Source organism: Streptomyces sp. NPDC002076 (assembly GCF_053593835.1).
The window spans coordinates 144,568-200,998 of the sequence record NZ_JBSFDI010000007.1; the positions used below are offsets into that span (position 1 = coordinate 144,568).

Here is a 56,431-nt window from a genome sequence, read left to right on the forward strand (position 1 = left end):
GTGGGGTTACTGGCCGGTGAGGTGGGGTGAAGCTCTGCGGCGGGTGAAGAGAGGGTGACATCAGGGGCGCGTACATGTCAGGTCCCTGAAGTGATGTTGGCCGGAAAGCGGCTGTCCGGGAAACGTTTCAGGTGTGTTAACCGGCGCCGTCCGAGGGTGCTGGACCCTCGAACGACGCCCAGTTCCCGGGCATTTGGCGACCGGTTTACGGGAATGTCAGCTTCCAGCCGTTGATCGTTCCGGTGTCGTAGGCGGCCTGATCCTGCACCCGCAGCTTCCAGGTTCCGTTGGCCGGTTCGGCGGAGGCGTTGACCGTGTAGGTCTGCTTCACGTTGTCCGCCGAGTCCGAGGAACTGAAGTCCTTCAGGCGGTAGGCGGTGCCCGACGGGCCGACGAGGTCGATCACCAGGTCACCCCGCCAGGTGTGCGTGATGTCGACGGACACCTGGAGGTTGCTCGGCGCGTTCCCGCTCCTGCCGGAGACCGTGATGTCCGAGGTGACGGCGGGCCCGTTGTCCGGGATGGCGACGGAGGTGTTGCTCTCGTACGTCGTACCGCCGCCACCGCCTCCGCCGCCCCCGTCGGAGCGGGAACCGACGGCCACGGCCGCCCAGGCGTCCTGCACCGCCTTGTACTCGGTGCCGGAGGTGCCGTACAGCTCACCGGCCGCCGCGAGGGTGCCGGTGCGGGCGGCCGCGTAGTCGGTGGTGGAGGTGAACTTGGTGGTGAGCGCCCGGTACCAGATCTGCAGCGCCTTGTCCCGGCCGATGCCGGTGACCGGAAGCCCGTCCGCCGTCGGCGAGTCGTAGCTGACGCCGTTGATCACCTTGGCGCCGCTGCCCTCGGACAGGAGGTAGAAGAAATGGTTCGCGACGCCGGACGAGTAGTGGACGTCCAGGTCGCCGACGCCGGAGTACCAGCTGTCCGCCGAGCTTCCGTCCTTGCTGGGCTTGTCCATGTAGCGCAGCGGGGTGCCGTCGCCGTTGATGTTGATCTTCTCGCCGATGAGGTAGTCACCGGGGTCGGAGCTGTTGTTGGCGTAGAACTCCACGCCCGTGCCCATGATGTCGCTGGTGGCCTCGTTCAGGCCGCCGGACTCACCGCTGTAGTCCAGGCCCGCCGTGTTCGCGGTGACGCCGTGGCTCATCTCGTGCCCTGCGACGTCGAGCGAGGTCAGCGGGTCGGCGTTGTTCGAGCCGTCGCCGTAGGTCATGCAGAAGCAGCCGTCGTCCCAGAAGGCGTTGACGTACGAGTTGCCGTAGTGGACGCGGGAGTAGGCGCCGACGCCGTCGTTGCGGATGCCGCTGCGGCCGAAGGTGTTCTTGTAGAAGTCCCAGGTCTCCTGGGCGCCGTAGTGGGCGTCCGCGCCCGCGGTGGCCGCGTTGGAGGTGGTGCCGTTGCCCCAGGTGTCGTTGCTCTGCGAGAACAGGGTGCCGGTGCCCGAGGTGCCGTGGTTCAGGTTGTACGTCTTGTGTCCGCCCCGCGCCCCGTCGGTCAGCGTGTACGTCGAGCCCGACTGGGTCGTCGTCAGCTGCACCTGCCCGCTGTACCGGGTGTTGCCGACGCCGGTCTCGATGCCCTGGTGCTCGTAGAGCTTCTTGCCGGTGGCGGCGTCGGTGATGACGTGCAGCTGGTTCGGGGTGCCGTCGTCCTGGAGGCCGCCGACGACCGTCTCGTAGGCGAGGACGGGCTTGCCGGTCGCCGCCCAGATCACCTTGCGGACGCTGTCCGGGGCGGACTTCGTCCCTCCCCGGGCCTTGGCCCGCTGTACGGCCTGCCTCTCCGCCGCGGCCTGTGACACGGCCGGGGTGAGGCCGGCGACCTTCAGGGTGGCGCCGGTGGCCCTGATGACCTCCATGGTCTTGCCGGTCTTGTTGCTGTCCACGACCAGGTCGCCGCCGAGCACCGGAAGGCCCGCGTAGGTGCGCTCGTAGCGGGTGTGCAGGGTGCCGTCCGCGTCCTTGATGACGTCCTTGACGACCAGCTTCTCCTTGGCGCCGAGGCCGAGAGTCCGGGCGGTGGCGGCCGTGGTGGCGTCGGCGTGGCGTATCAGCTCGGCGCGCTGCGAGGGTGTGAGCTTCACCGCGACATGGGCCGGATTCACCTTGCCGGGCCGCGGCTTGGCCGGTGCGGCACTGGCCGCGCCGGTCTGGACAGCGGCGGCGATCAGTGCGGCGACGCCCGCGAGGGCGACGGTGGCGGTACGACGCGGGGTGTGGGGGGTGCGTCTGCGAGAGGAACTGCTTCTCAACACTGACTCCTTCTGCGTGGCCGCGGGTCGCGCGGCCAGGGGAGACCGGACGGTGGGTTGGGGTCGTCCGGGCAGAACAGGGCGGTACGCGGAACCAGGTGCAGGCCGGCTCACGCGAGCAGGTGTGACTGTGGGGTTGCTGTGAGTCGGCCTGGGAAGAGTGACAGGGGATCAGTATTCCTGTCAGGACCGCGTCACAAACTTGGCCGGAAATGGTTCGTTGACCGGTGGTTCATGTTCGCTATGCGGAACCGTCACCTGGGTGGGGTCATGAAGTCCCGTTCGCCGAGGCAGAGCCGGAGTCACCGGCGGTGTCCCCGTGCCAGGTGTGCCACAGCGCCGCGTACGCGCCGTCGGCCGTCACCAGGTCCTCGTGCGTGCCCAGTTCCGTCAGGCGGCCGTCCTCCATGACCGCCACCCGGTCCGCGTCATGGGCCGTGTGGAGGCGATGGGCGATGGCGATGACCGTGCGGCCCTCCAGGACGGCGGCGAGGGCGCGTTCGGCGTGCCGGGCCGTCGTGGGGTCCAGCAGGGCCGTCGCCTCGTCGAGGATCAGGGTGTGCGGGTCGGCCAGCACCACCCGGGCCAGGGCAAGTTGCTGGGCCTGGGAGCCGTCGGTGACGCAGCCGCCCGCGCCCAGCCGGGTGTCGAGGCCCTCCGGCAGGTCCCGGACCCAGTCGTCGGCGCCGACCGCCGCGAGCGCCGCCCACAGATCGGCGTCCGCGGCCTCCGGTTCGGCGATCAGCAGGTTGTCGCGGACCGTGCCGAGGAAGACGTGGTGCTCCTGCGTGACCAGTACCACCTGACGGCGCAGCAGCTCCGGCTCCAGGTCGGCGACCGGCACCCCGCCCACCGTCACGGTGCCGGTGCCGGGCCGGTCGATGCCCGCGAGGAGTCTGCTGAGCGTCGTCTTCCCGGCGCCGGAGGGGCCCACCACCGCGAGCCGTTCCCCGGGCCGTACCGTCAGATCCACCCCGCGCAGCACTTCGCCGCCGCGCTCATAGGCGTACCGGACCCCGCGCACATCGATCCGGTCGTCGGCCGGCACGGGGGAGCGCGCGGTCTGCACCACACCCGCGGTCTTGCCGGACGGCGTCTGTGCCAGCCCCTCCACCCGCGCGAACGAGGCGCCGCTGCTCTGCAGTTGCTCCACGCGCATCAGGATCTGGTCCAGCGGCTCGGTGAACTGCCGCAGGTACAGCGCCGCGGCCACCACCGCGCCGACCCCGACCGCGCCCCGCTGGTGCAGCCAGCCGCCGAACAGCAGCACGCCCGCCACGGGCACGGTGTACGTCACCTCGACCGCCGGGAAGAACACGGTCCGCAGGAACAGTGTGTAGAAGCGGGTACGGCGGGACTCCTCCAGCGCGTCCCGGCTCGCCGCCACCCGCCGCTCGCTCAGCCCGAACGCCTCGACCGTCCGCGCCCCGCTCGCCGTCGAGGCGACGATCTCCGCGACCTGTGACGTGGCCGCGCCCTCGGCGAGATAGCCGTCCCGGGCGCGCCGCAGATACCAGCGCAGTGCCAGCCAGATCGGGGTCAGCCCGAGCAGTCCGAACGCCCCGAGCAGCGGGTCGAGCGCGAACACCGCGACCAGCACGAACAGCGCCTGCACGGTGTTGACCAGCAGCTCCGGGCCGATGTCCCGCAGCGTGGTGCCGACGGTCGCCACGTCCGCCGTGCCGCGCGCCGTCAGATCACCGGTGCCGGCCCGCTCCACCACGGACGCGGGCAGTGCCAGCACCCGCTCGACGTACTCCTCGCGCACCCGGGCCAGCGTCCGCTCCCCGAACCGGTACCCCACGAACCGCGCCCAGCGGGCCAGCAGCAACTGGGCCAGCGCGCACACCAGGATCCAGGGCGCGAGCCGGTCCACCGCGCCGACGCCCTGCCCGGCCCGCACGTCGTCCACGATCCTTCCGACCAGCCAGGGCCCGACCAGCCCCGCCCCCGCCGCGAGCGCGTTCAGCAGCAGCGCGGCGACGAACGCCCGTCCGTCGGCACGCACCAGCCGCAGCGCGGCCCGCCGCACCCGAGCCCGGTCGGCGACCGGCAACAGACCTTCAGCCGCCGTCACCGTACGACCCCCTCCGTGTCCCGGGCCACAAGCGACCGGTAACCCGGTTCCGTCGTGAGCAGGCGGCGGTGGGGGCCGCTCGCCGTGACCTTTCCGTCGACCAGGAACACGACCGTGTCCGCGTGGTCCAGGATCAGCGGCGAGGTGGACGTCACCAGCGTCGTACGGCCCTCCCGCGCCTCCCTCAGCCGCCGCGCGACCGTCGCCTCGGTGTGCGCGTCCAGGGCCGAGGTCGGTTCGACCGCGAGCAGCACCTCGGGGTCGGCGAGCAACGCCCTTACCAGACGCACCCGTTGGCGCTGACCGCCCGACAGGCTGCGGCCCTGGCCGGACACCGGCGAGTCCGGGCCCTCCGGCAGCCCGCGTACGACGTCCTCGGCGGCCGCCGCGTACAGCGCCCGGCCGAGCTCCGCCTCGTCGGCGGTGTGCCCGGCGGCCACGACCTCCCGCAACGGCCCGGCGAACAGGTCGGCCTCGTTGTCCGCGACCAGGATCCGCCCGCGCACGTCCGCCAACGGGACCGCGTCCAGCCGTACCCCGCCCCAGGTGGCGTCGGTCGGCCCGAAGCGGCCGAGCCGGTCCACCACGGCGGCGGCCTCGGCGGGCCGGGCCGTGGCCAGCGCGGTCAGCCGGCCGGGCACCACCCGCACTCCCGACGCCGGATCGTGCAGCTCCGCCGGCCCCTCGGGGGAAGGCAGCGTGCCCTCGTCCGGCTCCGGCTCCAGCCGCAGCAGCCCTACGACCCGGCGCGCGGCCACCACGCCCCGGTTCATGTCGTAGGCCATCAGCACGAAGAAGGCGACGGGGCCGATCAGCACGGCGACATAGCCGTACACGGACACCAACTCGCCGATGGTGATGGACCCTTGGGCCGCGAGCCGCGCCGCGAGCCAGGTCACCACGGCCAGGAACAGGGTGGGCAGGCCCACGCCGAGCGCCTGCACCCAGCTGGCCACCGCGCCCACCCGGTAGCCCTGGGCACGCAGCCGCTGCGAGTCCTGCCGGAAGGCGTCCGCGAACAGCCCCTTGCCGCCGAGCCCGTTGAGGACGCGCAGCCCGCCCGCGAGGTCGCCGATGCGCGCGGTCAGCACGCCCTGCCGTTCCCGGTACGAGGTCTCCGCGCCCTGCAGCCGCAGCGTCAGCGGCCCGGTGACCAGCGCGATCACCGGCAGCCCCAGCAGGACGACGGCGGCCAGCGGCGCCGAGACCGCCAGCAGCAGGCCCGCCACCACCACGTACACCACGGCCGAGCCGACCCCCGGGCCGACCACGGTCAGCGACTGCGCGATGGTGTGCACATCGCCGACCCCGATCGTCACCACCTCACCGGCCCCGGCCCGGCGCGGCAGCGCGGCCCCGAGCCGCACCACCTGCCCCACGACCACCTTCACCGTGCGGAAGTAGGCGTCCATCCGCACCCGGGTCATGGTGCGGTGCCGCATGATGCTCAGCCAGGCGTTCACCGACCCGAGCACGAACATCACCCCGGTCCACGCCGCCAGCACCCCCAGCCGCCCCGGCACCAGCCCCTCGTCCACGGCCCGCGCCATCAGATACGGCTGCGCGGCCAGCAGCACCATCCACACACTGCCCAGCAGCGCCCCGGCCACCGACCGCCCCGGCTGGCGCAGCACCAGCCACCACAGAAACCGCCAGCCGCCGCGCGTGTCCGGGCTGCCCGGGTCCTCGTACGCGTCGATCATCCATCCCCCGATCGGCTCGCCCCGCCGTGGATAACGTCGAACTTGGGAAACGTCGAACCTATCGGGGGCGGGGACGCCTGCTCCAGCCAATTAAGGCAGGGGTGGACCTATCCGAGGATCCCCCGGTCGTACGCCACGGCCACCGCCGCCGCCCGGTCGTTGACGCCGAGCTTGGCGTACAGATGTGTGAGGTGGGTCTTCACCGTCGCCTCGCTGATGAACAGCTCGCGGGCGATCTCGCGGTTCGAGGTGCCCTTGGCGACCAGCGCCAGCACCTCGCGTTCGCGGGCGGACAGCGGTTCGCCGCCGGGCCGGCTGGGGGCGCGGACCGCGTGGACCAGTCGGGAGGCGACGGCCGGGGAGAGCACCGTACGGCCCTCTGCGGCGGCGCGGACGGCGGTGAACAGCTCGTCGCGCGGGGCGTCCTTGAGGAGGTAGCCGGTCGCGCCGGCCTCGATCGCGGGCAGGGTGTCGGAGTCGGTGTCGTACGTGGTCAGGACCAGCACCTTGGCGCGGGCGCCGCGCCGGGCCAGGTCACGGATGGCGTCCACGCCGGAACCGCCGGGCATGCGCAGGTCCATCAGGATCACGTCCGGGTCCAGGGCCGCGGCCCGGGCCACCGCCTCCACGCCGTTCGCGGCCTCCCCGAGCACCCGGAAGCCCGGCGCGGACTCGAACATGCCGCGCAGGCCGTCGCGGACGACCGGGTGGTCGTCGACGATCAGCAGGGAGATCACAGGCTCAGCGGTCATCGCCCACCAACGGTACGCGAGCCGACACAGCCGTGCCGTTCCCCGGCTCCGACTCGACCGTGAGGGAGCCCGCGATGCGCTCGGCGCGCGCCCGCATGCCGTCCAGGCCGAAGCCGCCGCTGCGCGTGCGCTCCGGTACGGCGGCCGGGTCGAAGCCGGTGCCGTCGTCGCGGATGTCCAGCGTGACCTCGTCACCCATGAAGGACAGGGTGACGCCGACACGGGTCGGCCGGGCGTGCCGGGCCGCGTTGGACAGGGCCTCCTGGGCTATGCGCAGCAGGGTCGCCGAGATCTCGTCGTGGAGCTGCTCGGTGGTGCCGGTGACGGTGAACTCGGCGCGCACACCGTTGCGTTCGCCCCATTCGGCGACCGTCTTCTTCAGCGCCTCCGGCAGCCCGTGGGCGGCGAGTGCGACCGGGGCGAGGTTGTGCACCGAGCGGCGGGCCTCGCCGAGGCTGTGCCGGGCGAGCGCGGAGGCGCGCTCCAGGTGGGTGCGGGCCGTGTCCAGGTCGGGGGCGTTCGCCACGACCTGGAGCTGGGCGATGATCCCGGTCAGGCCCTGGGCGATGGTGTCGTGGATCTCTGCGGCGAGCCGGCGGCGCTCGTCGGCGACGCCCGCCTCCCGCGCCTGCACCAGCAACTGGGCGTGCAGCGCGGCGTTCTCGTCCAGGGCCTGCTGCAACGCCGTGTTGGTGCGCTCCAGTTCGGCGATGGTGTCGGCCTGGACGACGGCGCGGGTCTGCTCCTGCTCGGCGTACCGGGTGAACACGCTGACCAGGACGATGTTGACGGCCAGGACCAGGAAGAAGCCGAGCCACGGGATCGGCCCGTGCGGCGGCCAGCCGCCGATCTGGCTGCCGGCCACGGTGACGGCGGTCAGGAAGAGACCGGGCAGCACCAGCCGGCGCGGCAGGTCCCGGGGCGCGGTGTAGTAGCCGGTCGCGGCGTAAAAGGCGAAGAACGGGTTGGCCCAGGCCAGCACGAAGGCGATGGCCCAGCGCAGCAGGAAGAGGCAGATACCGGTACGGCTCGGGCCCGGTCGCTTCTGCTTCACCCTTGTCCAGCACAGCTGCAGCACGACGGCCGCGGGCACGAGTACGGCGGAGGTGACCATCCCGGGCCGGTCCATGCCGACCGCGCGGGCGGACATCGCCGCCGCGACGACACCGGTGGCCAGCAGCGCCCAGGGCCCCCATGTGTCGAAGGCGGCCCGGGGCTGCTGCTGAGCGGCGTTCGTCATCCCACCAGTGTCCGGCACGGCCCGTTCACTCCCAGCGGAACCAACGTGCCGCCGCCGCCGTGAGCAGCACCGTCCAGGTCACGAGCACGCCCAGATGGCCCCAGCCCGGCCAGTCGCCGGCCGCCGCCTCGCCCAGCGCGCGGGCCGCCGCGCCGAACGGCGTGAGCTGCACCACGCGCGCCAGCGTGTGCGGCATCTCCTGCACCGGCAGCCACACGCCCGCGCAGAACATCATCGGGAAGAACACCGCCGAGCCGATCGCACTCGCGATCTTCGTGGTGCGGGACAACGCCGAGACGACGGAGCCGAGGGCGAGCGCCGAGCCGGTCGCGAGCAGCAGGGCCAGCAGATACCCGGCCGGCTGCTCGGGCAGCCGCACGTCGAAGGCGAGCCGGCCGACGAGGAGCGCGAGCAGCGCCGAGGCCAGCGCCACCGTGCCCTGCACCACCATCTGCGCGGACAGCAGGGCGGACGGCCGTACGGGGGTGAGCCGCATCCGGCGCAGGATGCCCCGCTCCCGGTGGCCGGTCAGGACCTGGGGCAGCGACTGCACCCCGGACATGATCAGGGCGATCAGGACGGCGATGGGGACGTAGGCGTCGACCGGCCGCAACCCGCCCAGGGACTTGTCGGCCTCCCGGAACGACGGGATCGAGCCGAGGATGGCCAGGAGCAGCGTCGGGAACAGGAAGATCCAGAAAACGGCGCCGGGTTCCCGGCGGAACAGCCGGAACTCGGTGCGCAGGACGGCGGTGTTCATGCCGTGGCCTCCTCGGTTCGGTCGTCGGTCAGGTCCAGGAACGCGTCGTCGAGGGTGGCGTCCAGGACACGGAGCTGATGGGCGGTGATGCGGCGTTGGGCGAGCAGGGTGATGACCGCGTTCACGGTCGTGTCGGTGCCCGAGAGCGTGATCCGGCCGTCCTTGCGCTCGATGGAGGCGATGGCCGGGAGGGCGGCGAGGTCGTGGTCGTCCAGCGGGGCCGAGGGGGTGAAGCTGATGACGGTGGCGCCCGCCGACCGGCGGATCAGCCCGGCCGGGGTGTCCAGGGCGGCCATCCGCCCCTTGTCGATCACCGCGATCCGGTCGCACAGCCGCTGCGCCTCCTCCATGAAGTGGGTGACGAGCAGCACGGTGACCCCGCTCGCGCGGACGTCCTCGATCAGCTGCCAGGTGTCACGGCGGGCGCGCGGGTCCAGGCCGGTGGTCAGCTCGTCCAGCACGACGACCCGCGGGTTCCCGACCAGAGCCAGCGCGATGAACAGCCGCTGCCGCTGCCCGCCGGACAGCTTGCCGAACCGGGTGCCGAGCTTCGGGGTGAGACCGAGGCGCTCGGCGAGCGGCCGCCAGTCGGCCGCGTTCGGGTAGAACGAGGCGTACAGCTCCAGCGCCTCACGCACGGTCAGCTTCGGCTGCAGCTCGCTCTGCTGGAGCTGGGCGCCGAGGATCCTGGCGACCTCGTCGTGGTCGGCGACCGGATCCAGGCCGGCGACCCGGACCCGGCCGGCGTCGGGCACGCGCAGCCCCTCGACGCACTCCACGGTGGTGGTCTTGCCGGCGCCGTTCGGGCCGAGGATCCCGAAGACCTCGCCCTCCTCGACGGCGAAGGAGACTCCGTCGACGACGGCCCGGCCGCCGTACGACTTGCGCAGATCGGTGACTTCGATGACGGATGGCATGCCTTGAGAATCCTGGGCGGGTGGGGCCCGGCACATCGGCCGCCTCGCTCGAAGCGGCATCGTCCGATCGGTTGATGCCGGCCTGCGACCTCCCTGTGCGCAGGCTCGAACAGGCAGGTCGTAGGACCAACGGCGGACCCGGGTCCGGCCGAAACTCGGTGGGCGATGTCAGTGCCGGTCCGTACGCTCGCGAGTGATGCCCACGACACGTGCAACCACCGAGGACCGTTCCGCCGTTCGTACCCTGCTGCGGCTGTGGCCGTACGTCCGCCCCGTGCGGGCACGGCTGTTCACGGCCGCGTTCGTCGCGATCGTCGCCTCCTGCACCGGTCTGGTGATCCCGCTCGTCCTGAAGTGGATCGTGGACGGGCCGGTCGCCGACCGGGACCCGGCAGGCGTCTGGCTCGGCGCGCTGTATCTGCTCCTCCTCGGGATCGCCGAGGCGGTCCTGTTCGGCATACGGCGCTGGCTGGTGGCCCGTCCGCTGTCGCACGTCGAGGCGGAGATGCGGGCAAGCCTCTACGGCCGGCTGCAGCGGCTGCCCGTCGCCTTCCACGACCGCTGGGCCTCCGGCCAGCTGCTGTCGCGGGGCACGACCGATCTGATGCTGCTGCGCATGTTCCTTGCCTTCCCGCTGACGTTCCTGCTGGTCAACGGGGTCACGATCCTGGTCGGCGTGGTGATCATGCTGATGCAGGACTGGGTGCTGGGCCTGGTCATCCTCGGCCCCGCGATCCCCGTGATGTGGACCTGCGCGGTCTTCGAGCGGCGGTACGCCCTGGTGGCGCGACGCGCCCAGGACCAGGTCGGCGACCTGACGACGGTGGTCGAGGAGAGCGTGCTCGGCATCCGCATCATCAAGGGCTTCGGCCGGCACCGCAGCCAGGCGCGCGCCTTTCGCGAGCTGGCGGTCACCCTGCGCGGCACGGAGCTGCGCAAGGCGCGGCTGCTCGCCACGATCTGGGGTGTCATCGTGACGCTTCCCGAGCTGGCGATCGGGGCGGCGCTGGTGCTGGGGGCCATCCGGGTGGCCGACGGAGGGCTGTCGGCCGGGACGCTGGTGGCCTTTCTGAGTACGGCACTCGCGCTGCGGTGGCCCGTGGACTCCATCGGGTTCCTGCTGGCGATGAGCCAGGAGGCGGCGACGGCGACGGAACGGTACTTCGAGGTGATGGACGAGGTGCCGGAGGACGACACGGTCGCGGGCGGTCGTGCCGCTGGGGCACCCCGCGAGCGCGGGCGCGCGCGACCGGCCGACGCCGGACTCCGCTTCGAGAACGTCCGGTTCCGCTACCCCGACGCACCCCCCGACTCCCCGCCCCTCCTCACCCGCATCGACCTCCACATCCGCCCCGGCGAGTCCATGGCCCTCGTCGGAGCGACCGGCAGCGGAAAGACCACCCTCACGGCCCTGGTCCCCCGCCTGCACGAGGTCACCTCGGGCCGTATCACCCTCGACGGCGTCGACATCAAGGCGATGCCCCGCGAGGAACTGCGCGCCAAGGTCGCCGTCGCCTTCGAGGAACCCACCCTGTTCTCCACGAGCGTCGGCGAGAACGTCCTGATGGGAGCCCCGGACGGCGCCGGAGGGCCGGACCTCGACCGCGCGCTCGCCGTCGCACAGGCCGACTTCGCGCACGCCCTCCCCCAGGGCACCGACACCCGCGTCGGCGAGCAGGGCCTCAGTCTCTCCGGCGGCCAGCGGCAGCGCCTCGCGCTGGCCCGCGCGGTGGTCGGCAGACCGGAGTTCCTGGTGCTGGACGACCCGCTGTCCGCCCTGGACGTGCACACGGAGGCCGCCGTCGAGGCCGCGCTGCGGCAGGTCCTCGCCGACACCACCGCGCTGATCGTGGCCCACCGCCCGTCGACCGTGCTGCTCGCCGACCGGGTCGCCCTGCTCTCGGGCGGCCGGATCGCCGCCGTCGGCACCCATCAGGAACTGCTGCGCGGCAACGCCGAGTACGCGCATCTGATGTCCGGAGACTTCGAGGACACGGAGGACTCCCGTTGACCACCACGACCGCCTCCACTCCCACCGCCGAGGACGACGAACTCCCCGGCCCGCAGGGGCAAGGCACCGGCACCGACGCGGGCGATGTCTTCGACCGGGACGTACTGCCCGCCCCGCCCGGCGCCACGGCCGCCCTGCTGCGCTCCCTGCTCGCCCCCCTGAGGGCCCGGGCCGTGGTGACCACGCTCCTGCTGCTGTTCCAGCAGGCGGCGGTGCAGGTGGGCCCGCTGCTGGTGGCGTACGCCATCGACAGCGCCGTACCGGCGTTCCGGGACCACCGGCACGGACCGCTGATCGCCGTCGGCGTCGGCTATCTGCTGTGCGCCCTCGCCTCCGGCGTGCTGCAGTTCGCGTTCATCGAGGCCTCCGCGCGGGTCAGCCAGGACGTGCTGCTGGATCTGCGGGGCCGGATCTTCCGGCACGCGCAGGCGCTGAGCATCGACTTCCACGAGCGGTACACGTCCGGCCGGCTGATCTCCCGTTCCACCACCGATGTGGAGTCGCTGCGCGAACTCCTCAACGACGGGCTCCAGGAGCTGGTGACCGTCGTGCTGTCCTTCGTCTACATCTCGGCGATGCTGCTGTGGCTGGACCTCTCCCTGGGCGCGGTCGCGGTGGCCTCCTTCGTGCCGCTGTACCTGCTCGTCCGGATGTACCAGCGGCGGGCGGGGCGGGTGTACCGGGCGCGGTCGACCGCGATCGCGGCGGTGATCGTGAAGTTCGTGGAGACCATGAACGGCATCCGCCCGGTGCGCGCCTTCCGCCGGGAGGCGGCCAACGACGCCGAGTTCGCCGTGCTCAACCGGCGGCACGAGCGGACGAACGGGGACGCGCTGCTGGAGATGGCCCGTTATGTGGTCGGCTCCCGCCTGGTGGCCAACACGGCGGTCGCGGGGATCGTGCTGTGGGGCGCCTACCGGGTGGCGTCCGGCTCGCTGGAGCTGGGTGTGCTGGCGGCGGCGGTGCTGTATCTGCGCCGGCTGTACGACCCGATCGACCGCCTGGGGATGTTCCTGAACTCCTACCAGTCGGCCGCCGCCTCCCTGGAGAAGGTCGCCGGGCTGCTGGCGCAGACCCCGTCCGTGCCGGAGCCGGCGGCGCCCCGTGAACTGCCGCCGCTGGAGGGGGACTTGCCGGGGCGCGAGGTGGTCTTCGAGGGGGTGCGGTTCGGCTACCGTACCGGCGACGAGGTGCTGCCCCGCTTCGATCTGACCCTGCCGGCCGGGCAGACGGTCGCCGTGGTCGGTTCCACGGGCGCCGGAAAGTCCACGCTGGCCAAGCTCCTCGCCCGCTTCTACGACCCCTCCGACGGCCGTGTGCTGCTGGACGGGGTGGATCTGCGCGAGCTGCCGGTGCCGGAACTGCGGCGCGGGGTGGTCATGGTGACCCAGGAGGCGTTCCTGTTCTCCGGCACGGTCGCCGACAACATCGCCATCGGCCGGCCCGAAGCCACCCGGGAGGAGATCGAGCGGGCGGCGAAGGCGATCGGCGCGCACGAGTTCATCAGCGCCCTGCCCGACGGCTACGACACCGACGTCCGCAAGCGCGGCGGGCGCATCTCGGCGGGTCAGCGCCAACTGGTCGCCTTCGCCCGGGCGTTGCTCGCCGATCCGGCGGTGCTGATCCTGGACGAGGCGACCAGCTCCCTGGACATCCCGGGGGAGCGGGCCGTGCAGCGGGCGATGTCGACGGTGCTGCGGGGCCGTACGGCGGTGGTGATCGCGCACCGGCTGTCGACCGTGGAGATCGCGGACCGGGTGCTGGTGATGGAGCACGGGCGGATCGTCGAGGACGGCCGCCCGGACGAGCTGATCGGCGGCACGGGCCGGTTCGCGGATCTGCACAGGGCGTGGCGGGACAGTCTGGCGTAGGTGCGTGGTTCAGTGCCCGTTCACCCGGGCTATGGTGGGTAGTTGACGGGCCATCACGCGGGCTGTGAGGGGTGGCCGGCGAGCGGTCTCGCCCAAGTCGGTGCCCGCCCGGACCTCTTCGCCGGGCCGGCCGTCAAGTCCACGTCAAGACCTTGTCTCGCGCTGTTCTCGCACGGATAAACGTTCAACCAAAGGGGCTCTCGGTCGGGCAAAGGGGTCTACTCGCATAGATGATCCCGGTGCTGTCATGCTCACGACCGCCCGGACTTCTGCCGGGCACCGCACCGGGAGACCCCCACATGTCCCGAATATCGCGCCCCCTGGTGACCACCCTCTCCTCCCTCGCCCTCGCCGCAGCGGGCCTCACCGTCACCACCGGCACCGCCCACGCCGCCAGTTGCAGCCAGGACTACCTCCCCCTGCCCGACCCGGTCTGTACGCCCGGGGACCTCAACCCCGACGTCACCCAGGACACCATCGACTCGACCATCTGCGTCTCCGGCTGGACCGCGACCGTACGGCCCCCCAGCTCCTACACCACCGCGCTGAAGAAGCGGCAGATCGCCGAGTACGGCTACTCCGACACCAACCTCTCCGACTACGAGGAGGACCACTTCGTCCCGCTCGAACTCGGCGGCGCCCCGAGGAGCGAGACGAACCTCTGGCCCGAGCCGCACTACGGCGACGAGACCTCCGCGAACAAGGACACCGTCGAGAACAAGCTGAAGAAGGCCGTGTGCGCCGGTGACGTCAGCCTCTCCGACGCGCAGAACGCCATCATGACCGACTGGACGACCGCCCTGTCCAGCCTCGGCCTGAGCTGAGCCCTCACTCCCCGCGGGGCCGGTGTCCTCTTCCCGGAGGTACCGGCCCTCCCGTCACATGGGGGCGACCCGCAGGAGCAGTACGGAGCGCCCCGGCACCGTGATCTCCGTGCCCGCCGGGTGGACCGTGCCCGGCGGCTCGGCCTGGTCCTCCCGGGAGGTGTCCACGATCACCTCGTACCGGTCCGCCCAGGGCCGGCCCGGCAGTGCGAAGACCGTCGGACCCTCGCCCGCGTGCAGGACCGCGAGGAAGCTGTCGTCCGCGACCGGTGCGCCCCGCTCGTCGCGGCCCGGGATGTCCCGGCCGGAGAGGTACATGCCGAGCGTGGCCGCGGGGGCGTACCAGTCGCCCTCGGTCATCTCCGTGCCCCGCGCGGTGAACCAGGCCAGGTCGCGCAGCCCGTCCGCCGAGTGGGCGCGACCGGAGAAGAAGGCGCGGCGGCGCAGCACCGGATGCCGGTGGCGCAGGGCGATCAGCCGGCAGGCCAGGTCGAACAGGGGTCGCCAGGCCGGGTCCTCCAGCAGGGACCAGTCCAGCCAGCTGATCTCGTTGTCCTGGCAGTAGGCGTTGTTGTTGCCGCGCTGGGTACGGCCGAGTTCGTCGCCGGCCACCAGCATGGGCACGCCCGTGGACAACAGGAGCGTCGTCAGCAGGTTCCTGAGCTGACGGCGGCGCAGGGCCCGTACCCGCTCGTCCTTCGTCTCGCCCTCGACCCCGCAGTTCCAGGAACGGTTGTCGTCGCTGCCGTCGCGGTTGTCCTCGCCGTTGGCCTCGTTGTGCTTGCGCTCGTACGACACCAGGTCGCGCAGGGTGAACCCGTCGTGCGCGGTGACGAAGTTGACCGAGGCGTACGGCCGCCGGCCGCCCCAGGCGTACAGATCGCTGGAGCCGGACAGGCGGTAGCCCATCTCGCGGACGTCCGGCAGGGCATGCCGCCAGAAGTCGCGGACGGCGCCGCGGTAGCGGTCGTTCCACTCCGTCCACAGCGGGGGGAAGGCGCCGACCTGGTAGCCGCCCGAGCCGATGTCCCACGGTTCGGCGATCAGCTTGACGCGCCTGAGGACCGGGTCCTGGGCGATCACCGCCAGGAACGGGGACAGCATGTCGACGTCGTGCATCGAGCGGGCCAGTGCCGCCGCGAGGTCGAAGCGGAAGCCGTCCACGCCCATCTCGGTCACCCAGTAGCGCAGCGAGTCGGTGATCAGACGCAGCACCTGGGGCTGGACGACATGCAGGGTGTTGCCGCAGCCGGTGTAGTCGGCGTACCGGCGGGCGTCGTCCTGGAGCCGGTAGTAGCCGCGGTTGTCGATGCCCTTCAGCGAGAGGGTCGGTCCCAACTCGCCCGCCTCGGCCGTGTGGTTGTAGACCACGTCGAGGATGACCTCGATGCCGGCCGCGTGCAGCGCGCGCACCATCCGCTTGAACTCGCCGACCTGCTGGCCCGTCGTACCGGAGGCCGCGTAGGCGGCGTGCGGGGCGAAGTAGCCGATGGAGTTGTAGCCCCAGTAGTTGCGCAGGCCCCGGCGCAGCAGATGGTCCTCGTGCGCGAACTGGTGGACGGGGAGCAGCTCGACGGCCGTGACGCCCAGTCTCACCAGGTGCTCGATCGCCGCCGGGTGCGCGAGGCCCGCGTAGGTGCCGCGCAGCTCCTGGGGGATGCCGGGGTGCAGCTTGGTGAAGCCGCGGACGTGCAGCTCGTAGATGACGGAGTCGGCCCACGGGGTCTTCGGCCGGCGGTCGTCCTCCCAGTCGTCGTCGTCGTCGACGACGACGCCCTTCGGCACGTACGGCGCCGAGTCCCGGTCGTCGCGCACGGTGTCCGCCACGCGCTGCTCGGGCCAGTCCCGGACGTGCCCGTACACCTCCGGCGGCAGGCCGAACTCGCCGTCGACGGCTCGCGCGTAGGGGTCCAGCAGCAGCTTGGCCGGGTTCCAGCGGGCGCCGGTCCACGGGTCCCAGCGGCCGTCCACCCGGTAGCCGTACCGCTGCCCCGGCATCACGCCCGGCACGAACCCGTGCCAGATCTCGTGCGTCAGTTCGGTCAGCCGGATCCGGGTCTCGCGGCCCCGCTCGTCGAACAGGCACACCCGCACCGCCTCGGCCCCGGCCGCCCACAGCGAGAAGTTGGTGCCCGCGACACCGTCCGGGCCCACCCGGAACCGGGCCCCCAGCGGCGTCGGAGCGCCCGGCCACACCACCGGGGCCGGCACTGCGGCGCGCCGGGCGCCGTTCACCCCGGCCGGCTGCTGCCCGGTCCCGGCGGCCGGCTCCCCGGCCGGTGCCCGCTGCTCGGCTGCGCTCGTCACCTGTCGGCCCCTCTTTCAGTGGCTCGCCCCGGGGCGGCGCGGCCGGCCGCACCGAGGAGCCGAGGCTGCCCCGCAGCATCCTCGGCCACCCGGTACGGCTGCGCCGCGACGGTCGGGGGCGCCCTCCGGATCGCGCTTGCACGTCCCTTTCAGCCGATCCGATCCAAGAGGGCGCCCCCTCCGGCGCGGGCGCGGCGGCTCCCCAGCGTGTCGTCCTTCCCTCTGTTCTGCCCAGTGCGTGCGTCGCACTCACGTTTCCCCGGAGCGGGCCCGGTCGTTGAGACCCGCGTGAGGCACGTACAAGGACGCGCGCGGCGCACGGGCGTCGCGCTGGCCGCCGTACTGACATCGGTGGCACTGCTGGCAGGTTGTTCCTTCGGGAGCTCCGGAGCGCTCGGGCTGGACGGAGCGCCCGGCAAGCCCCCGGCACCCGAGGACGTCATCCACGTCACCCCCGACGACGACAGCAAGGGCGTCCGTCCCGACCAGCCGCTGCGGGTCGAGGCGCCCGACGGGCGGCTGCAGAAGGTGACCGTCGTCAGGTCGCTGGACGCGCAGGACTCCCCGGTGCCCGGGCACATCGGCGCCGACGGCCGGACCTGGCAGCCGGACGGGGACCGGCTGGCGCTCGCCGCCAAGTACACCGTCGACGTCGTGGCGCAGGACGCGGACGGCCGCCGCTCGGCCCGGCACACCACCTTCGCCACGTTCGTCCCCGACCAGCGGTTCATCGGCTACGTCACCCCCGAGAACCGTGCCGTCGTCGGCACCGGCATGATCGTCTCGATCGACTTCAGCCGGGAGGTCACCGACCGGGCCGCGGTCGAACGCGCCGTCCGGGTCAGCGCGCGGCCCCCCGTCGAGATCCGCCCGCACTGGTTCGGCAACAGCCGTCTCGACTTCCGTCCCGAGCAGTACTGGAAGCCCGGCACCGAGGTCACCGTCGACCTGAACCTGCGGGACGTCCAAGGAGCGCCCGGCGTCTACGGGTTGCAGGACAAGACCTTCGCCTTCACCGTCGGCCGCAGCCAGGTCTCGCTGGTCGACGCGGCCAGGCACACCATGCAGGTGCGCCGGGACGGCCGGCTGCTGGCCACCGTGCCGATCACCGCGGGTGCCCCGCAGAACCCCACGTACAACGGCAAGATGGTGGTGATGGACATGCTGGACGTCACCCGTATGAACAGCCGCACGGTCGGCTTCGGCGGTGAGTACGACATCCCCGACGTCCCGCACGCCATGAGGCTCACCGACTCCGGCACCTTCGTGCACGGCAACTACTGGTCGCCGGGCGCCCCCGGGCGGATCAACGTCAGCCACGGCTGCGTGGGCCTCAGGGACGTCAAGGGCGGCAGTCCGGCCACCCCCGCCGGCTGGTTCTTCGACCGCAGTCTCGTCGGTGACGTCATCGAAGTGGTGGGCAGCACGGAGAAGACCGTCGCACCCGACAACGGCCTCGGCGGGTGGAACATGAGCTGGAATGAGTGGAAAGCGGGCAGCGCGGTGAAGTAACCAGGTGAGGGGCCGGGTTTCGGGCGGCGGTGCGGGCGGAAGTTGCGACGGAACGGTGACATTCGCCTGACACCCCGCTCAAAACCAGGCGGTTAATATGCGCGCACCAATGTGGTGGGGAGCGGGCCTGGGCCAGGCCCGGCGAGGGGAGACCAACTTGAATACTCGGCCTATATCGGGGGCGTCGGTGGCGGGGCCGGGGAGTGAGCCGCAGGGGCGCGCCGGAGGCGGGAGGCCGACCGCGCGGAGGCCCGAAGGGGTGAGCACGGTCGGCCTCCCGACACCGGCTGGAGCGCCCCGGAGGCGAACGACCGACAAGAAGGGGCGAGGCCGTGGGGGGCTGGCACTCATATCCGGTGCCCTGGTGCTCGCGCTCGCGGCGTGCGGCGGGGGCGGCGGCAAGGGTTCGGACGGCAAGGCCGACGACTCCAGCACCCAGCAGGGCAAGCAGCAGTCCACCGCCGCCGTCACCATATCGCCGAAGTCCGGTGCCACCGGCGTCGACACCAGCGGCGCGCTCAAGGTGACTGTCGCCAAGGGCAAGCTGACCGAGGTCACCGTCAAGGACGCCAAGGGCGCCACGGTCGCCGGCAGCGTCACCGGCGGGGGCGCGTCCTGGACGCCGTCGACCCATCTGGCCGCCTCCACCAAGTACACCGTGCACGCGGTCGCCAAGGACTCCGAGGGCCGCGAGGCCGCCGAGGACGCCACGTTCACCACCCTGACCCCGAAGAACACCTTCCTCGGCTACTTCACCCCCGAGGACGGCTCCACCGTCGGCGTCGGCATGCCGTTCTCCGTCAACTTCACCCGGGGCATCACGCACCCGCAGGCCGTCGAGAAGGCCATCAGGATCAGGACCGAGCCGGCCGTCGACGTCGAGGGCCACTGGTTCGGCAACGACCGCCTGGACTTCCGCCCCCAGCAGTACTGGAAGGAAGGCACCAAGGTCACCGTCGACTTCGACCTCGACGGGGTCGAGGGCCGCGCCGGCGTCTACGGCAAGCAGCACAAGACGATCAAGTTCACCATCGGCCGCAACCAGGTCTCCGTCGTGGACGCCAAGAAGCACACGATGAAGGTCACCCAGGACGGCAAGGTCATCAGGACCATCCCGGTCACCACCGGCAAGCCCGGCTACGACACCTGGAACGGCCAGATGGTCATCAGCGAGAAGCTGACGGTCACCCGCATGAATGGCGAGACGGTCGGCTACGGCGGCGAGTACGACATCAAGGACGTCCCGCACGCCATGCGCCTGACCACCTCCGGCACCTTCCTGCACGGCAACTACTGGGGCGGCGACGCCTTCGGCAACTACAACGCCAGCCACGGCTGCGTCGGCCTGCGCGACGTGCGCGGCGGCTACGACGGCTCCACCCCGGCGGCCTGGATGTTCGACCACTCGATCATCGGCGACGTGGTCATCGTGAAGAACGCCCACGACGGGACGGTGGACCCGGCGAACGGGCTCAACGGCTGGAACATGTCGTGGGCGGACTGGACGAAGTAGACCTTCACCGACGTACGGACCCGGTGCTGTGAGGTACGGCACCGGGTCCGTTGCCGTTAGTGCCCGTGCTGTGCCTGCCTGGGGGACAACCCCCAGACCCCCGGCCGAATGTGATCGACCGCACCGGACCGGTTGCCGTTAGTGCCCGTGCTGTGCCTGCCTGGGGGACAACCCCCAGACCCCCGGCCGAATGTGATCGACCGCACCGGACCGGTTGCCGTTAGTGCCCGTTAACCTGCCTCCATGACCGTGAATCTCGAAGTCGCCGAAGGCGTCGGAACCCTGCGTCTCGACCGTCCGCCGATGAACGCGCTGGACGTCGCCACCCAGGACCGGCTCAAGGAGCTCGCCGAGGAGGCCACGCGCCGCGACGACGTGCGCGCCGTGGTGATCTACGGCGGCGAGCGGGTGTTCGCGGCGGGCGCGGACATCAAGGAAATGCAGAACATGGACCACACCGCGATGGTCCTGCGCGCCCGCGCCCTGCAGGACTCCTTCACCGCCGTGGCCCGCATCCCCAAGCCCGTCGTCGCCGCCATCACCGGCTACGCCCTCGGCGGCGGCTGCGAACTCGCCCTGTGCGCCGACTACCGCATCGCCGCCGAGAACGCCAAGCTCGGCCAGCCCGAGATCCTGCTCGGCCTGATCCCGGGCGCCGGCGGCACCCAGCGGCTGCCCCGGCTGGTCGGACCGTCCAAGGCCAAGGACCTCATCTTCACGGGCCGTCAGGTCAAGGCCGACGAGGCCCTCGCGATCGGCCTGGTGGACCGGGTCGTCCCGGCCGCCGAGGTGTACGAGCAGGCGCACGCCTGGGCCGCGAAGCTCGCCCAGGGCCCGGCGATCGCCCTGCGCGCGGCGAAGGAGTCCGTCGACACCGGCCTGGAGACCGACATCGACACCGGCCTCGCCGTCGAACGGAACTGGTTCGCGGGCCTGTTCGCCACCGAGGACCGCGAGATCGGCATGCGCAGCTTCGTGGAGGAGGGCCCCGGCAAGGCCAAGTTCCGCTGAGCGTCAGCGGTGTGAACGTCCCCGTAACTCCTTTGGGGGCTCTTGCAATTGACGTGGCGTCTCATCCGGGTCCCTCGATGGGGCGGTTTATGGGAGCCTTAAGGCAACCTTAAGCCTGCCTCGTCGAGGGAGCCGGACGATTGCCCCAAAGTGAGCCGTCTTCGCAGGTCAACCGGGCTGTACCGGCGAGTGACATGTCGTTGGCATATGACAGCCGCTCGGCGGAGAACGGGGGCGTGCAAGGGGCGTATTCCGCCGGAACGACCCCCAAGACGGCTCCGGGCCGCCATCATGGGGGCATGGCGGGGCTGGAGGGCATCGAACAGCCGCGGGGACACAGCCGTGCGGCCGCGGCACGCTGGTCGCCCGCGGTCGAGGACGAACAGGCGCTCAAGGCGCTCGAACTGTTCGGCAACCCGACGGAGGCGGAGGTGCCGCTGCCGTCCCGCCCGGAGTCCGCGGCGACCGCCCGCCGGCTCGCCCAGGTCGTGGTGCTGCGCACCTGGCGGCTCACCCCCAAGCTGACCGAGGACGCCGTCTTACTCGTGTCCGAACTCGTCGGCAACGCCGTACGGCACACCGGCGCCCGGGTCTTCGGCCTGCGGATGCGCCGCCGCCCCGGCTGGATCCGGGTGGAGGTCCGCGACCCCTCGCGCGGCCTGCCCTGTCTGATGCCGGTCCAGGAGATGGACGTCAGCGGCCGGGGCCTCTTCCTCGTGGACAAGCTCTCCGACCGGTGGGGCGTGGACCTGCTGCCGAGGGGCAAGACGACCTGGTTCGAGATGCGGGTGGCCGACAGGTAGCGAGGGGATGCCATTCGCCCTACCGCGACCCGAAATAGTCCCCCTTTCGGGGCAATCGATGGTTTTCTTACCTGACGCCCCTTAAATGGTGCGGGTGACCACCACCAACCGACGCGGGGTGCTGCGCGCGGGCGCCGGGCTCGTCGCCGGCGGCGCGCTCGCCGCCGGTTGCGGCGCAGGCCAGGCCGCCCCGCCCCACGCCCCGGACTCCGCTTCCCCGTCCGGCACCTCCTCCGGCCACCGGGCGGCCCGTGCGCACCCGGCCCCCGCCCCCCGCGCCTACCCTCGCCAGCCCGCCCAGATCACCCACGGCCCGCGCACCCGCCCCCAGGTCGCCCTCACCTTCCACGGCCAGGGCGACCCCGGCCTCGCCCACTCCCTGCTCGACACGGCCGAGCAGCACGGCGCCCGGCTCACCGTGCTCGCCGTCGGTACCTGGCTGGACGAACACCCCGACATCGCCCGCCGGATCCTCGACGGCGGCCACGACCTCGGCAACCACACCCAACGGCACATCTCCATCAACGACATGGCCGAGACGGACGCCCGCAAGGAGATCACCGACTGCGCGGACCGGCTGAAGCGGCTCACCGGTTCCATCGGCACCTGGTTCCGCCCCTCCCGCTCGCCGACCGCCTCCCCACTGGTCGCCCGGCTCGCCCGCGCCGCCGGGTATCCGCATGTGCTGTCGTACGACGTCGACTCGCTCGACTACACCCGGCCTGGCGCCGCCGCCGTCACCCGCAAGGTTCTCGCCGAAGTGCGCAACGGGTCGGTGGTGAGTCTGCACTTCGGGTACCCGGACACGGTCGCCGCCCTGCCCGACCTCCTCCACGAACTCGACCGCCGCGCGCTGCGCGCGGTCACCACCACGGAGCTGCTGAGCTGATGCGAACCACCAAAGCCGCCCGGCTGCTGGCCACCGGTGCCGCCCTCACCGCCCTGACGCTGCTGTCCGCGTGCAGTTCGGAGTCACAGCACCACACGGACGACGCCTTGCTCAGCAAGGCCCCGGCCCAGCCCGGCAACGGCAGGCGGCAGATGAACATGCTGCCCGGGATGCCCCCGGTGCAGGACCCGAAGGACCTCTACTCCGCCGACCGCCCGAACCAACTCTCCCCGGTCGTCAGGGACTTCCCGTCCCGGGTGTACGTCCCCAACACCAACTCCGACACCGTCACCGTCATCGACCCGAAGACCTACAAGGTCATCGACACGATCCCGGTCGGCCAGCAGCCCCAGCACGTCGTGCCGTCCTGGGACCTGAAGACCCTCTGGGTCAACAACGACCTCGGCAACAGCCTCACCCCCATCGACCCGAAGACCGGCAAGGCCGGCAAGCCGGTCGCCGTGCACGACCCGTACAACCTGTACTTCACGCCCGACGGCAAGTACGCCGTCGTCATGGCCTCCAGAGACCGCCAGCTGGTCTTCCGCGACGCGCACACCATGAAGGTCGTCAAGGCCGTGCCGGTCAGCTGCTACGGCGTCAACCACGCCGACTTCTCCCCGGACGGCCGCTACTTCATCGTCTCCTGCGAGTTCAGCGGCGAGATCCTCAAGGTCGACACCGCGAAGATGAAGGTCGTCCGCCAGGAGCGGCTGCCGTACGAGGGCGCGATGCCGCAGGACGTCAAGATCTCCCCGGACGGCAAGCTGTTCTACATCGCCGACATGGTGGCGAACGGCCTGTGGATCCTCGACGGCGACAAGTTCACCAAGCCCCGCTTCCTCTACACCGGCAAGGGCGCCCACGGCCTCTACGTCAGCCGCGACTCCCGCGAGATGTACATCTCCAACCGCGGCGAGGGCACCATCTCCCTCTTCGACTTCACCAAGAAGCGGCTCACCAAGAAGTGGCATCTGCCCGGCGGCGGCAGCCCCGACATGGGCGGTGTCTCCGCCGACGGCAAGGTGCTGTGGCTGTCCGGGCGCTACAACGCCGAGGTGTACGCCATCGACACCCGGACCGGCAAGGAACTGGCCCGCATCAAGGTCGGCAGCGGCCCGCACGGCCTCGCCGTCTACCCGCAGCCGGGCCGCTACTCGCTCGGGCACACCGGCATCTTCCGCTGACCGTACGGCAGTTGGACACGCCGACGATCGGGTGATGATCCACGCGCGACACCCGTTCAACCGACATCGTGCTGCGCGTGATCATCACCCGTCTGCGGCGCCGCACCGCCGCCGCCGTCCTGTCCCTCGGTGCCGTCCTGGCCACCACGGCCGCCACCGCCCCCGCGCCCCCCGTCCCGGCACGGGCCGCGAAGGCCGCCCCCGCCTGTCCCCGGTTCGAGGACAAGCTCAAGGCCGCCGCCGACCGGAACGTGGACCTCGACCGGATCACCCCGGCACCGGCCTGGCGCACCACCTGCGGCACGCTCTACCGCAGCGACAGCCGCGGCCCGGCGACCGTCTTCGAGCAGGGCTTCCACCCCAAGGACGTGGTGAACGGCCAGTACGACATCGAGCAGTACGTCCTGGTCAACCAGCCGTCCCCGTACGTGTCGACGACGTACGACCACGACCTGTACAAAACCTGGTACAAGTCGGGTTACAACTACTACATCGACGCCCCGGGCGGCATCGACGTCAACAAGACCATCGGCGACACCCACAAGTGGGCCGAGCAGGTCGAGGTCGCCTTCCCCGGCGGCGTCGCCCGGCAGTACATCATCGGCGTCTGCCCGGTCGACAAGAGGACCAAGGTGGAGATCATGAGCGACTGCGACAGCAATCCGTACTACGAGCCCTGGCACTGACGGCCGGGGAGCGGGTCCGCGGATCCGCTCCTTGAGTCTCCACCCACTGGAAGGCCCAGACTCGCCGACATGACCGAAGACGGCACCGGACTTCTCACCATCGGCGAGCTGGCCCGGGCCACCGGGCTGACCGTGCGCACCATCCGCTACTGGTCCGACGAGGGCGTCCTCACCCCGGTGACCCGGTCCACCGGCGGCTACCGGCTCTACGACAGCGCCGCCGTGGCCCGCCTGGAGCTGATCCGCACCCTGCGCGAGCTGGGGCTCGGTCTGGACGACGTACGCAAGGTGCTGGCCGGGGAGCGCACGGTCGCCGAGGTCGCGGCCACCCACGTCGCCGCCCTGGACGCGCAGATCAGGTCGCTGAAGGTGACCCGCGCGGTGCTGTCGACGGTCGCCCGACGAGGCTCGACGGCACAGGAGACGACTCTCATGAACAAACTGGCGCGGCTGTCGGCCGCGGAGCGGCAGCGGATCGTGGACGACTTCGTGGAGGAGATCTTCCACGGGCTCGACACCGCCGACCCCTGGATCCGGGAGCGGACCCGGACCCTCGGCGTGGCGCTGCCGGACGACCCCACCCCGGCGCAGGTCGACGCCTGGGTGGAGCTGGCGGAACTGCTGCAGAACCCGGACTTCCGGGCCGCGATGCGCCGGATGATCGAGTTCAACGCTGCGGACCGCACCCCGGACACTCCGGCCGGTGCCTCGGCGATGTTCTTCAAGCGGCTGGTCGAGCTGGTCGGCGCCGCGCGGGAACGCGGAGTGACCCCGCGGTCACCCGAGGCGGACGCCGTCCTGACCGAACTGCTCGGCGCGGACGCCGACCGCGCGGCCGTGCTCCGCCGTATCGACCTGGGCAACGAGGTCGTCCGCTACCGGGAGTTGGCCGCCGTGATCAAGGGCGAGCAGGAGCCCCCGAGGTTCCAGGAGGAGTTCGGCTGGGTGGTCGCGGCACTGAAGGCCTGGCCGGGCCGTTAATCTGACCAGCGTCAGTACGCCAGCACGGCATGAGAAACACGACCAAAAGGGGCGGATCGGTGGCGGACATCGAGGAAGCACGCAAGCAGTTCCAGCGGATCGACGCGGACGGTGACGGATTCATCACCGCCGCCGAGTTCAAGTCCGCCCTGGCCCAGGAGGGTGACTGGAACGTCACGGAGACGGTCGCCGAGGCCATCATCAAGCAGCGGGACCTCAACGGCGACAAGGTCCTGTCGTTCGACGAGTTCTGGGCGTACCTGAACAAGTAGCGTTCCCCTCCTCGAAGGGGAGCGGTGCAGGACCTACACCGCTCCCCTTCGATACTGGCCCGGCGCCATGCCGTACTCCCGCTTGAAGGCCTTGGCGAAGGCGAACTCCGAGGTGTAGCCGGTGCGGTCGGCGATCTGACGCAGGGAGAGGTCGTCCGAGCGCAGCAGCCGGCCCGCCGTCGTCATCCGCCACCAGGTCAGATACGTCAGCGGCGGCTCACCCACCAGCGCCGTGAACCGGCGTGCGAACGCCGCGCGGGACAACCCGCCGGCGGCGCCGAGTTCCGCCACCGTCCACGCCCGGGCCGGCTCGGCATGGATTGCGCGGAGCGCCGCCGCGACCGCCGGATCGGCCAGCGCCGCCGACCAGCCCCGCGCCCGCCCCGCCGCGCGCTCGCCCTCCCACCAGGCCCGCAGGATGTACAGCAACAGCGTGTCCAGCAGCGAGGTGACGATCGCGTCCGTGCCCGGCCGCTGCTCCTCCAGCTCCATCCCGAGCAGCTCCACCGCGGCCCGCAGCGAGCGATGGCCGCCCACGGTGGCGGGCAGGTGCACGACCTCCGGCAGCTCGGCCAGCAGCCGGTGCGACCGGTCCCGGTCCAGCCGGTACGTCCCGCACAGGGTGACGGTGTCCGGGCAGCCCTCCCGCTCCTCTTTCGCCGGGGCCCCGCTCCAGGTGCCGTCGGGCAGCAGCCGTACCTCCTGCGTGGGCACACCCGGCGCGCTGACCAGGGCGTGCCCGAGGCCGTGCGCGAGGAAGACGACGTCCCCCGGGGCCAGTGCCACCGGCTCCCCGTCCTGCGGGATCAGCCAGGCCGAGCCGCGCAGCACCACATGGAACCCGGCCTCGTCGGAGTGCGCCCACCGCAGCCCCCAGGGCGCGTACTTGTACGTACGCGCGGAGTGCGGCCGGCCGACGCGCATGGCCGCGACGACATCGCTGAGCACGTCCATGTCCCCACCCTAGCCGCAGAGCCTCCGACGCGAAGACGGTCGGACATGAAATAGAGACCGGAGGACATGGAGCGTCTCGGAACCCGGACCTAACGTCGACGGCATGACAACTACCGCACGCACAGTGCTCTTTCACGAGGTCGGCGGCCCCGAGGTGTTCACGGTCGAGGAGGTCGGGCTGCCGGATCCCGGACCGGGCGAGGTGCTGGTGAGGGTCGAGGCCATCGGGCTGAACCGGGCCGAGGCAATGCTCCGCGCCGGCACCTACTGGTACCAGCCGACCCTGCCGGGCTCGCGCAACGGTTATGAGGCCGCCGGCGAGGTGGTGGCGGTCGGCGAGGGCGTGACGGCGTTCGCACCCGGCGACGCCGTCCTCAGCGCGGCCAACTTCAACCTCAGCTCCCACGGGGTCTACGGCGATCTGGTGCTGCTGCCCGAGACCTCGGTCCTGCCGCGCCCGGGCGGTGTCGACGCGGTCACCGCCGCCGCCGTCTGGCTCACCTACACCACGGCGTACGGCGCCCTGATCGAGCGGGCGCGGATGGCGGCAGGACACCACGTGCTGATCACCGCGGCGGCCAGCGGTGTCGGAACGGCCGCGATCCAGATCGCCCGGCGCACAGGAGCCGTTCCGATCGCGGCCACCCGAAGCGAGGCGAAGAGGCAGGCACTCCTCGAGGCGGGCGCGGAGCTGGTCGTCGTGGGCGACGAGGAGGACGTGATCAAGGAGACCGGGCGGCTGACCGAGGGCCGGGGCGCCGACATCGTGCTGGACGCGATCGGGGGCCCCGTCTTCCGCGAGCTGGGCCGGGCGGCCGCCGCCGACGCGCACATGGTCAGCTACGGCTGGCTGTCCGAGCGACCCATCGAGCTGCCCCGGAACTGGCCCGTCACGGTCCACGGCTACAGCAACCTCACCGTGACGGGCACCGCTGGCGGCCGCCGCCGCGCCGGCCACTACCTGGCCTCCGGCCTCACCGATGGCACGCTGCGCCCGGTGATCGCCGAGGTGTACGACGGCCTGGACCGCATCGGGGAGGGGCACCACCTGATGGAGTCGAACCGCCACACGGGCAAGATCGTGGTGCGGCCGTGACCACGTTCACCTGATCGGCGCGGCGACGGAATAGCCGCCGTAACCCGGAGGTTGTCGCACGACAGACGCATGCACACGCATGCAACGATCCCGGAGGGCTGTCATGAAGATCGGCATCATCGGCGCGGGCAACATCGGCGGCAACCTCACCCGGCGGCTCACCGCCCTCGGCCACGAGGTGTCCGTGGCCAACTCCCGCGGCCCCGAGACGCTCAAGGAACTGGCCGAGGAGACCGGAGCGACCGCGGTCCGGGCCGAGGACGCGGCCAAGGACGCCGAGGTGGTGGTCGTCACCGTCCCCCTCAAGGCGGTCCCGAACCTCCCCTCCGGCCTGCTGGACGGCGCCGCCGAGGGCGTGGCCGTGATCGACACCGGCAACTACTACCCGCGCGAGCGCGACGGCCGGATCGCCGGCATCGAGGACGAGGGCCGCACCGAGAGCCGCTGGACCGAGCACCACCTCGGCCACCCGGTGATCAAGGCCTTCAACGGCACCTACGCCCAGGACATCCTGGACCGCCCCCGCCCCGCCGGCGACCCCGAGCGCATCGCCCTGCCGGTGGCCGGCGACGACGCGGCGGCCAAGGCGAAGGTCCGCGCCCTGATCGACGAGCTCGGCTTCGACACGGTCGACGCGGGCGGCATCGACGACTCCTGGCGCCAGCAGCCCGGCACACCGGTCTACGGCCTGCGGGCGGGTGCGGAAGCCGTACAGAAGGCTCTCGCGGAGGCGACCGCCGAGCGGCCGGCCGGCTTCCGCGGCTGACGTCAACCGCCTTCCGCTCCCCGCGTACGGCCCGGTCTGTTCGAATTGCAATGCCTACGGCCTGGCCTGGTACGAGGGCCTCCGGGCCGAGTTTCGGACCTTCGATGTGCTGAGCCATTACCTCGCAGATCCGCCGGCCAAGTGTCTCCGGGCGCAGTGGTGACTGCTATGCGCCGTCGGCCCAGTCCTTGAGCGCTGCCTTGCTCGCGAAGGCGGCCACGTCCTTGTCGTGGGGCTCGCTCGTGTACTGGTGGAACAGCCACTTCGCCTTGATGCGGGGGTGGCCGGCGGTGACGTAGTCGGCGATCCAGAGGCCGTCGCCCGCGTAGGAGGTCGTGTCGACGCGCAACCAGAAGTCCCTGTTCGCATAGAGCACGACCCGGTGGTGTGGCCTCAGCTGCTTCACCTTCTTGATGAAGGCGTCCTTCTCCGCGTTGCTCGCGTGGGTGCCGTCGCCGGTGGTCTCCCAGTCGACGGCGAGGATGTCGCCCGCCCTGGACGGGGCGGCGGTCACGAAGTGCTCGGCCTGGGCGGTGAGGCTGCCCGGCCACAGGAAGTGGTAGAAGCCCACGACCAGGTCGGCGTCGCGGGCGGTCTTCGCCTGGGCCGTGGCGTGGGGGTTGACGTACGTACGGCCCTCCGTCGCCTTGATGAAGGCGAAGGAGAGGCCGCTCGTGTCGTACGAGGACGACTGATACGCGCTGACGTCGATGCCGCGGAGCATGTGGGGACTCCTAGATGTGCCGGTGGGGGGAAAGGAGTTGCTGGTTGAGTGATGCCCCACGATGGCACGCCCGATCCGTCCCGGACGATGGAACGTCAGCTCCGGGTGACCACCGAACTGAGGACCGAAGCGGACTTCGCCGACCAGTCGGAGGTGATGATGCTCGCGTGGTCCTTGGCCAGCAGGTCCAGCCGGGCGGCGACTTCGGCGTCCGTCGGGTCGGTGGAGGAGATGGCGGGGGAGACGTTGTAGGCGTCGGTCATGATCGAGATGTAGTGGTTCGTGGAGTAGAACGACGTGTCGTAGCCGTTGCTGACGTACGTCGCCGCGTCACCGTCGAAGAACACGAACCAGGGGCGGATCGAGGTGTCGGAGGTCCAGCGGGTCGCGCGCGGGTCACCGTTCGCCGCGCCCAGCACCGCGGGGAAGGCCTCGGCCTGCGAGATGTTCCCGGCCGTGTACAGGTCGCGCAGGTGGTCGCCGTACTCCTGGTCCGTCCAGTAGTGGTCGAAGGGGTTGTTCATCTCCACGGTGCCGGGGATCACCTCGAAGATGAACTTGCCCCTGAGCGAGTCGCGGCTGGGCCAGGCGTTGGCCCTGGCGGCCGCGTCCAGCGTGCTGTAGGTGCCGCCCAGCAGGTCGGCCGGCTTGTACACGCTGCTGCCGAGCTTCCGGTCGATCAGCGTGTCGAACTCGTCCGGACCGAGCCCGGCGTTGTTGTTGAAGCCGACCTTCATCTCGATCTTGAAGACGATCGGCGGGTGGTCGGGGTGGAGCTGGTTCCAGGCCGCGATGTTGTCCAGGCAGCTGCCGAAGTCCTGGTTGCGGTTCTTGCTGTACAGCTCGCTCGGGGTCTTCGCCGCCTCGCAGTTGTTGTCGTCGCCCAGCGGATTGCTGTGGCTGACCCGCCAGCGGTGACTGATGCTGTCCACGTACACGTCCAGCTCCAGCAGCGAGGCGCCGGAGTCCAGCGCCTGTGCGAAGTAGGTGTACTTGGCCTTGTCGTACGCGTTGTGCGTCCCGATCGCCGTCGCCTCGGAGAACTTCGGCGCCGCCGCGTGGGCGTTGGCCGGTCCCACCATCAGCAGAGCTCCGGCACCCACCAGCGCCGCCAGCCGTCTCACCGCACCCATTGCTCAACTCCCCTTCGCTGTCACCGAGTTGGCGGCAGCGTAGGAGCAAGCGGTTACTGCGCGGTAGCCCCCGGAGGAACATCAGCCACTCTCCGGCCGTCGCGCATGCCGTCATCGCTGGCGGCTAGATTGCTAGCATGCTAGCCTCGAAGCGTGGGTGATGAGGAAGTCAAGCAGTTCAACGTGTACCTGCCGATCGGACTGATCAAGCGGGTCAAGTACCGCGCCATCGAGTCGGGCATGTCCTTGTCGGCGCTGGTCGCAGAAGCGCTGCGCGCCTACCTCGACGACGCCCATGGGCAGGAACAGCAGTCGACCGAGAAGGAGAGCTGACATGGCGACCGAGGGCATCGAGGCCGTGTTCCTGGAGACGCACAACTGGGGCAGGGCGGCGAAGTTCTTCCAGGCGCTCGGTTACGACCTGGAGTTCGCGACCGACCACAACTCCGGCCAGTTCCGGTGCGGCGACGGGCCGTACGTGTTCATCGCCGAGGTCCCCGAGGACCGCGAGCCGCGGACGCAGATCGTGCTGAAGGTGCCGGACGCGGACGCGTTCCGCGCCGACCCCGCCGTCGAGGTGGTCACACCCTTCGAGGACACCCACTTCGGGACCCGGATGATGACGGTCCGCGACCCGGACGGGCGGCTGTGGAGCCTCCAGGCCCCCGCGGCGAAGTGACGGGGACGGGAAGCGGCGCCATGACCGACGAGCGAACCGGGACGCCGGACAACACCGCCGTGCGGTGCGCCCTGTGGCGGGCGATGCACGTCCAGGTCGATCCGCCGCCCCACGTCCTGGAGGACGAGATCGGGCTGCGGCTCGTGGACCCCGGCGACGGCTGGCGCGACCGCCCGGACATGGACCCGGAGGCCACTCGTGGCTTCCGGGCCGCCATGGTGGCCCGCGCGCGCTTCATCGAGGACCTGGTCGCCGAGCAGGCGGACCGGGGCGTCGACCAGTACGTCCTCCTCGGCGCCGGCCTCGACACCTTCGCCCAGCGCAGTCCGGAGACCGTGTCCCGGGTGCACGTCTTCGAGGTCGACCAGCCCGGCACGCAGAACTTCAAGCGCCGGCGCCTCGCCGAACTCGGCTATGGCATCCCCGACCGGCTGCACCTGGTGCCGGTCGACTTCGAGACGAGCGCCGGGACTTGGCCGGAGCAGCTCACCGCGGCCGGATTCGACCCCGGCCGCCCGGCGGTCGTCGCCTCCTCCGGCGTCACGATGTACCTCACCAAGGAGGCCACGGCGGCCACCCTGCGCCAGATCGCGGGGTTCGCCCCCGGCTCGACCCTCGCCATGACCTTCCTGCTGCCGGAGGACCTGGTGGACGAGCGCGACCGCGCCGGCCTCAAGGCGAGCGAGGCGGGCGCCCGGGCATCCGGCACGCCGTTCCTCAGCTTCTACACCCCGGACGAGATGCTGGACCTGGCCCGCGAGGCAGGCTTCGGAGAGGCCCACCACGTCCCGGGTGCCTCACACGCCCAGCGCTACTTCACCGCCCGCACCGACGGCCTGCGCCCGTCGACCGGGGAGGACCTGCTGCTGGCCCGGACCTGACGCCATCCGGGGCGGACCACTGGAATTCGTGGCGGGCAGAGCGCTGGAGAGGGGCAAGGCCGTTCTCCGCGGTGATGCCGTTCCGCTGCGGATGCCTCTGGCTTGCTGCGGATGCCTCTGGCTTCGAGGAAGAACTGATCCAGCGGGACCCGGACCTGCTGAACATCCGGAGGCGGATCTTTCCCCGCCCGCGTCCCGCCCGCCCTGATCGGGAAGTCCAGGGGCCTTTTCCCTCAGCACTCGATGATGTTGACCGCCAAGCCGCCCCGCGCCGTCTCCTTGTACTTCACGGACATGTCCGCGCCGGTGTCCTTCATGGTCTTGATGACCTTGTCCAGGGACACCTTGTGGGAGCCGTCGCCGCGCATGGCCATCTTCGCGGCCGTGACCGCCTTCACCGCGGCCATGCCGTTGCGCTCGATGCACGGGATCTGCACCAGGCCGCCGACCGGGTCGCAGGTCAGGCCGAGGTTGTGCTCCATGCCGATCTCGGCGGCGTTCTCGACCTGCTCCGGGGAGCCGCCGAGGACCTCGGCCAGCGCGCCCGCGGCCATCGAGCAGGCGGAGCCGACCTCGCCCTGGCAGCCGACCTCGGCGCCGGAGATCGAGGCGTTCTCCTTGAAGAGCATGCCGATCGCGCCCGCGGCCAGCAGGAAGCGGACCACTCCGTCCTCGTCGGCGCCGGGGACGAAGTTGATGTAGTAGTGCAGGACCGCCGGGATGATGCCGGCCGCGCCGTTCGTGGGGGCGGTCACCACCCGGCCGCCGGCCGCGTTCTCCTCGTTCACCGCCATCGCGTAGAGCGTGATCCACTCCATGGCGTGGGCCAGCGCGTCGCCCTCGGCGCGCAGCTGGCGGGCGGAGACGGCCGCGCGGCGGCGCACCTTCAGGCCGCCGGGCAGGATGCCCTCGCGTGACATGCCGCGCCGGACGCACTCGCGCATCACCCGCCAGATCTCCAGCAGGCCCGCGCGGATCTCCTCCTCCGTGCGCCAGGCCCGCTCGTTCTCCAGCATCAGGGAGGAGATCGACAGGCCGGTCTCCTTCGTCAGGCGGAGCAGCTCGTCGCCGGTGCGGAAGGGGTACTTCAGGACCGTGTCGTCCAGCTTGATCCGGTCCGCGCCGACCGCCTCCTCGTCCACGACGAAGCCGCCGCCGACCGAGTAGTACGTCTTCGACAGCAGCTCCGCGCCCGAGGCGTCGTACGCCCACAGCGTCATGCCGTTGGCGTGGTACGGCAGGGCCTTGCGGCGGTGCAGCACGAGATCCTTGTCGAAGGAGAAGGGGATCTCGTGCTCGCCGAGGAGGCTGATCCGGCCCTCGGCCTTGATCGCCTCCACGCGCGCGTCCGCCGTCTCCACGTCCACCGTGCGCGGCGAGTCGCCGGTCAGGCCGAGCAGGACGGCCTTCGGTGTGCCGTGGCCGTGCCCGGTCGCACCCAGGGAGCCGTACAGCTCCGTCCGGACGGTGGCGGCCTTTTCCAGCAGCCCTTCGTTGCGCAGGCGGCGGGCGAACATCCGCGCCGCACGCATCGGGCCGACCGTGTGGGAGCTGGACGGGCCGATGCCGATCGAGAACAGGTCGAAGACCGAGATGGCCACGGTCACTCCTCAAGACAGGGGGTGGCGGGGCACCCTCCGGGATCTCCGTCGGGCGCCCCACCGGGGACTTACTTGTCCGGGCCTACTTGTTCAGGCCCGGGTACAGCGGGTGCTTGTCGGCGAGCGCCTTCACGCGCGCCTTGAGGGCCTCCGCGTCGTAGGACGGCTTCAGCGCCTCGGCGATCACGTCCGCGACCTCGGCGAAGTCCTCGGCCGTGAAGCCGCGGGTGGCGAGGGCGGGCGTACCGATCCGCAGGCCCGACGTCACCATCGGGGGACGCGGGTCGTTCGGGACCGCGTTGCGGTTGACCGTGATGCCGACCTCGTGGAGGCGGTCCTCGGCCTGCTGGCCGTCCAGCTCGGACTCGCGCAGGTCGACCAGGATCAGGTGCACGTCCGTGCCGCCGGACAGCACGTTCACCCCGGCCTCGCGCGCGTCCGCCGCCATCAGGCGCTCGGCGAGGATGCGGGCACCCTCCACGGTACGACGCTGGCGCTCCTTGAACTCCTCCGAGGCGGCGACCTTGAAGGAGACCGCCTTCGCCGCGATCACGTGCTCCAGGGGACCGCCCTGGAAGCCCGGGAAGACCGAGGAGTTCAGCTTCTTCGCGAAGTCCTTGCCGCGGGCGAGGATGATGCCGCCGCGCGGCCCGCCGAGCGTCTTGTGCGTGGTGGAGGTCACCACGTCGGCGTACGGCACCGGGTTGGCGTGCAGACCGGCCGCGACCAGGCCCGCGAAGTGCGCCATGTCGACCCACAGGTAGGCCTCGACCTCGTCCGCGATCCGGCGGAACTCCGCGAAGTCCAGCTCGCGCGGGTACGCCGACCACCCCGCGATGATCACCTTCGGGCGGTGCTCCTTGGCGAGCCGCTCGACCTCGGCCATGTCGACCAGGCCGGTTGCGGCGTCCACGTGGTAGGCGACCACGTTGAACTGCTTGCCGGAGAAGTTCAGGCGCATGCCGTGGGTCAGATGGCCGCCGTGCGCCAGGTCCAGGCCGAGGATGGTGTCCCCGGGCTGGGCGAGGGCGAACAGGGCCGCCTGGTTGGCGGAGGCGCCGGAGTGGGGCTGGACGTTGGCGTACTCGGCGCCGAACAGCTCCTTGATCCGGTCGATGGCGATCTGCTCGGCGACGTCGACGTGCTCGCAGCCGCCGTAGTAGCGGCGGCCCGGGTAGCCCTCGGCGTACTTGTTGGTGAGGACGGAGCCCTGCGCCTCCATCACCGCGAGCGGCGCGAAGTTCTCGGAGGCGATCATCTCCAGCGTGGACTGCTGGCGGCCGAGCTCGGCGTCGACCGCGGCGGCGATCTCCGGGTCCAGCTCGTGCAGGGACGTGTTCAGGACGGTCATACGGCTACGACTCCTCAGCCGGCGGTCTCGGCGGCGTACTCGTCGGCGGAGAGCAGGTCGGCCGGCTCCTCCGCGACGCGCACCTTGAACAGCCAGCCGCCCTCGAAGGGGGCCGAGTTCACCAGCGACGGGTCGTTGACGACGTCGTCGTTGACCTCGGTGACCTCACCGGTGACCGGCGAGTACAGGTCGGAGACCGACTTGGTCGACTCCAGCTCGCCGCAGGTCTCGCCCGCGGTCACGGTGGAGCCGACCTCGGGGAGCTGGGCGTAGACCACATCGCCGAGCGCGTTGGCCGCGAACTCGGTGATGCCGACCGTCGACACGCCGTCCTCGGCGGGCGACAGCCACTCGTGCTCCTTGCTGTAGCGCAGCTGCTGGGGGTTGCTCATGACCTGAATTCTCCTGTACGCGCGGGAGTGCTGATGAAGGGGGGACTGCTGAGACCGCTGGTGAGCAGCGGAAACGTGCGCTGGGTCACACAGTGACCGCGCCCAGTGTCTACTTCTGCCGCTTGTAGAAGGGCAGCGCCACGACCTCGTACGGCTCGTGGCTGCCCCGGATGTCCACGCCGACGCCCTCGGTGCCCGGCGCCGCGTGCACCGCGTCGACGTAGGCCATGGCGATCGGCTTGCCCAGGGTGGGGGAGGGGGCGCCGGAGGTGACCTCGCCGATCACCTCGCCGCCGGCGACGACGGCGTACCCGGCACGCGGCACCCGGCGGCCCTCGGCGATCAGCCCGACGAGGACGCGCGGCGGGTTCGCCTCGGCCTTGGCGGCGGCCTCGGTGAGCGCCTCGCGCCCCACGAAGTCGCCCTCCTTCTCGAACTTCACCACCCGGCCGAGCCCGGCGTCGAAGGGGGTGAGCGAGGTGGTCAGCTCGTGCCCGTACAGCGGCATGCCCGCCTCCAGGCGCAGGGTGTCCCGGCAGGACAGGCCGCACGGGACCAGGCCGACGCCCTCGCCGGCCTTGGTCAGCGCCTGCCACAGCTCGACCGCGTGCTCGGGCTTCACGAACAGCTCGAAGCCGTCCTCGCCGGTGTATCCGGTGCGGGCGATCAGGGCCGGGACGCCGGCGACCGTGCCGGGCAGGCCGGCGTAGTACTTCAGGCCGTCGAGGTCGGCGTCGGTGAGGGACTTCAGGATGCCGGGGGACTCCGGGCCCTGGACGGCGATCAGCGCGTAGGCGTCCCGGTCGTCGCGGACCTCGGCGTCGAAGCCGGCGGCGCGCTCGGTCAGCGCGTCCAGCACCACCTGGGCGTTGGAGGCGTTGGCGACGACCATGTACTCGGTCTCGGCGAGCCGGTAGACGATCAGGTCGTCCAGGATGCCGCCGTCGGCCTGGCAGATCATGGTGTAGCGGGCGCGCCCCACGCCGATGGAGGCGATGTTGCCGACCAGCGCGAAGTTCAGGAAGGCGGCCGCCCCGTCGCCGGTGACGGTGATCTCGCCCATGTGGGAGAGGTCGAAGAGACCCGCCTTCGTCCGCACGGCGATGTGCTCGTCGCGCTCGGAGCCGTAGCGCAGCGGCATGTCCCAGCCGGCGAAGTCGGTCATCGTCGCACCGAGCGAGCGATGCAGGGCATCGAGCGCGGTGTGGCGCAGCTCAGTGGGTTCGGTACTGCTCATCGGTCGGTCGTCTCCCAGGAAGCAGGACGGGCGAGGAACGTTCCTCCCCATCTGTCATCGGAACCTGAGAGGTTCGCCACGACCGCCACGGGGACGATCACGGCTTGCACCTTGGGTGGAGCCACTGTCGCAGCAGCCCGCTTTTCAGATGTGCCTCGCCCGCGCGGTAACGGGGCCTGAGAGATTCAAGGGAGGGACTTGCTCCTTCGGCGTCCCAGCGAAGCTGCTGGGAACTCTCCCGCGCGGATTCAAGCGGCCGGTATGCAGTTGGCGGCCACATCATCGCACGGCGAGCGGGCTTTTGTAACCGACCTGTGGCAGGACGCGGACCCCGCCAACGACATCGTCCATTACCTTCTCTTTACACAGTCGGGCAATGAAGATTACCGGGCCGACAGGGGAGGACGATCACGGTGAACAGGACCCCGGTGTACGCCACCGCCACCACCACCGGCATCGCGGTGCCGAGGCAGCGTCCCGTCCCGGCCCCGGTCGTCCGGGACCTGCGGGACCGGGCCGGCCGCGGCCCGCACGCCCTGGCCTTCGGCCCCCGCGACCTCGCCGTGATCACCGGCTTGCCCGGCAGCGGCAAGTCGACCCTGATGCGGCGCGCGGTCACCGGCGCCCGCATCGACTCCCAGGACACCCGCGACCGCTGGGCGGCCCGCCTGCCGGCCTTCCTCCCCTACACCCTCTACCGCCCCCTGGTCCGCCTCGCCCACTACGCCGGTCTGCGCCGCGCCCTGCGTACCGGCGAGGGCGTCGTCGTGCACGACTGCGGCACCCAGTCCTGGGTGCGCGCCTGGCTCGCCCGGGAGGCCCGCCGCCGCGGCGGCACCCTTCATCTGCTCCTGCTCGACGTCACCCCCGAGACCGCGCGCGAGGGCCAGCGCGAGCGCGGCCGGGGCGTCTCCGGCTACGCCTTCCGCCGCCACCGCCGTACCACCGCCCGGCTGCTCGACGCGGTCGAGCGCGGCGAGCTGCCCGCGGGCTGCGGTGCGGCCGTGCTGCTGGACCGGCCGGCGGCAAACGCCCTGCGGCGGATCGCCTTCACAAGGTGAGGCACTGTCACAGCCACCCGCTAGCCTTCATGGTCACAGCAGTGGTTCCCAGCAGGCGGTAGGCAGATGGACTTCCCGGCGGACATTCCCGCGGACTTCCCGGCACAGGCGCACCCCCAGCCGCACGGCGGCTGGCCCGGCAACGAGCTGGAGGAGGTGCTCTCGGCCTCCCTCGGCATGCCCGCCGCGGCCGGCCGGATCATCGAGGTGCTGGGCCGGAGCCTGCTCTGGATCCCGCTGCCGAGCGGCGGCGGCCCGGACAGCGGCCCGCTCGACCTGCCCACGCTGGACACCGACGGCCAGGCGTATGTCCCGGTGTTCAGCTCCGAGGAGCAGCTGCGCCAGGCGGCCGGCTCCCACATGCCGTACACCATCGCCCCGGCCGTGGAGTTCGCCCGCGGCCTGCCCGCGCAGATCGGCATCGCGGTGAACCCCGACGCGCTGGTCGGCATCCCGCTCCCGCCTGCGGCGGTGGCCGAGCTGTGCCGCACCGGACGTACCCCGCTCGACGGCCCGAACAGCGGCGCCCGGGTCCGCCTCTTCGAGCCGGACTGGCAGGACGACCCGGTCGACTTCCTCTCCGCCGCGTCCGCCGAGTTCGCCGAGACCGGCGTGGTGCGCACCGCCCGCCGCTGCCTGGCCGCCATAGAGACGGACGAGCCGGTGATGTTCGTGGGCGTCGAACTCTCCCAGTGGGAGGGCGACCTGCGCGCCCTGCCCCTCCAGGCCCTGGGCAGGGCCCTCGGCAAAGTCCCGGTCAAGTGGCCGGTCAACCTGGTCCTCCTGGACGTGACGGACGACCCGGTGGCCGAATGGCTGAGGTCGCACGTCCGGCCCTTCTACCAGTACGGCCACTGAGCCGGCCCAGGGACGCGGGGCTGTACCGACATGCGGGTACGCCGCGTCGGCGCGAGTACCACCCGCGCACCCGTACTCGCGCACGGACACAAGGCCCGGGGCTATCGGGCGCATAAGCTGTCTCCCAACACCGGGGCACAAAAAGAAGGGCACGACAGGTGAGCGCGAGCCACAGCGGCAGCGTCGGCGTGGAACACACGCTGCGCCAGGTCACCCCCGGCCGCTACGACGCCTACGAAGCCCTGCTCCGCGCCCTCGCCACCCCCTCCTCCGGTCAGATCTGGATGCTCCTGTGGCACGGCCAGGCCGGCTCCCCGGACGCCCAGTACGGGAACATGGAGGTCGACGGCTTCCAGTACGCCCCCTGTGTCACCTCCGCCCAGGAGCTCTCGGCCAGCGGCTGGAACCGGTCGTACGAGGTCGTCGACGGACTCGACGTGGCCCGCACCCTCTACCCCGACCACTACGGCCTCTGGCTCAACCCGCACGCCCCGGGCGGCGGCGTCGGCATCCCCTGGCTGGACCTGCGCCGCATCGCCACGGGCCTGGACCGCCAGCCCGCGGGCCCGCTCCGGCTGACCGAACCCGGCATCGAGATCCCGCAGTTCTACGCCCTGCTCGCGCAGAACGCGCATCGCACCCCGGCCCTGCGCACCCTGCGCCGCGCCTGGGTGCAGCCGGCGCTCGGCGCGCCGTACCTCGCCATCGGCCTGGACGTGTACGACACCTCCCCGGCCGCGGTCGACTCGGTGCGGGCGATGATGCAGCAGTCCGTCGGCGCCGTACCGGAGGGCCTGCCGGTGTCCACCGTCGCGATGACCGACGACTACGACCCGGTCGTGATGTGGATGCGGATCAACGCCCGCCCGTTCTACGACCGCGAGGCCCACGCGGCACCGGCGCCCGCGCCCGACCCCGGGTACGGGTACACGAGCCCGAGGCCCTACTGAACACCCGCCCGATGTGACGCCGGTCACGATGGCGGGTCCGGCGGCCTCGATCGGTCGCAACTGCCCTGTTTGCGCGCCCGATTAGGGCCGGAACGCCCCTTGATGTCCACGTCCGACAGGCGATCTTCCCTGTTCGGATAACGGAATCCCCTAGGCGGCATCACGTTTACGCATACTTTCTCCATCAGGCCTGGCGCGTGATCGAGAGCGCGTTGAAGACTCGCCTCTCAAGACGCGAGGCCATCGATCCTGTGATCGAACCAATCACGGGAACAGCTGGCTCTCAGGGCCGTCACCCAGGTGCGGCCGGCGCAGGTAAGTGAACCAAGCCGCCCACAGCGGCGGACAAAGGCCGGTCACCACCGGCGAGAGGGGTCAGGTCAACTGTGACCGCACCGATCGAGACCACCGGGGCAGAGGCCGGAGCGCCTCCCGAGTCTGTGCTCGCCGGGGCCAAGAAGAGCCAGATCGAAGGGCGTTCACTCAGCCAGATCGCCTGGACCCGGTTCAAGCGGGACAAGGTGGCCGTGGCGGGCGGCGTCGTCGTCATCCTGCTCGTGCTGATGGCGGTGCTCGCCAAGCCGATCGAGTGGATCTTCGGGCTCGACCCGGACAAGTTCAACCAGGATCTCATCGACCCGGCGCTCCTCGCGCCCAAGGGCGGCTTCGGCGGCATGAGCTGGGCCCACCCGCTGGGCGTGGACCCGCAGTACGGCCGCGACATGCTCGCCCGCATCATCGACGGCTCCTGGGTCTCCCTCCTGGTCGCCGGTGGCGCCACCCTCCTCTCGGTGGTCATCGGAACCGTACTCGGCGTCATCGCCGGCTACTACGGCGGCTGGGTCGACAGCATCATCAGCAAGCTCATGGACACCTTCCTGGCGTTCCCGCTGCTGCTGTTCGCCATCGCCATCTCGGCCTCCGTGCAGGACGGCTTCTTCGGACTCAACGGTCTGCCGCTGCGGATCTCCGTGCTGATCTTCGTGATCGGGTTCTTCAGCTGGCCGTACATCGGGCGTATCGTGCGCGCTCAGACGATGACCCTGCGCAGGCGGGAATTCGTCGAGGCCGCCACCAGCCTGGGAGCCCGCGGCCCGTACATCCTGTTCCGGGAACTGCTCCCCAACCTCGTCGCGCCGATCCTCGTCTACTCGACGCTGATCATCCCGACGAACATCCTCTTCGAGGCCGCGCTGAGCTTCCTCGGAGTCGGCATCGCTCCGCCGCAGGCCTCCTGGGGCGGCATGCTCAGCAACGCCGTGGATCTCTACACCGCAGATCCGCAGTACATGTTCGTGCCCGGACTGGCGATCTTCATCACCGTCCTGGCATTCAACCTGCTGGGTGACGGGCTGCGTGATGCGCTCGACCCTCGCAGCAAGTGATCCATCGATAGAGGGGGTCTTCCTCAACGTGAAGACGAGAAGGGTTATCGCCGCCGTGGCATCGGTCACGGTGCTCTCCCTGAGCGCGGCCGCGTGCGGCGGCGGGGGCGGCAAGAGCAGCAGTGGCGGCAACGGAACGAAGGACGCGGCGCTGGACTCCATCGTCAACGCGTCGAGCAAGAAGGGAGGCACGCTCAACCTGGAAGACTCTGACGTGCCGGACTCCCTTGACCCGGGCAACACCTACTACGGCTTCGTGCAGAACTTCTCGCGCCTGTACGCGCGGACGCTCGTCACGTTCAAGCCGGCCGCGGGCAAGGACGGCCTCACGGTCGTCCCGGACCTCGCGGAGTCCCTGGGCACGCCCAGCAAGGACGCCAAGACCTGGACGTACCACCTGCGTTCGGGCCTGAAGTTCGAGGACGGGACCCCGATCACGTCCAAGGACGTCAAGTACGCGATCGAGCGCTCCAACTTCGCGCCCGAGGCCCTGTCCAACGGCCCGACGTACTTCAAGGCGTACCTGCAGGGCGGCGACAAGTACAAGGGCCCGTACAAGGACAAGAACGGCCTGGCGTCCATCGCCACCCCGGACGACCGCACGATCGTCTTCCACCTGAACCAGCCGTTCGCCGACTTCGACTACCTGGCGACCTTCTCCCAGACGGCCCCCGTGCCGCAGGCGAAGGACGACGGTGCGAAGTACGTCCAGCACATCGTGTCCTCCGGCCCCTACAAGTTCGCGTCGTACGAGGAGGGCGCCAGCGCCAGCCTCGTCCGCAACCCGAACTGGGACCCGAAGACGGACCCGATCCGCAAGGCCCTGCCGGACAAGATCAACGTCAAGTTCAAGGTCAACCCGGTCTCGATCGACAACGACCTGCTGGCTGACAAGATCACGGCCGACATTGCCGGCGCCGGTGTGCAGCCGCAGACCCAGCCGAAGGTCCTGAACGGCAAGTACGCCAAGCAGACGGACAACTCCTACGCCGGCGCCACCGGTTACATGGCGCTGAACCTGCACGTCGCGCCGTTCGACAACGTGCACTGCCGCAAGGCCGTGCAGTGGGCGGTCGACAAGCAGTCGGTGATCGACGCCATGGGTGGTTCGCCGAAGGGCGACGTGGCCACCACGCTGCTGCCGCCGTCCGTCAACGGCTACACCAAGTTCGACGAGTACCCGTCCGCGGGCCACAAGGGTGACGTGGCCAAGGCCAAGGACGAGCTGAAGCAGTGCGGCAAGCCGAACGGCTTCTCCACCACGCTGACGGCCCGTTCCGACCGTCCCTCCGAGATCGCGGGCGCCACGGCCATCCAGAACTCCCTGAAGGCCGTCGGCATCAACGTCGACATCAAGCAGTTCCCGTCCGGCAAGTACTTCTCCAACTTCGCCGGTGTCCCGAGCTACGTCCACCAGCACAAGCTCGGCATGATGATGATGGCGTGGGGCGCCGACTGGCCGACCGGCTACGGCTTCCTCGACCAGATCATCGACGGCAGCGCCATCAAGCCCTCGGGCGGCAACAACCTGATGGAGCTGAACGACCCGAAGATCAACGCCGCTCTCAAGGCGGCCATCGGCAACACCGACAGCGCGGCCCGCACCAAGGCCTGGGGTGACATCGACAAGATGGTCGCCGACAACGCCTCGGTCGTCCCGCTGATCTACCGCAAGAACCTGCTGATCAGGCCCACGTCCGCGACCAACGTCACGGTGACGCAGGCGTACCTCGGCATGTACGACTACCTGCTGCTGAGCTCCTCGAAGTAACAGCAGGCCGGATACCCCTGAAAGGCAGGTGAAGGCACCGGGTGGCCGGGGCGGACACACCCCGCCCCGGCCACCCGGAGCCGCACAGCTGTGGCTGCGTACATCATCCGACGCGTCTTCGGCGCATTGGTACTGCTGCTGGTGGTCAGCGCAGTCACCTTCGCCATCTTCTTCCTGGTCCCCCGGCTCGGCGGCCAGACAGCCACCCAGCTGGCCACCCAGTACGTCGGCAAGGACGCCAACCCCGCGTCCGTCGCCGCGATCAAGCACAACCTGGGACTCGACCAGCCCATCTACGTTCAGTACTGGGACTACATCAAGGGCCTGTTCGTGGGCGCCGACTACAAGTTCGGCCCCGACGCGACGCACTGCAGCGCCCCCTGCTTCGGGTACTCCTTCAAGAGTCACGTCGAAGTGTGGCCCCAGCTCCAGCAGCGCATCCCGGTCTCCTTCTCGCTGGCCGTCGGCGCGGCGGTGATCTGGTTGATCTTCGGTGTGACGACCGGTGTCGTCTCGGCGCTCCGCAAGGGCAAGCCGGTGGACCGCATCTCGATGTTCATCGCGCTCGCCGGCGTCTCGCTGCCGATCTTCTTCACCGGCCAGGTGATCAACGCGCTGTTCGTCTACCAGTGGCCCATCTGGGACAGCACCGACTACGTGCCGTTCACCCAGAACCCGGCCGACTGGGCCTGGCACCTGCTGCTGCCCTGGGTCAGCCTCGCGTTCCTCTTCTCCGCCACCTACGCCCGGCTCACCCGGGCGGGCATGCTGGAGACGATGAGCGAGGACTACATCCGGACGGCACGCGCCAAGGGCCTCAAGGAGTCCGTGGTCGTCACCAAGCACGGGCTGCGTTCCACGCTCACCCCGATCGTGACCATCTTCGGCATGGACTTCGGCACCCTCATCGGTACCGCGGTGCTCACCGAGACCGTCTTCTCGCTGCAGGGTGTCGGCGCGTACTCCATCCAGGCCATCAAGGACAACGACCTGCCCATCGTGATGGGCGTGACCCTGGTCGCCGCGTTCTTCATCGTCTTCTGCAATCTCCTCGTCGACCTGGTGTACGCAGCCATCGACCCCCGCGTGAGGTACTCGTGAGCAAGCTCGAAAAGGCGGCGCTCGGCGAACCGGCCGGCTCCGCCCCCTCCGACGCCGACGACGCGTTCCTCTCCGTACGCGATCTGCGCATCCACTTCAACACCGACGACGGCCTGGTCAAGTCGGTGGACGGTGTCAGCTTCGACGTGCGCCGGGGCAAGACCCTGGGCATCGTCGGTGAGTCCGGTTCCGGCAAGTCCGTCACCTCGCTCGGCGTGATGGGCCTGCACCGCGCGGCCAACGCCCACGTCTCCGGCGAGGTCTGGCTGGACGGCCAGGAACTGATCGCCGCCGACCCGGACGAGGTCCGGCGGATGCGCGGCCGCAAGATGGCGATGATCTTCCAGGACCCGCTGTCCGCGATGCACCCCTACTACACGGTCGGGGCGCAGATCATCGAGGCCTACCGGGTCCACCACAAGGTCAGCAAGAAGGTCGCCAAACAGCGGGCGATCGAGATGCTGGACCGCGTGGGCATCCCGGAGCCGGCCAAGCGTGTCGACGGCTACCCGCACGAGTTCTCCGGGGGTATGCGCCAGCGCGCGATGATCGCGATGGCGCTGGTGAACAACCCCGAACTGCTCATCGCCGACGAGCCGACCACCGCCCTGGACGTCACCGTCCAGGCGCAGATCCTGGACCTGATCCGGGACCTGCAGAAGGAGTTCGGCTCCGCGGTCATCATGATCACGCACGACCTCGGTGTGGTCGCCGAGATGGCCGACGACCTGCTGGTCATGTACGGCGGCCGGTGCGTGGAGCGCGGGCCGGCCGAGGAGGTCTTCGCCGCGCCCCGTCACCCCTACACCTGGGGCCTGCTCGGCTCGATGCCGCGGCTGGACCGGGAGGAGACCGACCGGCTCATCCCGATCAAGGGCTCCCCGCCCTCCCTCATCAACGTCCCGTCCGGGTGCGCCTTCAACCCGCGCTGCCCGTACGCGGACATCCCGAAGGACAACGTCACCCGCACGGTCCGCCCCGAGCTGACCGAGGTCGGCAGCGGGCACTGGGCGGCCTGCCACATGACGCAGGAGCAGCGGGAGCGTATCTGGACCGAAGAGATTGCGCCGAAGCTGTGAGCGACGAAAAAGTGAGCATCCCCGCGCAGAGTGACGGTGCCACCGCCGAGGACACCGCCGTCTCCGACGGCGAGATCCTGCTGAAGGTGACCGGACTCCAGAAGCACTTCCCGATCCGCAAGGGCCTGCTGCAGCGGCAGGTAGGGGCGGTGCGCGCCGTCGACGGCATCGACTTCGAGGTGCGCAAGGGCGAGACCCTGGGCGTCGTGGGCGAGTCCGGCTGCGGCAAGTCGACCATGGGCCGGCTGATCACCCGGCTGCTCGAACCGACCGCGGGCACAGTGGAGTTCGAGGGCAAGGACATCACGCACCTCGGCGTGGGCGGTATGCGTCCCATGCGCCGCGATGTGCAGATGATCTTCCAGGACCCGTACTCGTCGCTGAACCCGCGCCACACCATCGGCACCATCGTCGGCGCTCCCTTCAAGCTCCAGGGCGTCGAGCCCGAGGGCGGCATCAAGAAGGAAGTGCAGCGGCTGCTGTCGGTGGTCGGCCTCAACCCCGAGCACTACAACCGCTATCCGCACGAGTTCTCCGGCGGCCAGCGCCAGCGCATCGGCATCGCCCGCGCGCTGGCCCTGAAGCCGAAGCTGGTGGTCGCCGACGAGCCGGTGTCCGCGCTGGACGTGTCGATCCAGGCGCAGGTCGTGAACCTGCTGGACGACCTCCAGGAGGAGCTGGGTCTGACGTACGTGATCATCGCGCACGACCTCTCGGTCGTCCGGCACGTCTCGGACCGGATCGCGGTGATGTACCTCGGCAAGGTCGTGGAGCTCGCCGACCGGGACTCGCTGTACAAGGCGCCGATGCACCCGTACACCAAGGCGCTGATGTCGGCCGTCCCGATCCCCGATCCGCAGCGGAAGCACACGAAGAGCGAGCGGATCCTGCTCAAGGGCGACGTTCCCTCGCCGATCGCGCCGCCGAGCGGCTGCCGCTTCCACACCCGGTGCTGGAAGGCGACGGAGATCTGCCGGACCACCGAGCCGGCGCTGCTGGAGCTGAGGCCCGGTCAGCGGGTCGCCTGCCACCACCCGGAGAACTTCGCGGACCAGGCCCCGCAGGACACCGTTCTGCTCTCCGCGGCCAAGGAGGCGGCCGAGCTGGTCTCCGACGAGGTCCTCGCGGAGTCGGCGGAGACGTCGGCGGCGGTGGCGGCGGAACTGGCCGAGGAGTCCGCGGAAGCGTCTGCCGAGGAGGCCGCCGAGGAAGCAGCCGAGCCGGCCGCCGAGGAGACCTCCGAGACTTCCGAGGAGTCCGCCGAGGCGACCTCTGAGGCATCCGCCGAGGCCGCCGAGACCGAGTCCCAGGAGTCAACCGACAAGTAGCACATGACAACTGGGCAAAGTCATGTACATGCCTGAACGGGAGAGCGCACAGTCGTCCGTGTCCGACCACTGATCGGTACACGCTCGAAAGGGACGACTGATGGCACTCTCCCGTTCGGCACGTCTGGGGACCGCCCGCCCGTCACCCACCACCACCCTCAAACGACGCGCTACGCGCGGAGGCTTGGTTTTGACCGCGGCGGTCTCCTTCCTCGTCATCGCCGCCGCGCCCGCCCCCACCCCCGGCGCCCCCGGCGTCGAGGACCCCTACTTCCCCAACCTCGGCAACGGCGGCTTCGACGCCCTCCACTACGACCTCGACATCGCCTACGCCCCCGACACCGGCCGCCTGGACGGCCGTACGACCCTCACCGCGCGCGCCACCCAGAGCCTCTCCTCCTTAGACCTGGACCTCCAGCAGCTGAATGTCAGCGGCGTCGAAGTCGACGGCAGACACGCCCAGTTCACGCGCACCGGGGACGAACTCGTCATCACCCCGCGCCACAGCCTCGCCCGGGGCCGCACCTTCCGGGTCACCGTCACGTACGGCGGCATACCCGAGCCCCTCAGCGGCCCCATCGTGTTCGGCTCCAAGTACGGCTGGATGAAGACCGCCGACGGCGTCTTCGTGGCCTGCGAGCCCAACGCCGCCTCCACCTGGTTCCCGTCCAGCGACCACCCCGCCGACAAGGCCACCTACGACATCCGGATCAAGGCGCCGAAGGGCCTGACCGGTGTGTCCAACGGCCGGCTCGTGTCGACGTACGACAAGGGCGGCTCGACGTACACCCACTGGCGCGAGTCGCGGCCCATGGCGACCTACCTCGCGACCGCCACCATCGGGAAGTTCGACGTGCGCACCGGGCGCACCCCCGGCGGCATCCCGATCTACGTGGCGATCGATCCGGTGCTGAAGAACAGCAACAGCGTCGACGTGTACGCCGTCACCGCCGCCGCCACCGACTACTGGTCGCAGCTCTTCGGGCCGTACCCGTTCGAGGAGACCGGCGCGATCGTGGACGACATGCCCGAGGCCGGGTTCTCGCTGGAGGTGCAGAGCAAGCCCGCCTACTCGGCCGTGCGCAACGAGACGACCATCGTGCACGAGCTGGCCCACCAGTGGTTCGGCGACTCGGTGAGCGTGGCGCAGTGGAAGGACATCTGGCTCAACGAGGGCTTCGCCACCTACGCCCAGTGGCTGTGGGCGGAGCACCAGGGGACCAGGTCGGCCCATGACTCCTTCCGCGCCGCCTACGACGCCCGCCCCGCCGACTCGTCGTTCTGGCAGATCAAGGTCGCCGACCCGCAGCGCGACACGATGTTCGCCTCCGCCGTCTACCAGCGCGGCGCGATGACGCTGCAGATGCTCCGGGAGCGGATCGGCGACCGGGCCTTCTTCAAGCTGCTGCCCGCCTGGACCAGGCTCCACCGGTACGGCAACGCGGACACCGCCGACTTCATCCGCCTCGCCGAGCGCGTCAGCGGGCGGCAACTGGGCGACCTGTTCGACAACTGGTTGTTCACCACAGGGAAACCCGCCCTGTGACCTGGCTTTGTAAGGTGCACACCCTTTACCGGGTGAGAATGTAGGGGTGCAGCTCCAGCAACTCTTCAGTCCCTCCGTCCAGCACACGCTCGATGTCATCGGCATCTTCGTGTTCGCGATCTCCGGCGCGCTGCTGGCCGTCCGGAAGAACTTCGACGTCTTCGGCATCGCCGTCCTCGCCGAGGTGACCGCGCTGGGCGGAGGGCTGTTCCGTGACCTGGTCATCGGAGCCGTCCCCCCGGCCGCCTTCACCGACCTCGGGTACTTCCTCACCCCGCTGCTCGCCGCGCTCGTCGTCTTCTTCCTGCACCCGCACGTGGAACGCATCCAGTCGGCGGTGCTGGTCTTCGACGCGGCCGGCCTCGGCCTGTTCTGCGTCAGCGGTACGACGAAGGCGTACAGCTACGGCCTCAACCTGACCGCGTCGGCGACGCTGGGCCTCGCCACCGCGGTCGGCGGCGGCGTACTGCGGGACGTCCTGGCCAACGAGGTGCCCTCACTGCTGCGCTGGGACCGCGATCTGTACGCGGTCCCAGCGATCGTCGGCGCCACGATGGTGGTGCTGTGCATCCGCTATGACGCCCTGACCCCCCTCACCAGTGGGCTCGCGGTCGTCACCGCTTTTGTGCTGCGCCTGCTTGCGATGCGGTTCCACTGGCGAGCGCCGCGTGCGTGGAACCGCCGGTCGACGGTGACCGAGGACTGAGCGGGCTGGCCGTGTGCGTGCGGGTGTGCCGCAGGCCGCTGCCGTGCCCCATCTCCATGGTCAGCCACTCGAACACCGTCGGTACCTGCGGCCGCCACAGCGCCATCGAGTGCCCGCCCATGCTGCGCGGCAGGAACACCACCCGCACGTACGTCGGCGGCTTCGCGATCTGCTCCAGCGCCACACCGGCCTGGTAGCCGTCGCCGTTCTCGCCGGAGATGTACAGCGCGATCCTCGGCGGGGTGCGGTAGCGCTTCAGGATGTAGTAGGGGTTGTTGGCCCGCCGCAGTTCGATGCTCCCGGCGGCCAGCGAGTTGCGCTCGCCGATCGGGTCGTTGTAGCCGGACAGGCTGATGGCGGCCCGGTAGCGGTCGGGGTGCGCGACCGCGAGCTTGGTCGCGCAGTGGGCGCCGGCCGAGTAGCCGGCCGCGGCCCAGCCGTCCGGTGCGGACTCGGCGCGGAAGTTGTCCGTGATCATCTTCGGCACGTCGATGCTCAGCCACGTGTCCGCGTTCACGGTGCCGGGGATGTTGGCGCACCCCGTGTCGATCTTGGCGATCAGGTTGGTCCGCGGCGACACCAGGATGAACGGCGCGACCTGCCCGCTCTTCATCAGCGGCTCCAGCTGCTCGTGCACCTTCAGCGAGCCGAACCAGGCCTTCGCCGAACCCGGATAGCCCGAGAGCAGTTCGACGACCGGGAACTTCTTGTTCTTGTAGGCCGGCTCGTTGTACTGCGGCGGCAGCCAGACGTAGACCTCGGCGTTCACACCCGACACCCGGCCCTTGAGCTGGGTGACCTTGACGCCGCCGGCCGCGTGCATGGCCGGTCCGTCGGCGGGGGTGAACTTCTGCTGCACCTTCGGCAGCTTCTTGTACGCGATGCCGCCGGTGCCGTCGGCACCGAGGTTGGCGGCCTGCTGCACGTGGTTGCCCGTGCCGAGCAGGTCCGCCCAGTTGTCGTAGAGGTTGTTCTGGTTGTTGACCAGCACGAAGATCAGCGTGACGGCCGTGACCTGGGCGAACAGCAGCATCAGCAGCCGGAGCGCGGCGCGCAGCGGCCTGGGTCCGCGCAACCGCGACCACAGCACGAGTGGCAGTATCAGTGCGACCACCGCCAGCACGATGGTCGTGTAGAGGAACGGAGTCCCGGTGAGGCTCATGTCCCCATAGAGGGGAAACCCGGGCTCGGGGTTGTGGACGTGTCCGGACACTTACCGAAGAATTGCCGGAACCTCACCCGGGAGAGGGATGCAGCCGGTCGGGGCCAAGGGAAAAGCTACCGCTTAGTAGTTTCCTGTTGTACCGTTCATCCATGCCAGAAGCAGCTTCCGCACCCTCTCCGTCGCGGGCCGTGATCGGCGACAGCGAGTTCGACCGCGACACCGCGGTCACCCGGCGCGAACCCGGTGTCTACGACATCGGCCTCTCCGCCGGCTGGACCATCTTCGACGCCGTCAACGGCGGCTATCTGCTGGCCGTCCTCGGCCGGGCCCTCGCGGACGCCCTGCCGCACCCGGACCCGTTCACGATCTCCGCGCACTACCTGACCGCGTCCCGCCCCGGCCCGGCGGTCGTCCGCACGGACACGGTCCGCACCGGCCGCACCCTCTCCACCGGCCAGGCCTCCCTCTACCAGTACGACGACGAGGGCAACGAGGTCGAACGCATCCGCGTCCTCGCCTCCTACGGCGACCTCACCGCCCTCCCCGACGACGTCCGTACGACGGCGACGCCGCCCGCGATCCCCCCGCTGGAGGAGTGCTTCGGCCCCGAGGACGGTCCTGCTCCGGTCGAGGGCGGCTCGGCGATCACCGACCGCCTGATGCTCAAGCTGGACCCGGCGACCCTCGGCTGGGCCCTCGGCGCGCCCTCGGGCAAGGGCGAGATGCGGGCCTGGTTCGGCCTGGCCGACGGCCGCGAGCCCGACCCAATGTCTCTGCTGCTCGCGGTGGACGCCCTGCCGCCCACGGCCTTCGAGCTCGGCCTGAAGGGCTGGGTGCCCACGGTCGAACTCACCGTCCACGTCCGCCGCCGCCCGGCCCCCGGCCCGCTGCGGGTGTCCATCACCACCCGCAACCTGGCCGGCGGCTTCCTGGAGGAGGACGCCGAGATCTGGGACAGCGAGAACCACCTGGTCGCCCAGTCCCGCCAGCTGGCCAGGGTGAGGCTGGGCTGACCCGGTCTCCGGCGGTTCGGCGGATCGGGGCTTGGCTGGGCTGCGGAAGGTGGCCGCAAGCCCAGCGGCGCGTCCCCGAACTCGGCCTCGGCCGAGCGGCGTGCGTCAGGCTCGGCTCAGCGGGGTGCGGCCCAGCCAAGCCGCCAGCTCCCCGTAGACGTCGGCGCCCTCGGGGGCCGCGCAGCGGCTGTCGAAGGGCGTCTCGGCGTCCCGCGGCCGGGAGTCCGGCAGGACCGCACGGGCGGTGGCGAGGGCGGACTCGGCGAGCTCCGGGTCGAGTTCGAGCGGGTGACCGACCGCCTCGGCGAGGTCCCAGGTGTGGGTCACGAGCTCCATGACATAGCCGGAGAGCGCCGCGTGCCCCGGCACCTCGCCCCACGGCACCCGCACCGGTGACGTCATCCGCTCGTCGCTCTCCCAGGCCTTCAGGACGCGGACGCGCACCTCGTCGTAGGCCGCCGCCCAGCCGTCGTCCGCGACCCCGTGGGCGGTCGGCTCCACCGCCATTCCGTCGCCGCCCTCGCCGACCACCGCGATCCGCCGGGTGCCGCCGACCATGTGGCCCAGCAGAGCCCGTACATCGAACTCGGAACACGGCGTCGGGCCGGTGAGGTGTTCGGGGCGCACGGTCTTGATGAGGGCCGCCGCCTGCTCGGTGGCACGGGTGTAGAGGGGGCGCGGGTCGATGAAGCCGGTGGTGGTCATGGTGTGCCTCTCTGTTTCTCCGTGAGTCGGTAGGACGAGGATCGCGGGATAACCTGACATCTCCCGTCAACATTTGCGGGAAGCTCGCCGAGGACGGGATTCTGGGCGCGTGAAGTCCGACCGGCTGCTGTCGATCCTGCTGCTCCTGCAGACCCGGGGCCGCGTCCCCGCGCATGAACTCGCCGACCGACTGGAGGTGTCGGTCCGCACCATCTACCGGGACATCGAGGCGCTGTCGGCCTCCGGTGTCCCGGTGTACGCCGAGCGCGGCCGGCACGGCGGCATCGAACTCCTCGCCGGCTTCCGCACCGACGTCACCGGACTGACCGCCGACGAGTCCCGCGCCCTGTTCATCCTGGCCGCCCAGGGCGCCCACGCCGCTCTCGGCCTGGACGCGGCCCTCGGCTCGGCCCTGCGCAAGGTGATGGCCGCGCTTCCGGCGCCGCACCGGCCCGCCGCCGAGGTGACCAGCCGCCGCATCCTGGTCGACGCCACCCGCTGGAAGAGCGGCCCCCAGCAGGCGGTCGACCTGGAGGTGCTGCAGGAGGCGGTCTTCGCCGACCGGCGCCTGAGGCTGCGCTACCGGCACAGCGGGGAGCGGGAGCCGCGGACGTACACCGTGGACCCGTACGGCCTGGTCGCCAAGGCCGGGGTCTGGTACCTGGTCGCCGACCGGCGGGGAGCGCCCCGGCTGTTCCGGGCCGACCGGATCCGCTCGGCCCGGCCGCTGGACGAGCCGGTGCGGCGCCGCCCGGGCATCGAGCTCGCCGACGTCTGGGAGCTGTTGCGGCGCCAGGTGGAGGAGCGGCCCGAGGGCGGGACCGAGGTGACGGTCCGGGTGCGGCGGGCGCGCCTCGACATGTTCCAGCGCGTGCTGGCCGCGCAGCTCACCGAACTGCCCGATGACGACGGCGAGAGCGAGTGGGTCACCGCCCGGCTCGTCTTTCCGGTGCTGCGCGCGGTCCGCCAACTCCTCGCGTTCTCCGACCAGGTCGAGCTGCTGGACCCGCCCGAGGCCCGCGTGGAACTGCTGGCGGCGGCCCGTTCTGTCACCGCCTTGTACCAAGGGGGGCCTTGAGCCGGGATTGACAGCCGGCGGACAGGATGAGCCCAAGTACCGCCAAGACGGCGTTGGTTGAGTGCGGCTCCTCAGGACTTCCTCATCCTCACCGGAGCTGACTCTCATGAAGCGTGTCCGTCTCGTGCCCGCCGTCGCCCTGCTGACCTTGTCCCCGCTGCTGCTGACCGCGTGCGGCTCGGGCGATTCGCCCTCCTCCTCCGGCAACAACTCCGCGGGGCTGAGCGGCGGTGGGGGGCGGTGCGCACCGGGCGTGCCGCCCCCTGCCTGTGCCCGGTGGGTTCCTGTGCCTGGTGGGTTCCTGTGCCCTGGTGGTTCAGTCCAGCCAGTGGCCACGGCCGATGCTGATGAGCCGCAGCTGCCGGGTGGCGAGCTGTGTGACGCGCTCCCGTTCCTCCGCCGGGGCCTCCAGGGCCTCCAGGAACAGCGAGGCGGTGATCAGCATCTGGTCGACGTAGAGATGCGCGAGCATCAGCAGGTCGTCCTCGCTCCAGCCGGCGGCTTCGGGATCCTTGGCCAGCTCGGCCTTCACCTCCTCGGCGAACCGGGCCAGTTGGGCCTGGATGGCCTCGCGCACCGGCTGCACGCCGCCGTGCCGTTCCCGGGCGATGAACCGGACATGTGCGGGGTACTGGTCCACGTGGTGGGCGATCAACTCGATGGCCCGCGCAATGCGTTCCTCGCTGTCGCCCGCCGCGGAGACCGTCGTGCGCACCATGGGATGCAGACTGCCCAGCGCCTCGTCGACCAGCGCGACACCGAGGTCGGCGGTCGAGCGGAAGTGCCGGTAGAACGCGGTCGGGGCGACGCCGACGGCCCGGGTGACCTCGCGCAGACCCAGGCTGCTCAGGCTCTGCTCCTCCAGCAGCGCGAGCGCGGCGTCGAGGAACGCCTGCCGGGTCTTCTGCTTCTGCGCCTGCCGGATGCCGAGGGTGTGACTCATGTCATCCAGTTAACAACTGTTCTCTGGAATTGGGAAGCCGAGAAGCGCGCTAGAGTAGAAGTCAGTGAACAACTGTTACTACAACTGTTCACCGAAGCTTCACACCGGCCCGATACGAGGTATCCCGGAGGGGGGATCTGATCCCATGTTGTTCCTCGTCGCCGCACTCATGCTGCTCGGTGTCGTGCTGGGCACCGTCGCCCACGCGCCGCTGACCGTCACCGCCGCCGTCGCAGCCGTCATCGCCGTCTGGCTCGGCATCTTCGCGATCCGCGAGCGCCTCGGCCGCCGACGCCGTACGCCGGCCAACTGACCGTCCGCCACGACTTCCAGGAGCTGAGCACCATGCAACTCACCGCACCGGTCACGAGCGGCAACGACACCCGCCCGGCCGCGCGCGACGCCGACGGCATGGCCGTGGCGTCCTTCATCCTCGGCCTTCTCGGCCTGCTCGTCCTCAACATCTTCCTCGGCCCGATCGCCATCGTCCTTGCCGCCGCCGCCCTCTGGCGCGGCACCACCCGCCGTGGCCGGGCCCTCCTGGGCCTGACCCTGGGCGTCGCCGACCTGGCCACCCTGGCGATCGCCATGCAGGTCTCCCACACGCTGTCGTGGAGCCTGTGACGCACCGAACCCCCATCTGACCGGCCAGGACCCCGAGGACGACGGGGCCACCGACGGCAACACGAGCACCACGCACTGCGCCCCGCCGCCACAGCCGTTCCCACCGCGGGCATCCGACTTGCTCCCAACCACTGCCGTGGGGCCTCTGGGCTGCCATCGGCCACTGCCGTGGGGCCTCTGGGCTGCCATCGGCCACTGCCGTGGGGCCTCTGGGCTGCCATCGGCCACTGCCGTGGGGCCTCTGGGCTGCCACTGGCCACTGCCGTGGGGCCTCTGGGCTGCCACTGGCCACTGCCGTGGGGCCTCTGGGCTGCCACTGGCCACTGCCGTGGGGCCTCTGGGCTGCCATCGGCCACTGCCGTGGGGCCTCTGGGCCGCCACTGGCCACTGCCGTTGCCTCTGGGCCGCCACCGGCCACCGCCGTGGGGCACCTGAGCGCCGCCCCCCACTGCCGTGGGGCAACCGCCCCCGCCGCCCGCCACCGCCGTTCTCGCCGCGGGGCGCTTGGCCGGCCACCCCGCCACCGCCGTGGGCAGTCGTTCCGCGGGGCGGAACGGGTGAGCACGGCCGACAGCGCAGGGCGCCTCGCCACCGAGCCCGGGTGCGGCGCGGGCAGGGCGAGCGGCAAGCGACAGGTGCCGCCCCCGCACGCCGCCCCGCCGGTCATGGCGCGACCTCACCGCCGAGGCAAGCTGCGAGGGGGCCGTAGAATCAGGGCACCATGGCTTACCTCGACCACGCCGCGACCACCCCGATGCTCCCGGAGGCGGCAGAGGCCCTGACCGCCCAGTTGAGCATCACGGGCAACGCCTCCTCCCTCCACGCATCCGGCCGGCAGGCACGCCGCACGGTCGAGGAATCCCGCGAAACCCTCGCCGAAGCGCTCGGCGCCCGCCCCAGCGAGGTCGTCTTCACCTCCGGCGGCACCGAGGCCGACAACCTCGCCGTCAAGGGCCTGTACTGGTCCCGGCGCGCCGCCGACCCGGCCCGCACCCGGATCCTCGCCAGCCCCGTCGAACACCACGCCGTCCTGGACGCCGTCCACTGGCTCGGCGAGCGCGAGGGCGCGACGGTCGAGTACCTCCCCGTCGACTCCTACGGCCGCGTCCATCCCGACGCCCTGCGCGAGGCCATCGCCCGCAACCCCGACGACGTCGCCCTGGTCACCGTGATGTGGGCCAACAACGAGATCGGCACGATTCTGCCGGTGCGCGAACTCGCCGAGGTGGCGGCCGAGTTCGGCATCCCGATGCACGCCGACGCGGTCCAGGCCTTCGGCCAGGTCCCGGTCGACTTCGCCGCCTCCGGCCTCGCCGCGATGACCGTCTCGGGCCACAAGATCGGCGGCCCGTACGGCATCGGTGCGCTGCTGCTGGGCCGCGACCAGACCCCCGAACCCGTCCTGCACGGCGGCGGCCAGGAGCGGCACGTCCGCTCCGGCACCCTCGACGTCCCGGCCATCGCCTCCTTCGCCGTAGCCGGCCGGCTCGCCGGCGAGCAGCGGGAGTGGTTCGCCCGGGAGATCGGCGCCCTGCGAGACCAGCTGATCGCGGCCGTCCGCAGCGCCGTCCCGGACGCGATCCTCGGCGGCGACCCGGCGCCCGAGGGCCGGCTGCCGGCCAACGCGCACTTCACCTTCCCCGGCTGCGAGGGCGACTCCCTGTTGCTCCTGCTGGACGCCCAGGGCATCGAGTGCTCGACCGGCTCCGCCTGTACCGCGGGGGTCGCCCAGCCCAGCCACGTCCTGCTCGCCACCGGCACCGACCCGGACCTGGCCCGCGGCACATTGCGCTTCTCCCTCGGTCACACCTCCACGGAGGCGGACGTCGAGGCGGTCGCCAAGGCGATCGGCCCGGCGGTGGAGCGCGCCCGGGCGGCGGGACTCAGCTGAGGGCGCGAACGAGCGCCGGGGCGCGTACCGGGACATGAAAGCGACCTACGAGGCGGGTTCCCTTCGCCGGCATTGTCCGGATCAGGTTCTGGGGGTCGCCATCGGGTCCAGTCCTTGCGACCTTCTGGCCTCTCAGCCCGAGCGTCGACGTCGGCACCAGCGGAGACGATGTACCTCTCCTTGAAGAGAACAGGTATCTCTCGCTGACGTCGGCTACTCCGCTTGGGCTCCCTCACTCGTCTCGTAGGTCTTGCAACCAGCATAGAACGGCACTTACCAGACAAAAAGGGCCTAGCTCTTGATTTTTTTCAGATATCGCTCCCAGTCCCAGTGCGGCCCCGGATCGGTGTGGTCCGTCCCCGGCACCTCCACGTGCCCGATGATGTGCTCACGGTCCACGGGTATGCCGTACCGCCCGCATATCGCCGCCGTCAGCCGCGCCGAGGACGCGTACATGGCGTCTGTGAAGGAGGACGCGTCCGCGACGAAGCCCTCGTGCTCGATGCCGACACTGCGCTCGTTGTACTCCCGGTTGCCCGCGTGGAAGGCCACGTCCAGCTCCCGTATCAGCTGGGTGATCCGGCCGTCCTTGCGCACGATGTAGTGCGCCGCCGCGCCGTGCGCCGGGTCCTGGAAGGCCTTCACCGCGCTCGCGTAGCCGCCCTGCGTGACATGGATGACGACCCGGTCGACCGCGTAGTCGTCCGGCCGGTCCGCCCGCCGGTAGTTGGCCGGGGAGGCCGGCACCCAGCGCGCGCCCCGGAAGTCCACCGCCCCCGCCACCCGGGGCTTCTCCACCCCGGGCAGCCGCCACCACAGGTGCGTCAGCTCCTCGCGGGCCAGCGC

At 70.7% G+C, this 56,431-nt stretch carries 51 protein-coding genes and 2 riboswitches (1 of these 53 cut by a window edge); of the genes, 32 read left to right on the forward strand and 19 right to left on the reverse strand.

Annotated elements, in window-relative coordinates; all coding sequences use genetic code 11:
- Positions 1-205: 205 nt before the first annotated feature.
- The 7 genes from ACWCQS_RS17240 to ACWCQS_RS17270 form a co-directional block, all read right to left on the reverse strand.
- Positions 206-2,251, reverse strand: a complete 2,046-nt coding sequence (locus tag ACWCQS_RS17240) for a M4 family metallopeptidase (protein WP_451005185.1) — start codon at positions 2,249-2,251, stop codon at positions 206-208.
- A gap of 268 nt (positions 2,252-2,519) precedes the next feature.
- On the reverse strand, positions 2,520-4,328 hold the full coding sequence (locus ACWCQS_RS17245) for an ABC transporter ATP-binding protein (RefSeq protein ID WP_451005186.1): 1,809 nt from the start codon (positions 4,326-4,328) through the stop codon (positions 2,520-2,522).
- Positions 4,325-6,031, reverse strand: a complete 1,707-nt coding sequence (locus ACWCQS_RS17250; protein WP_451005187.1) for an ABC transporter transmembrane domain-containing protein — start codon at positions 6,029-6,031, stop codon at positions 4,325-4,327. The genes ACWCQS_RS17245 and ACWCQS_RS17250 overlap by 4 nt, the downstream gene beginning before the upstream one ends.
- A 107-nt stretch (positions 6,032-6,138) precedes the next feature.
- Entirely contained in the window at positions 6,139-6,783 is a 645-nt protein-coding gene (locus ACWCQS_RS17255; protein ID WP_451005188.1) for a response regulator, read from the reverse strand.
- Complete coding sequence (locus tag ACWCQS_RS17260; RefSeq protein ID WP_451005189.1) at positions 6,773-8,023, reverse strand: sensor histidine kinase; 1,251 nt, start codon at positions 8,021-8,023, stop codon at positions 6,773-6,775. The genes ACWCQS_RS17255 and ACWCQS_RS17260 overlap by 11 nt, the downstream gene beginning before the upstream one ends.
- Before the next feature lie 25 nt (positions 8,024-8,048).
- Positions 8,049-8,783: an ABC transporter permease gene (locus ACWCQS_RS17265; protein WP_451005190.1), complete on the reverse strand. Its 735-nt coding sequence runs from the start codon at positions 8,781-8,783 to the stop codon at positions 8,049-8,051.
- Complete coding sequence (locus ACWCQS_RS17270) at positions 8,780-9,700, reverse strand: ATP-binding cassette domain-containing protein (protein ID WP_451005191.1); 921 nt, start codon at positions 9,698-9,700, stop codon at positions 8,780-8,782. The genes ACWCQS_RS17265 and ACWCQS_RS17270 overlap by 4 nt, the downstream gene beginning before the upstream one ends.
- Before the next feature lie 196 nt (positions 9,701-9,896).
- Between ACWCQS_RS17270 and ACWCQS_RS17275 the strand changes: the two genes are divergently transcribed.
- The 3 genes from ACWCQS_RS17275 (at position 9,897) to ACWCQS_RS17285 (ending at position 14,406) form a co-directional block, all read left to right on the forward strand.
- Positions 9,897-11,711: an ABC transporter ATP-binding protein gene (locus ACWCQS_RS17275; RefSeq protein ID WP_451005192.1), complete on the forward strand. Its 1,815-nt coding sequence runs from the start codon at positions 9,897-9,899 to the stop codon at positions 11,709-11,711.
- The gene (locus tag ACWCQS_RS17280; RefSeq protein ID WP_451005193.1) at positions 11,708-13,582 is read left to right on the forward strand and encodes an ABC transporter ATP-binding protein; all 1,875 of its coding nucleotides are present in this window, start codon (positions 11,708-11,710) and stop codon (positions 13,580-13,582) included. The genes ACWCQS_RS17275 and ACWCQS_RS17280 overlap by 4 nt, the downstream gene beginning before the upstream one ends.
- A gap of 299 nt (positions 13,583-13,881) precedes the next feature.
- Positions 13,882-14,406: a hypothetical protein gene (locus ACWCQS_RS17285; RefSeq protein WP_450980494.1), complete on the forward strand. Its 525-nt coding sequence runs from the start codon at positions 13,882-13,884 to the stop codon at positions 14,404-14,406.
- A 54-nt stretch (positions 14,407-14,460) separates the two neighbouring features.
- Here the strand turns inward: ACWCQS_RS17285 and glgX are convergent, their stop codons facing one another.
- Positions 14,461-16,713 carry a glycogen debranching protein GlgX gene (gene glgX, locus ACWCQS_RS17290; protein ID WP_451005194.1) on the reverse strand — a complete coding sequence of 751 codons (2,253 nt, stop codon included), beginning with the start codon at positions 16,711-16,713 and terminating at the stop codon, positions 14,461-14,463.
- A gap of 288 nt (positions 16,714-17,001) precedes the next feature.
- On the opposite strand from glgX, the gene ACWCQS_RS17295 reads away from it, so the two are divergent.
- From ACWCQS_RS17295 to ACWCQS_RS17335, 9 genes are all read left to right on the forward strand, one after another.
- A complete protein-coding gene (locus tag ACWCQS_RS17295) occupies positions 17,002-18,225 on the forward strand; it encodes a L,D-transpeptidase (protein ID WP_451005195.1) in 1,224 nt (407 codons plus the stop codon).
- Positions 18,226-18,589: 364 nt separating this feature from the next.
- Positions 18,590-19,738, forward strand: coding sequence for a L,D-transpeptidase (locus ACWCQS_RS17300; protein ID WP_451005196.1), 1,149 nt, complete (start codon positions 18,590-18,592; stop codon positions 19,736-19,738).
- A gap of 243 nt (positions 19,739-19,981) precedes the next feature.
- On the forward strand, positions 19,982-20,749 hold the full coding sequence (locus ACWCQS_RS17305) for an enoyl-CoA hydratase/isomerase family protein (protein WP_399178286.1): 768 nt from the start codon (positions 19,982-19,984) through the stop codon (positions 20,747-20,749).
- Positions 20,750-21,048: 299 nt separating this feature from the next.
- On the forward strand, positions 21,049-21,552 hold the full coding sequence (locus ACWCQS_RS17310) for an ATP-binding protein (protein ID WP_055710475.1): 504 nt from the start codon (positions 21,049-21,051) through the stop codon (positions 21,550-21,552).
- A gap of 85 nt (positions 21,553-21,637) precedes the next feature.
- Entirely contained in the window at positions 21,638-22,441 is an 804-nt protein-coding gene (locus tag ACWCQS_RS17315) for a polysaccharide deacetylase family protein (protein WP_451005197.1), read from the forward strand.
- Positions 22,441-23,628, forward strand: a complete 1,188-nt coding sequence (locus ACWCQS_RS17320) for a YVTN family beta-propeller repeat protein (RefSeq protein WP_451005198.1) — start codon at positions 22,441-22,443, stop codon at positions 23,626-23,628. The genes ACWCQS_RS17315 and ACWCQS_RS17320 overlap by 1 nt, the downstream gene beginning before the upstream one ends.
- 77 nt (positions 23,629-23,705) lie before the next feature.
- Positions 23,706-24,314: an ADP-ribosyltransferase gene (locus tag ACWCQS_RS17325; protein ID WP_451005199.1), complete on the forward strand. Its 609-nt coding sequence runs from the start codon at positions 23,706-23,708 to the stop codon at positions 24,312-24,314.
- A gap of 69 nt (positions 24,315-24,383) precedes the next feature.
- Positions 24,384-25,295 carry a helix-turn-helix domain-containing protein gene (locus ACWCQS_RS17330; protein WP_451005200.1) on the forward strand — a complete coding sequence of 304 codons (912 nt, stop codon included), beginning with the start codon at positions 24,384-24,386 and terminating at the stop codon, positions 25,293-25,295.
- Positions 25,296-25,354: 59 nt separating this feature from the next.
- Positions 25,355-25,567 (forward strand): EF-hand domain-containing protein, encoded by a 213-nt coding sequence (locus ACWCQS_RS17335; RefSeq protein ID WP_388628471.1) that lies wholly within the window; start codon positions 25,355-25,357, stop codon positions 25,565-25,567.
- 33 nt (positions 25,568-25,600) lie between these two features.
- Here the strand turns inward: ACWCQS_RS17335 and ACWCQS_RS17340 are convergent, their stop codons facing one another.
- Entirely contained in the window at positions 25,601-26,521 is a 921-nt protein-coding gene (locus ACWCQS_RS17340) for an AraC family transcriptional regulator (RefSeq protein ID WP_451005201.1), read from the reverse strand.
- Between the two features lie 103 nt (positions 26,522-26,624).
- On the opposite strand from ACWCQS_RS17340, the gene ACWCQS_RS17345 reads away from it, so the two are divergent.
- The gene (locus ACWCQS_RS17345) at positions 26,625-27,617 is read left to right on the forward strand and encodes a zinc-dependent alcohol dehydrogenase family protein (protein ID WP_451005202.1); all 993 of its coding nucleotides are present in this window, start codon (positions 26,625-26,627) and stop codon (positions 27,615-27,617) included.
- Positions 27,618-27,696: 79 nt separating this feature from the next.
- Positions 27,697-28,383 (forward strand): NADPH-dependent F420 reductase, encoded by a 687-nt coding sequence (locus ACWCQS_RS17350; protein WP_451005203.1) that lies wholly within the window; start codon positions 27,697-27,699, stop codon positions 28,381-28,383.
- Between the two features lie 166 nt (positions 28,384-28,549).
- Here the strand turns inward: ACWCQS_RS17350 and ACWCQS_RS17355 are convergent, their stop codons facing one another.
- A complete protein-coding gene (locus tag ACWCQS_RS17355) occupies positions 28,550-29,107 on the reverse strand; it encodes a GH25 family lysozyme (protein WP_451005204.1) in 558 nt (185 codons plus the stop codon).
- 95 nt (positions 29,108-29,202) lie between these two features.
- Entirely contained in the window at positions 29,203-30,240 is a 1,038-nt protein-coding gene (locus tag ACWCQS_RS17360; RefSeq protein ID WP_451005205.1) for a phosphatidylinositol-specific phospholipase C domain-containing protein, read from the reverse strand.
- 153 nt (positions 30,241-30,393) lie between these two features.
- On the opposite strand from ACWCQS_RS17360, the gene ACWCQS_RS17365 reads away from it, so the two are divergent.
- Genes ACWCQS_RS17365 through ACWCQS_RS17375 form a run of 3 tightly spaced genes read left to right on the forward strand, consistent with a single transcriptional unit; the run spans position 30,394 to position 31,800 of the window.
- Entirely contained in the window at positions 30,394-30,573 is a 180-nt protein-coding gene (locus tag ACWCQS_RS17365) for a ribbon-helix-helix domain-containing protein (RefSeq protein ID WP_451005206.1), read from the forward strand.
- 1 nt (position 30,574) lies between these two features.
- Positions 30,575-30,919 (forward strand): VOC family protein, encoded by a 345-nt coding sequence (locus ACWCQS_RS17370; RefSeq protein ID WP_388628349.1) that lies wholly within the window; start codon positions 30,575-30,577, stop codon positions 30,917-30,919.
- A gap of 20 nt (positions 30,920-30,939) precedes the next feature.
- The gene (locus tag ACWCQS_RS17375) at positions 30,940-31,800 is read left to right on the forward strand and encodes a class I SAM-dependent methyltransferase (RefSeq protein WP_451005207.1); all 861 of its coding nucleotides are present in this window, start codon (positions 30,940-30,942) and stop codon (positions 31,798-31,800) included.
- A 233-nt stretch (positions 31,801-32,033) separates the two neighbouring features.
- On the opposite strand, the gene ACWCQS_RS17380 is transcribed toward ACWCQS_RS17375, so the two are convergent.
- The 4 genes from ACWCQS_RS17380 to gcvT form a co-directional block, all read right to left on the reverse strand.
- Positions 32,034-33,401 (reverse strand): L-serine ammonia-lyase, encoded by a 1,368-nt coding sequence (locus tag ACWCQS_RS17380; protein WP_451005208.1) that lies wholly within the window; start codon positions 33,399-33,401, stop codon positions 32,034-32,036.
- An 82-nt stretch (positions 33,402-33,483) separates the two neighbouring features.
- On the reverse strand, positions 33,484-34,752 hold the full coding sequence (gene glyA, locus ACWCQS_RS17385; protein ID WP_451005209.1) for a serine hydroxymethyltransferase: 1,269 nt from the start codon (positions 34,750-34,752) through the stop codon (positions 33,484-33,486).
- A gap of 14 nt (positions 34,753-34,766) precedes the next feature.
- Positions 34,767-35,144 carry a glycine cleavage system protein GcvH gene (gene gcvH, locus ACWCQS_RS17390; protein ID WP_451005210.1) on the reverse strand — a complete coding sequence of 126 codons (378 nt, stop codon included), beginning with the start codon at positions 35,142-35,144 and terminating at the stop codon, positions 34,767-34,769.
- Between the two features lie 109 nt (positions 35,145-35,253).
- Complete coding sequence (gcvT, locus tag ACWCQS_RS17395; RefSeq protein WP_451005211.1) at positions 35,254-36,381, reverse strand: glycine cleavage system aminomethyltransferase GcvT; 1,128 nt, start codon at positions 36,379-36,381, stop codon at positions 35,254-35,256.
- A gap of 41 nt (positions 36,382-36,422) precedes the next feature.
- Positions 36,423-36,535: riboswitch (glycine riboswitch) on the reverse strand.
- Positions 36,536-36,632, reverse strand: a riboswitch (glycine riboswitch).
- 162 nt (positions 36,633-36,794) lie between these two features.
- On the opposite strand from gcvT, the gene ACWCQS_RS17400 reads away from it, so the two are divergent.
- The 10 genes from ACWCQS_RS17400 to ACWCQS_RS17445 all read left to right on the forward strand — a co-directional run bounded on the left by ACWCQS_RS17400 (position 36,795) and on the right by ACWCQS_RS17445 (position 48,166).
- A complete protein-coding gene (locus tag ACWCQS_RS17400; protein WP_451005212.1) occupies positions 36,795-37,442 on the forward strand; it encodes an AAA family ATPase in 648 nt (215 codons plus the stop codon).
- A 66-nt stretch (positions 37,443-37,508) separates the two neighbouring features.
- Entirely contained in the window at positions 37,509-38,300 is a 792-nt protein-coding gene (locus tag ACWCQS_RS17405) for an enhanced serine sensitivity protein SseB (RefSeq protein WP_451005213.1), read from the forward strand.
- A gap of 158 nt (positions 38,301-38,458) precedes the next feature.
- On the forward strand, positions 38,459-39,250 hold the full coding sequence (locus ACWCQS_RS17410; RefSeq protein WP_451005214.1) for an enhanced serine sensitivity protein SseB C-terminal domain-containing protein: 792 nt from the start codon (positions 38,459-38,461) through the stop codon (positions 39,248-39,250).
- A gap of 386 nt (positions 39,251-39,636) precedes the next feature.
- Entirely contained in the window at positions 39,637-40,635 is a 999-nt protein-coding gene (locus ACWCQS_RS17415) for an ABC transporter permease (protein WP_451005215.1), read from the forward strand.
- 28 nt (positions 40,636-40,663) lie between these two features.
- Positions 40,664-42,406: an ABC transporter substrate-binding protein gene (locus ACWCQS_RS17420; RefSeq protein WP_451005216.1), complete on the forward strand. Its 1,743-nt coding sequence runs from the start codon at positions 40,664-40,666 to the stop codon at positions 42,404-42,406.
- A 90-nt stretch (positions 42,407-42,496) separates the two neighbouring features.
- Positions 42,497-43,507, forward strand: coding sequence for an ABC transporter permease (locus tag ACWCQS_RS17425; protein WP_450980471.1), 1,011 nt, complete (start codon positions 42,497-42,499; stop codon positions 43,505-43,507).
- Complete coding sequence (locus ACWCQS_RS17430) at positions 43,504-44,586, forward strand: ABC transporter ATP-binding protein (protein ID WP_450980470.1); 1,083 nt, start codon at positions 43,504-43,506, stop codon at positions 44,584-44,586. Before ACWCQS_RS17425 ends, ACWCQS_RS17430 begins: the two co-directional genes overlap by 4 nt.
- Before the next feature lie 11 nt (positions 44,587-44,597).
- Complete coding sequence (locus ACWCQS_RS17435) at positions 44,598-45,914, forward strand: ABC transporter ATP-binding protein (protein ID WP_451005217.1); 1,317 nt, start codon at positions 44,598-44,600, stop codon at positions 45,912-45,914.
- A 100-nt stretch (positions 45,915-46,014) separates the two neighbouring features.
- On the forward strand, positions 46,015-47,460 hold the full coding sequence (locus ACWCQS_RS17440) for a M1 family metallopeptidase (RefSeq protein ID WP_451005218.1): 1,446 nt from the start codon (positions 46,015-46,017) through the stop codon (positions 47,458-47,460).
- 46 nt (positions 47,461-47,506) lie between these two features.
- Entirely contained in the window at positions 47,507-48,166 is a 660-nt protein-coding gene (locus ACWCQS_RS17445; RefSeq protein ID WP_451005219.1) for a trimeric intracellular cation channel family protein, read from the forward strand.
- On the opposite strand, the gene ACWCQS_RS17450 is transcribed toward ACWCQS_RS17445, so the two are convergent.
- On the reverse strand, positions 48,075-49,328 hold the full coding sequence (locus ACWCQS_RS17450) for an alpha/beta hydrolase (protein ID WP_451005346.1): 1,254 nt from the start codon (positions 49,326-49,328) through the stop codon (positions 48,075-48,077). The two genes, ACWCQS_RS17445 and ACWCQS_RS17450, sit on opposite strands and share 92 nt — an antisense overlap.
- A 152-nt stretch (positions 49,329-49,480) precedes the next feature.
- On the opposite strand from ACWCQS_RS17450, the gene ACWCQS_RS17455 reads away from it, so the two are divergent.
- Entirely contained in the window at positions 49,481-50,344 is an 864-nt protein-coding gene (locus ACWCQS_RS17455) for a thioesterase family protein (RefSeq protein WP_451005220.1), read from the forward strand.
- 105 nt (positions 50,345-50,449) lie between these two features.
- On the opposite strand, the gene ACWCQS_RS17460 is transcribed toward ACWCQS_RS17455, so the two are convergent.
- The gene (locus ACWCQS_RS17460) at positions 50,450-51,049 is read right to left on the reverse strand and encodes a TIGR03086 family metal-binding protein (RefSeq protein ID WP_451005221.1); all 600 of its coding nucleotides are present in this window, start codon (positions 51,047-51,049) and stop codon (positions 50,450-50,452) included.
- 109 nt (positions 51,050-51,158) lie between these two features.
- Here ACWCQS_RS17460 and ACWCQS_RS17465 point away from each other — a divergent pair, with 109 nt between their 5' ends.
- Positions 51,159-52,127 carry a helix-turn-helix transcriptional regulator gene (locus ACWCQS_RS17465; RefSeq protein ID WP_451005222.1) on the forward strand — a complete coding sequence of 323 codons (969 nt, stop codon included), beginning with the start codon at positions 51,159-51,161 and terminating at the stop codon, positions 52,125-52,127.
- 316 nt (positions 52,128-52,443) lie between these two features.
- Here ACWCQS_RS17465 and ACWCQS_RS17470 read toward each other — a convergent pair whose 3' ends face one another.
- Positions 52,444-53,070, reverse strand: a complete 627-nt coding sequence (locus tag ACWCQS_RS17470) for a TetR family transcriptional regulator (RefSeq protein WP_388628298.1) — start codon at positions 53,068-53,070, stop codon at positions 52,444-52,446.
- A gap of 145 nt (positions 53,071-53,215) precedes the next feature.
- Between ACWCQS_RS17470 and ACWCQS_RS17475 the strand changes: the two genes are divergently transcribed.
- From ACWCQS_RS17475 to ACWCQS_RS17485, 3 genes are all read left to right on the forward strand, one after another.
- Entirely contained in the window at positions 53,216-53,383 is a 168-nt protein-coding gene (locus ACWCQS_RS17475; RefSeq protein ID WP_351619472.1) for a hypothetical protein, read from the forward strand.
- A gap of 32 nt (positions 53,384-53,415) precedes the next feature.
- Positions 53,416-53,694 carry a DUF4190 domain-containing protein gene (locus ACWCQS_RS17480; RefSeq protein WP_388628293.1) on the forward strand — a complete coding sequence of 93 codons (279 nt, stop codon included), beginning with the start codon at positions 53,416-53,418 and terminating at the stop codon, positions 53,692-53,694.
- Between the two features lie 721 nt (positions 53,695-54,415).
- Positions 54,416-55,585 carry a cysteine desulfurase family protein gene (locus ACWCQS_RS17485; RefSeq protein WP_451005223.1) on the forward strand — a complete coding sequence of 390 codons (1,170 nt, stop codon included), beginning with the start codon at positions 54,416-54,418 and terminating at the stop codon, positions 55,583-55,585.
- Between the two features lie 291 nt (positions 55,586-55,876).
- Here ACWCQS_RS17485 and ACWCQS_RS17490 read toward each other — a convergent pair whose 3' ends face one another.
- Positions 55,877-56,431, reverse strand: partial view of an N-acetylmuramoyl-L-alanine amidase gene (locus tag ACWCQS_RS17490; protein WP_451005224.1) — the 3' portion only. Its footprint extends 75 nt past the window's final position; 555 of the gene's 630 nt are visible here — the last part of the coding sequence; its start codon lies beyond the right edge, outside the window; its stop codon occupies positions 55,877-55,879.

What these genes read in the sequence shown, in the direction of transcription:
- ACWCQS_RS17250 (WP_451005187.1), bottom strand. Translation starts at nt 6,031, where the DNA reads ATGATCGACGCGTACGAGGACCCGGGCAGCCCGGACACGCGCGGCGGC.
- ACWCQS_RS17255 (WP_451005188.1), bottom strand. Translation starts at nt 6,783, where the DNA reads ATGACCGCTGAGCCTGTGATCTCCCTGCTGATCGTCGACGACCACCCG.
- ACWCQS_RS17260 (WP_451005189.1), bottom strand. Translation starts at nt 8,023, where the DNA reads ATGACGAACGCCGCTCAGCAGCAGCCCCGGGCCGCCTTCGACACATGG.
- ACWCQS_RS17265 (WP_451005190.1), bottom strand. Translation starts at nt 8,783, where the DNA reads ATGAACACCGCCGTCCTGCGCACCGAGTTCCGGCTGTTCCGCCGGGAA.
- ACWCQS_RS17270 (WP_451005191.1), bottom strand. Translation starts at nt 9,700, where the DNA reads ATGCCATCCGTCATCGAAGTCACCGATCTGCGCAAGTCGTACGGCGGC.
- ACWCQS_RS17275 (WP_451005192.1), top strand. Translation starts at nt 9,897, where the DNA reads ATGCCCACGACACGTGCAACCACCGAGGACCGTTCCGCCGTTCGTACC.
- ACWCQS_RS17285 (WP_450980494.1), top strand. Translation starts at nt 13,882, where the DNA reads ATGTCCCGAATATCGCGCCCCCTGGTGACCACCCTCTCCTCCCTCGCC.
- ACWCQS_RS17305 (WP_399178286.1), top strand. Translation starts at nt 19,982, where the DNA reads ATGACCGTGAATCTCGAAGTCGCCGAAGGCGTCGGAACCCTGCGTCTC.
- ACWCQS_RS17310 (WP_055710475.1), top strand. Translation starts at nt 21,049, where the DNA reads ATGGCGGGGCTGGAGGGCATCGAACAGCCGCGGGGACACAGCCGTGCG.
- ACWCQS_RS17315 (WP_451005197.1), top strand. Translation starts at nt 21,638, where the DNA reads ATGGTGCGGGTGACCACCACCAACCGACGCGGGGTGCTGCGCGCGGGC.
- ACWCQS_RS17320 (WP_451005198.1), top strand. Translation starts at nt 22,441, where the DNA reads ATGCGAACCACCAAAGCCGCCCGGCTGCTGGCCACCGGTGCCGCCCTC.
- ACWCQS_RS17330 (WP_451005200.1), top strand. Translation starts at nt 24,384, where the DNA reads ATGACCGAAGACGGCACCGGACTTCTCACCATCGGCGAGCTGGCCCGG.
- ACWCQS_RS17340 (WP_451005201.1), bottom strand. Translation starts at nt 26,521, where the DNA reads ATGGACGTGCTCAGCGATGTCGTCGCGGCCATGCGCGTCGGCCGGCCG.
- ACWCQS_RS17345 (WP_451005202.1), top strand. Translation starts at nt 26,625, where the DNA reads ATGACAACTACCGCACGCACAGTGCTCTTTCACGAGGTCGGCGGCCCC.
- ACWCQS_RS17350 (WP_451005203.1), top strand. Translation starts at nt 27,697, where the DNA reads ATGCAACGATCCCGGAGGGCTGTCATGAAGATCGGCATCATCGGCGCG.
- ACWCQS_RS17355 (WP_451005204.1), bottom strand. Translation starts at nt 29,107, where the DNA reads ATGCTCCGCGGCATCGACGTCAGCGCGTATCAGTCGTCCTCGTACGAC.
- ACWCQS_RS17360 (WP_451005205.1), bottom strand. Translation starts at nt 30,240, where the DNA reads ATGGGTGCGGTGAGACGGCTGGCGGCGCTGGTGGGTGCCGGAGCTCTG.
- ACWCQS_RS17370 (WP_388628349.1), top strand. Translation starts at nt 30,575, where the DNA reads ATGGCGACCGAGGGCATCGAGGCCGTGTTCCTGGAGACGCACAACTGG.
- ACWCQS_RS17375 (WP_451005207.1), top strand. Translation starts at nt 30,940, where the DNA reads ATGACCGACGAGCGAACCGGGACGCCGGACAACACCGCCGTGCGGTGC.
- glyA (WP_451005209.1), bottom strand. Translation starts at nt 34,752, where the DNA reads ATGACCGTCCTGAACACGTCCCTGCACGAGCTGGACCCGGAGATCGCC.
- gcvH (WP_451005210.1), bottom strand. Translation starts at nt 35,144, where the DNA reads ATGAGCAACCCCCAGCAGCTGCGCTACAGCAAGGAGCACGAGTGGCTG.
- gcvT (WP_451005211.1), bottom strand. Translation starts at nt 36,381, where the DNA reads ATGAGCAGTACCGAACCCACTGAGCTGCGCCACACCGCGCTCGATGCC.
- ACWCQS_RS17405 (WP_451005213.1), top strand. Translation starts at nt 37,509, where the DNA reads ATGGACTTCCCGGCGGACATTCCCGCGGACTTCCCGGCACAGGCGCAC.
- ACWCQS_RS17440 (WP_451005218.1), top strand. Translation starts at nt 46,015, where the DNA reads ATGGCACTCTCCCGTTCGGCACGTCTGGGGACCGCCCGCCCGTCACCC.
- ACWCQS_RS17450 (WP_451005346.1), bottom strand. Translation starts at nt 49,328, where the DNA reads ATGAGCCTCACCGGGACTCCGTTCCTCTACACGACCATCGTGCTGGCG.
- ACWCQS_RS17455 (WP_451005220.1), top strand. Translation starts at nt 49,481, where the DNA reads ATGCCAGAAGCAGCTTCCGCACCCTCTCCGTCGCGGGCCGTGATCGGC.
- ACWCQS_RS17460 (WP_451005221.1), bottom strand. Translation starts at nt 51,049, where the DNA reads ATGACCACCACCGGCTTCATCGACCCGCGCCCCCTCTACACCCGTGCC.
- ACWCQS_RS17470 (WP_388628298.1), bottom strand. Translation starts at nt 53,070, where the DNA reads ATGAGTCACACCCTCGGCATCCGGCAGGCGCAGAAGCAGAAGACCCGG.
- ACWCQS_RS17475 (WP_351619472.1), top strand. Translation starts at nt 53,216, where the DNA reads ATGTTGTTCCTCGTCGCCGCACTCATGCTGCTCGGTGTCGTGCTGGGC.
- ACWCQS_RS17480 (WP_388628293.1), top strand. Translation starts at nt 53,416, where the DNA reads ATGCAACTCACCGCACCGGTCACGAGCGGCAACGACACCCGCCCGGCC.
- ACWCQS_RS17485 (WP_451005223.1), top strand. Translation starts at nt 54,416, where the DNA reads ATGGCTTACCTCGACCACGCCGCGACCACCCCGATGCTCCCGGAGGCG.